Source organism: Thalassospira lucentensis (assembly GCF_032921865.1).
GTDB lineage: Bacteria > Pseudomonadota > Alphaproteobacteria > Rhodospirillales > Thalassospiraceae > Thalassospira > Thalassospira lucentensis_A.
Window position 1 is genome coordinate 1,387,386 of the sequence record NZ_CP136684.1, and the last position, 57,671, is coordinate 1,445,056.

Here is a 57,671-nt window from a genome sequence, read left to right on the forward strand (position 1 = left end):
GTGCATTCGGCGACGGGGCTACCGTCGGCTCGGTGCTTTCTACTACCGGGCTCTCGGCTACCGGACTGGTCGTCCCGGTCCCGGCCTGTGCCGGTACAGCAGGCTGCGTGCCTGACGACGTTTCGGTTGTGGTGCTGCTGTCCTGGGCGTGTACCAAGCCACTCGCCCCAAACGTTAAAAACCCTGCAAGCGCAACCGCAAGCAGAGCATGAACCGAGCTACTGGTGACACGCTTTTGAAATCTGTACATATTTCCCGTCTGAGTTTCCCGACTGATCAGCGAATTTCCCGCTAAAGATGTTTTTGCTTAAAGAACGGGGCAGCAATGTGACAGCATATTGATAAGAATCCGGTGCTGCCAGCATTTCAAATTCCGTATTCTGCGTCTTTACGCCTGTCCTGACCAGACTCAAAGCGGCATTTTTGCATGGGGTATCCCCCTGAAATGCGGTGATTTCCATCTTGACGAACCGAAAAATATTAGCGGTTCAAAATATCGGATTTCCATAAGAAAAGGCCGGTCAAATTAATGACCGGCCTTTCCGTCAGATGAATTAAGGGGAGCTCATCTGAATTGGCGATGCGCGGGATTAATACCCGACCGCACATCCATCCTTGCGCGGATCAGAACCCGCGACATAACCGGCATCGGTTTTCGCAATAAGCTGCGCACCACCAAAACCGAAATTGGTGCTGTCTGGTGCTTCAACCTTGATCGCATGCCCTTTGGCTTTCAGGGCATCAATCACATCCGCCCCGACCGAGGCCTCAACAGCAACCTCAAGCCCGGAAAGCGCCTGCCAGCGCGGCGCATCCACCGCCGTTTGCGGGTCCTGCCCCCAAAGCTGGGTCCGCAGTGTCATCTGCAAATGGCCCTGTGACTGCATGGGTCCGCCCATGACACCAAAGCTCATGACCGGATTGCCGTCGTCCCCCATCAGGAAGCCCGGAATGATTGTCTGGAACGGGCGTTTTCCGCCTGCCACCTGATTGGGATGACCGTCTTTCAGGGTGAAACCGAAACCACGGTTCTGCAGGCTGATCGATGTGCCCGGCACAACAACACCGGACCCGAACCCCATATAGTTCGACTGGATAAACGACACCATCATGCCGCTTTCATCCGCCGCCGTGACATAGACCGTGCCACCATGCTTTGGCGCACCCGCCTTGAAATCCTGCGCCTTGCTGGCATCAATCAGTGCCGCACGGGATTTCAGATAATCATCAGACAGCAGATGTTCGACCGTCACATCACGCATGTGATCCAGATCGGCGACATATTCATGCATATCCGCAAAGGCGAGCTTCATCGCCTCGATCTCAAGATGCAGGGCCTCGACCGAGTCCGGGGCATAATCGGCAATGTTGGTATGGCGCAAAATGCCCAGCGCAATCAGGGCTGAAATCCCCTGTCCGTTTGGCGGGATTTCATGCAGCTTGACCTTGCCAAAGCTTTGCGAAATCGTTCCGACCCAGTCGGTTTTATGATTGTCAAGGTCTTCCTCGGTAAGCACCGCACCGTTTTCCTTGGCAAAGGCCGCAATTTTGGCCGCCAGCCGACCGCGATAGAAACTCTCGCCACCGGTCTCGGCGATATCGGTCAGGCTTTCGGCAATCGCACGGTTGATGAACAATTCACCCGCCTTGGGTGCCTTGCCGCCGGGCAGGAATGCCTCGGCAAAGCCCGGCTGCTTGCCCAATACATTGCCACCCTTTTCCCAAAGGGTTGCGATGATCGGCGACACGGCAAAACCACGGCTGGCATATTCGATGGCCGGTTCAAACAGTTTTTCAAACGGCAGTTTGCCGAACTTGTCGGAAATCTCGCGCCAGGCCGAAACCGCCCCCGGCACGGTCACCGATTCCCAGCCGCGTTGCGGCATGGCATCCGCCCCGGCAAAACGTTCCGGCGACCATACCGCAGGCGCACGACCCGATGCATTAAGGCCATGCAGTTCCTTGCCATCCCAGATGATCGCATAGGCATCCGAACCAAGCCCGTTGCCCGTCGGCTCAACCACCGTCAAAGCAATGGCGGATGCCAGCGCGGCATCGGCCGCATTCCCGCCCGCCAGCAACATGCGCAAACCGGCCTGTGCGGCCAATGGCTGGGAAGTCGAGACAACATTGCGCGCAAGCACCGGTGACCGGCGTGAGGCATAAAGCGCGTCATGACGAAGTTTCATTGGAGTCTCCTAATCGGCTTAATCGCCGTCCTGTTCGTCGGTGGCGGGACGGTTCTTTTTACGCATTTTAAGGATGGACCGAACGCTGAAGATAACCGACAGCAACGCCGCCGCCAGAAGGATGGCTGAAATCGGACGGGTAAAGAAGGTCGTCCAGTCCGGATCGCTCATCAATGCGCGGCGCAAATTGGTTTCGGCAATCGGCCCGAGGATCACACCCAGCACCAGCGGTGCGAGCGGATAATCAAGGCTTTTCAGGCCATAACCAACCAGCCCGATAATCCCCAGAAGATACAGGTCCGTCACCCGGTTATTAAGCGCGAACGCGCCAATAACGCAGCAAATGATGACCGTCGGCACGATGAACTGTTTGGGGATGTCCGTCACCCGCAGGAACAGGCGCATGGATGCGACACACACCACCAGCATCATCAGGCTGGAAACGATCATGGCAATGAACATGCCATAGGCCAGATCCGCATGATCCATGATCAGGCGCGGTCCAACCGAAATCCCGTGCACCATAAGCGACGCCATCAGAATGGCATCCACAGCAGACCCCGGAATGCCCAATGCAATCATCGGGATCAGACCGCCACCTGCCGTGGCAGAGTTACCCGCCTCGGACGCAACCACACCATCGGCGCAGCCTTCACCGAATTTTTCCGGGTTTTTGGAACTGCGTTTGGCCTGATCATAAGCCAGCAGATTGGCGATGGATCCACCAGCACCCGGCAACGCCCCAATCAGAACCCCGATCATCGAAGACCGGAACAGATTGACCGGCGCCATCAGGACTTCGCGCATGACTTTCCATGTCTTGAAGTCGATCACATCGGGGATCAGCGCCTGATTGGTTTTCTTGCCATGAATTTCGACTTCGCTCAGAAGCTGGCTGATCGCGAAAATACCAATCAGCACCACAAGGAACGGCAAGCCCGGCATCAAAAGATCGGTGTCAAAGGTCAGGCGCGATTTGCCCATCATCGGGTCCGGGCCGATGGTCGCAATGCCAAGGCCAATGACGCCCGCGATCAAACCACGGATTAACGAATTCCCGACAAGGCTGGCAACAATCGTCAGTGCAAAGACGATCAGCGCGAAATATTCCCACGGGCCAAGCTTGACCGCAATCAGGGCCAGCGGCGGGGCGGCCACGATCAGAACGATGGTCGAAATCACGGTCCCGAAGAACGACGCCCATACACCCAGTGAAAGGGCCCGGCCCGGCTCCCCTTTGCGCGCCATCGGAAAGGCATCAAAGGTGGTCGCGACCGAGCTTGGCGTTCCGGGAATCCCCAGAAGGGCGGCACTGATCAGGCCACCGGTGTACCCCCCGACATAAACCGACAGCATCACCGAAACACCCTGCAACGGTTCCATCGCAAAGGTCAGCGGCAGCGTCAGAATGATTGCCATTGTTACGGTAAAACCGGGGATGGCCGCGGCAATAATCCCGGCAACCGACCCGATCAGCATGTATGTCAGGGTATCAAAGGCAAATACCTGATGGGCCCCGGCAAGAAACGCATCCAGCATAATTTAAACTTTCCCGCCTAACCCGCGAACAGAACGCCGCGCGGTAAGAACACATTGAAAACTTCTGCAAACAGCAGGTTCAACCCGACCGAAAAAATCAGGGCGGCGATGATGGACTGAATGACGGTTCGTCGCGAAACACCCGCAATCATCAACTGCGCAATCAGCAGAAAGACAAAACTTGCAAGCGAGAACCCGGTCCAGGGCATAACGCCAAGATAAACCGCGAACAGGACAAACAGACCAATGGCGACCCGACGCACATAAAGCCACTGGGTAAAGGCAGCCCCAACACCCGCAAGGCCCCCCGCCCGCACGATTTCAATGATCGAGCGAACAGCCGCAATCAGGCAAAGCACCGCCAGCAGGGCAAAAACAAGTTTCGGGAATGTGCCCGCCCCCAGCGGTTCCCAGCGGGACGTCGGCAAACCTGCCGCCATCGAGGACAGAACAACAGAAACGCCACCAAAAACGATATAGGAGATCAGCCGCGCCAATTCGGTGCGGGCGCGCGAAGCAGCGGATACACCTGTATCCGCTGCTGCTGCCTCCGTCACCTTGACGGTCATCCTTCGAGCTTGCCTACAAGCTTCGCGATGGTCGCGTTCAGCTTATCAAGATAGGCGCTGTATTTTTCCTGACCATAAAACACCGGATCGGCACCGGCATTTTTCATCAGCTTGATCACGTCTTCGCGCTGCATGACCTTTTCGATATGAGCTTCAAGCGCATCAACGGTTTCCTGCGGCGTACCTTTCGGCAGAACCACACCACGCGTGATCACCAGCTCGGCATCCATGCCAAGTTCCTTAAGCGTCGGGACATCCGGTGCATCATCGGTGCGTTCCTCGGTACCAACGGCTGCGTAAATCAGATCACCATTGTCGACGAACTGCTTGGCCGACGAAATATCGCCAATCGCGATATCGATGTTACCACCCATCAGGGCACGGATACGCTCACCCGTGTCGGTATACCCGACATAGGAAAACTGAAGGCCCATGGCTTCTTCGATCATCGCGATATGAACATGCGGGATCCCGCCCAGCGTCACACCGGCACGAACGGCACCCGGATGTGCCTTGGCATAGGCAACCAGTTCTTCAAAGTTCGAGAAATTGTCGTTCTTCGACAGCGTCAGATACTGCGGCGATGACGCCACCAGCGCGACCGGGATGAAGCTGTCCCAGTTAAGCTCGGTAATCCCGGTCTGGTTCGATACCAGAAGACCTTCGTGAATCTGCGAAATGGTATAACCATCTGCCGGGCGTTTGGCGAATTCGGCAAGGCCGACATTGCCACCCACGCCGGGCATGTTGATAACCGGTACGGCCTGACCGGTTTCTTCGGTAAGGCCCTGGGCAACGATACGCATCAGCGTGTCACTGCCACCACCCGGGCCCCACGGCACGATAAATTCAATCGGTTTTTCGGGATAGCTCTGCGCCTGCGCGGGTGCGGCAAAGGCAGCGGCCATCAAACCGGCTGCTACGGCAATCTTGCGGAACATATGTTCTGCCTCCTGATGAGATTTGATACCTGAGTCTGAACCAATTTATATTTGGTTTGTTCATTTTGTCGCCATATTGTTGGCATTCTTGCATTTGGTTCGCAACTATTAAATCTGGTTAATGCTGATTAATTGCCAGATTAAGCTGATTAACGGCGCAAAACATTTGCCAACTACGACCAATCAGAGTTAGTACCAATACACCTAGATAGTCATTATTGGTTTGGATTGGTTCATCATGATTGAAATCGAAGGCACCATGAGCCTGTACCTGCTGTGGGGTGCAGCAATGCTGTTTGCCGGCATCGTTGGCGGCATCATGGCCGGGCTTCTGGGCGTCGGCGGCGGCATCGTCATTGTGCCGGTGCTGTATCATTTCCTGACCACCATGGGCGTTGATGAAAGCCTGCGCATGCAGGTTGCCGTTGCCACCTCGTTAACGACGATTATCGCCACCGCGATTTCATCAACCCGAAGCCATTACAAAAAGGGTTCGGTCGATATCGCCCTGCTTAAACACTGGGGACCGGCAATTGTCGTTGGTGTCCTGATTGGCACCGCGATTGGCGGTTTTGCCGATGGCCGGGTTCTGACCATCGTGTTTGCCGTCGTCGCCCTGCTGGTTGCGGCCAATATGATTCTGGTCCGGGATCGCGAAACCGATACCCAGAAAAACCCGCCCAAATCCGTCTGGGCGATACTGGGTGTGATCGCGGGCAGCCTGTCGGCCATGATGGGCATCGGCGGCGGCACGATCTGCGTACCGGTATTAAGCTTCCTTGGATATGACATCCGCCGTGCAGTGGGCACCTCGGCCGCAATCGGCCTGATCATCGCCCTGCCCGGCACCATCGGTTATGCGATGTCCGGCATCGGTGTGGACGGGCGTCCGCCCTTCTCGCTGGGCTATGTGAACGTGCTTGCCGCGGCCCTGCTGATCCCGATGACGGTTCTTTTCGCACCGGTCGGCGCACGCATCGCACATTCCATCCCGAGACGGGCCCTTCGCATCTGTTTTGGCCTGTTTCTGGCCATCACATCATTGCGCATGTTCTATGATCTGATTTCCTGATATCTGATTGGGATTGATGCTGTTCCGGACCGATGAAACCGCAAGGGTGCAAAATGTGGGCAACGGCCCGGAACAGATAAGATTTAACAGATAAGATTTAAACGTCCAGATAACGATAAAAAAAGCCATGAATGACATAGCAACCCAGGGGTTGGCAGAAAAGCTGAGAACAAGCTTCGCCGCGGGAGAATTCGTCAAGAACGGGCGCGTCATCGCCGAACGCGAATTGGCCGAACAGCTTGATGTCGGGCGTCGCGCGCTCCGCAAGGCACTGGATCAGCTTGAATCTGACGGCCTGATCTGGCGCCGTCAGGGTCAGGGCACCTTTGTCGGCACCCCGCCCACACCACGCCTGCGCAAGCTCGAAGGACTGGCCACCCGAACAAGCCCCTTTGAAATCATGGAAGTAAGGCAGGAGATCGAGCCCTCGATGGCCCGGTTTGCCGCCCTGCGCGCCTCGCAGGCCGATATCGACACCATGCGCACCATGATCGAAAACGCCGCCAAGGCCCAAAATCAGGGCGAATATGAAAAATGGGATGCGGCCTTTCATCAGAAACTGGCCGAAAGTGTCCGCAACACGCTGTTTCTGGCGGTGTTCGAAGCCGTCAGTGCCGTCCGGCGCGAAGCCGCATGGGCGCGCATGCGTGAAAGCAGCCATTCCGACCGCCTGATCAATGACCTAAGCACCCAGCATCGCGAAATCGTCGATGCCATAGAACAGCGCGACCCCAAACGCGCAGAAGACGCCATGCGGCGTCATCTGGTTCAGGTCGAACAGGCGTTAAAGCAAATCTGACCGGAAATTTGATCCGTGATCATGCCACCGGCGCAAACTCGGCAAATATCCCGTCGTAAGTTTTGACCGGCGGGCTGGCATAGGCCCCCGCCTTGCTGGTCTGAAGCCCAAGCATCCCCATCGCCTCAATCAGCTTGACCGCCGCACTGACCCCGTCAATCACCGGCACGCCAAGCTCGGCCTGCAATCGGTCGGCAATATCGGTCATCCCGGCACAGCCCAGCACAATCGCCTCGGCACCATCTTCGGCAAGGCAGTTTTCCGCCGACGTTTTCAGCGCCAGATAGGCCATATCCGCATTTTCACCCTCGAAATCGAGTGTCCGGACACCCGCCGCCCGCACCACACATTGCGAAGACGCCCCATATTTCGACACCAGATGTTCAAGCGGCCGCACCGATACCGCCATCGGGGTGACGATGGCAAAGCGCGATGCAACGATGGCCGCAAACCGAAGGGCCGCCTCGCATAACCCCATCACCGGCGCCTTGGTCAGGCAGCGCGCGGCATCAACACCGGTATCATCAAAACACGCCACGACATATCCGCTGATCTTCCCGCCCGATGCCCCGTCTGCCTCAAGCCCGCGCATCGCGGCAAGCAACCCGACACTGGCGAATGCCTCGTCATAATAACCCTCGATACTGGCCGGGCCGAATTTGGGGTTCAGGGCCAAAACCTCGGTCCCCGGTGCGACAATACGACGCGCCTGCAAACCAACCTTTTCGGTAAACCCGACCGACATATTGGGATTGATAACCGCGATCCGGGTCATGCCTTTTGCCCCTTGCGATGCCGCAGGATCAGGACCGAACCAAGGGCGATGGCAATCACCACAAACGAAAAGCCCGTCGTCACCGTGCCCAGCGCATAAAGCACTGGCGTCGTCACGTTGGTTGTCATCCCGTAAATCTCAAGCGGCAGGGTATTAAGCGCCCCCGCCGTCATCAGCGTCCGGGCAAACTCGTCATAGGACAGGGTAAAGGAAAACATCGCGACCCCGATCAGGCTGGGGGCCACCATCGGCAGGACAATATGCCAGATGGTCTGCCAACTGCTCGCACCCAGATCGCGTGCCGCTTCCTCATAAGACGGATCAAACCGGTTAAACACCGCAAACATGATCAGAAGCCCGAACGGGAAGGTCCATGTCAGATGCGCGCCAAGGGCCGATGTAAACCATTGCGGCTGCCAGCTAACGATATTGAACAGCAATCCGATGCCAAGCGAAATCAGGATCGACGGCACGATCAGGCTGGCAATCGCCAGATAGAAAATCACGCTGTCCCCCTTGAACCGCTTGCGAAACGCAAGCCCGGCCATAAAGGACACCAGAACCGTCACCACCATGACAATCAGGCCAAGTTTGAGAGATCGCAGGAACGATCCGCCAAAATCCCCGACCGCCTGCTGTTCAAACAGATTGCCGAACCAATGGACTGAAAACCCATTCATCGGGAAGGTCAGACCGCCATTTTCACCCTGAAATGACAGGATAAAAATCGTCAGCATCGGCCCATACAGAAACAGCACAAACAGCGCAAAGAAGGCCGCCAGAAAATAGAAACTTGTCGGGCGCTTTTCACGGGTCTTCGCCATCTCAAAGCTCCTTCCTGATATCAACCATGCGCAGCAACGCCGTCACGATCAAAAGCACGGTCACCAGAAGCACCACCGCACTGGCCGCCGCCGCCGGATATTGCAGCAACCCGATCTCATTGGAAATCTGAAGCCCGACCGACGCACTCTGCCCGCCACTCATTAACCGCACCGTGATGAAATCGCCCATCACGACCGTGATGACAAAGATCGAACCGATTGCAATGCCGGGCTTCGATAGCGGCACAATCACATGCCGCAGGGTTTCAAACCCCGATGCCCCGGCATCACGCGCCGCCTCGATCAGGGAACGGTCAATGCGCATCATCGAATTGAAAATCGGCACCACCATAAACAGGGTGTAAAGATGCACATCCGCCAGAACGACCGCAAAATCCGAAAACAGCAGGAATTCAAGCGGCTCATCGACAATCCCCAGCCCCATCAGGGCCGAATTCAAAAGCCCGTTGCGCCCCAGAAACGGAATCCACGAAATCATGCGAATGATGTTCGACGTCCAGAACGGGATCGTGCACAACATGAACAGGACAATCTGCCATGTCAGGCTGCGCACATGGAACGCCAGGAAATAGGCAACCGTAAACCCGATCAGAAGGGTAAAGCCCCAGGTCAGGGCGGCATATTTGAACGTATTAAGGTAAATCTGCCAGGTTACTGAAGACCCCAGCAGGTATTTGTAATTTTCAAAAATGAAGTCGGGCAGAATGCGGTATTCGTCATAATCCCAGAAACTGACGACAATAATCGTCAGCAACGGCACGACCAGAAAGATCGCAAAGATCAGCGCCATCGGCGAGATCAGGAAATACGACGATCGTTTGGACATATCAAACGCCATTGTCTGCCCTTTGAACCGGAAAAATCATCAGGGAAATCAGGATATCGGGCGCAACCGAAGCTGCGCCCGACCGAATTGAAACGCCTTATGCGGCGATGAATTCGTTCCACTTGCGGACCATGTGCTTGTTCTCGTCCATGACAGAGTTCCAGCACGCAACCGATCCCATGCGTTCCTCGTACGAACCGCCATCGCGAACCGCACCGGCCTTTTCCATGACCTTGCCATCCGGGCTAAGGATATCGCCCTGGGCTTCCTTGCCTTCCATCCAGAAGCCCCATTCGTCTTCGGACATGAATTTCTGTGCGGTTGCCGGGGCTGCGCTGTAATAACCCTGACGGTTAAGATACGCCCCGACCCAGCCCGACAGGTACCAGTCGATATATTCATACGCCGCCTCAAGTTCGAGGCCGGTAAGATGCTTGGCAAGACCAATGCCGCCACCCCATGCACGATACCCTTCCTTAAGCGGCTGGTATTTGCACGCGATGCCCTTGGAACGAACCGCCGCAACCGCCGGTGACCACATCGACTGGATCACGACTTCGCCCGATGCCATCAGGTTGACCGACTCATCGAAGCTCTTCCAGAAGGCGCGGAACTGACCGGCTTTCTTGGCATCGATCATGATCGCAATCGTCTTGTCGATTTCTTCCTGGGTCATGTTGCCCTTGTCACCATAGGTAACCTCGCCCATGGCTTCGCAAACCATGGCCGCATCCATGATCCCGATGGACGGAATGTTCAGGATCGATGCCTTGCCCTTGAAGGCCGGATCAAGCAAATCGGCCCAGCTATTGATCGGGCGTTCGATCAGGTCCGGACGAATGCCCAGCGTATCGGCATTGTAAATCGTCGGGACAAGGGTCATCCACTGGGTCGGCGCAGATGCAAATTCGACACTGTCGGCACCTTCGACGAAGCCAACCGTGTGCGGGGCGGTGCCCTGTGCGATCTCGGAATCCGGGGTCAGTTTGCCGTCAATGAACAGCTTGGAGATATACTGATAGTTTTTAAGCTTGGTGGTATCCATCGGCTGCATGGTGCCCGCCGGGAAGACCTTCTTACAGATCCAGTATTCGATATCGGCAATATCAAACGATTTCGGCTGGGTGACCGCACGCTGCGCAACCGCATCGGAATCAAGGGCGGTCATCTGAAGCGTGAAACCAAGGTCTTCCTTAACCTTGTCGGCAACCGCATTGATGTTTGAAACACCCGTACCGAACTGGCGCAACGTCACATCCTTGATGTTCTGCGCCCAGATGGTCGGGAAACCGGTGATCGCACCTGAACCAATCGCGACACCGGCAGTCGCAGCCGCACCCTTAACAAAGCCGCGGCGGGTGACTTCCTTGGTCGAAAGCAGGTTTTTCGTCGTTTTGGAATTGTCGGTCGTCATGTGAAGCTCCTGATAAATGATGTTTTTTTAGGCCAGAACATGCGCGTGTTCGGGTTTCCAGTAGGCGATGAACTTTTCCTTCCGGCGCACGGGCGCCTGCCGAAATTCACTTTCGGTCTTCATCAGGGTGATTTCCTTGCCGTCATTGGTCGTCGCCACAATCCGCACCCAAAGGCCGAGATACTCGACCGTTGTGATTTCGACGGGAATCTGACCGTTTTCGGCATCACCGGGCGCTGTTTCACCCAGTCCGATCAGGTCGGTACGAATTGTGAATTCAAGATCCTCGCCCGTGGCACCATCGCCATATCCGGGCAGGAAGAAACTATCGGGACCACGGGTCAGAAGCGTGCCCGCCGGGCTGCTTTCCGAAACCGTTCCCTTGAAGATGTTCTGACCGCCCATGAAATTGGCGATGAAGCGCGAACGCGGCTTGTTGAATATTTCCTCGGGCGTGCCTTTCTGGCGAATGACACCGTCTTCCATCACAACCACCATGTCCGAAAGCGCAAGCGCCTCGTCCTGGGCGTGGGTGACATGGACAAACGTGATGCCAAGCTCCTGCTGAAGGCGACGCAATTCATCGCGCATCCGCGCCCGCAGGAACGGATCAAGGGCCGAAAGCGGCTCGTCCAGCAACAGGACGGAGGGCTGCGTGATTAGTGCGCGCGCAAGCGCGATGCGCTGCTGCTGCCCACCCGAAAGCTGATCGGGCTTGCGATCTGCAAACTTTTCCATATGGACACGCGCCAGCATTTCCTTGGCCCGTTCGTTGCGCTCAGCCGGGGAAATGCCCTGCATCCGCAGGCCGAACGCGACATTTTCCATGCAGGTCATATGCGGGAACAACGCATAATTCTGGAACATCATGGCCGTGCCGCGCTTGACCGGCGGAAGCTCGGTCACATTGCGATCCCCGATCAGAAGATCACCTTCGCTGATCACCTCATGCCCGGCGATCATGCGCAATGTCGTGGTTTTGCCGCAGCCGGATGGACCAATCAGGCAGCAATAGGCCCCTGCCGGTATCTTGAGGTCGATCGATTTGACTGCGATGGTACTGCCGTAATGCTTACTGACAGCGATCAACTCAATGGCCCCGTTACCCTTCATGCGCCCACCCGTTACTGCATGCAAAATTGTTAACAATCCATATTTTTGATTGTAGGCAAATTGCATGCCATTTTCAGGATCGGCAGTTTTGCGGGACGTTCACCCGAAACCATAGGGCGACGAAACCGGCCAATGCCCGATTCATACGCAACTTGTGCGCAATTTTTGCACAGCAGCATTCTTTTGATTAAACCGAAGGCAAAGCCGTTGCGACTCATCCAAAACGATTGCCGCATTTTTTTGTTTTGCAGATCGTCAACAATTTTGTAGAAAAGAATTGACCCCTCGAATGAACAACCGGAAAGATGCGCCGCGATGGCCAACCCCGCACAGCCCACACCCTATAAAGGCAGCGGTAAACTTCGCCCGGAAGAATTGATCTATCAGGAAATGCTGGGTGCCATTCTTGACCGGCGGCTGGAGCCGGGCATGAAACTGATCGAAGAAGATCTTGCCAAAACATTCTCGGTCAGCCGTGCCCGCATCCGCGCCACCTTCTTACAGCTCGCCCATGACAAGCTGATCAATCTGGTCCCCAATCGCGGGGCCTTCATCGCCGAACCCACCATAGACGAAGCCATCGAAGTCTTTTCCGCCCGCCGCATGATCGAAGACGGCGTGGTTCGCAAAATCGCCGCCAAGATGACGCCCGACCGCGCAAACCAGATCCGCGAACATCTGGAACGCGAACATCAGGCCCATCACGCAGGCGACCACCGTGCCGCCATCATTCTTTCGGGGGAATTCCACCTGTTGCTGGCCCGTCTTGCCGGCAACCTGGTGATCGAGGAATTTCTGGAACGCCTGATCCTGCGAAGCTCCCTGATCATTGCGATGTATGAAAGCCCGCAACCGGTAGATTGCTCCCACTCGGAACATGAAACGCTTTTAAACGCCCTTCTGGGCGGCGATCCGGACGCGGCAGCCGCCGAAATGGCCAAACATCTTGATGCCATTCGCGACCGGTTGCAGCTTCAACGCCCCAAACCGGCCAAAACCGATTTCGCCAGCATCTTTGGCCGAAATCCCAAATCGGTCGCCAGCTAATCCGGCGTCATCCGCCGGGATTTCCCAACGTCGGCTAATCGTCATCGGTCGTTATGACGCCGCACATCATGCAATTCCCTTTTTGGCAGACCGGTAATCTTTCGCTGCCATGCGCGACACGGGCATACACGCCCGCAGGCTACTGACACAGCATTCCCAACCAGATCGTCATTCCCGCGACGGCGGGAATCCAGTCTCTTTCAATCGAGTATGAATTCCGGGTCTGCGCGCCGCTGCGCCCGAAATGACGATTTTGATCCATTCCAGGCTTTGTCAATAATCTGAATTCTGGCGGGCATCCACGCCCGAGGCTTTCTCTGACCAATTACAATTGTATAAATTATCCAATAATGCTTAACTGTTTGAATCTCTGCTGGCAGCTGCTGACGGCATTTTTGTCATATAATATGATATTTACATCCCATCCCCGATTTCTTAAGCTGCCGCCGAATAAAACCGCGTAAATCGGGCGTTGCAGGATTACCGAAATCCACCGCCCAACCCTTTGCACGGTATCATCATACAAACACGCCAACCCCACAGGAGGCTCCATGCTGAATGGACAGCACTATATTGCAGGCGAATGGCTGAACGGTCCGGATGTGTTTCAGGCCGATAACCCGTCGACCGGCGAAAAACTGCCAACAAAGTTCCAGCACGGCACCGAGGAACTGGTGGATCAGGCGGTTCAGGCGGCAAATGCCTGTGCCGAAGAATTTGCGGCGATGCTGCCGGCCAAACGCGCGGCCTTCCTGCGCGCGATTGCCGATGAAATCGATGCACGCGGCGATGAAATCACCGAAATCGGCAATCTCGAATCTGCCCTGCCCGCTGCACGCCTGACTGGCGAGCGCGGCCGCACCGTCGGTCAGTTGCGCTTCTTTGCCGACTGGATCGAAGAAGGATCATGGTTCGAAGCCCGCATTGAAACCGCCCAGCCTGATCGTCAGCCCCTGCCAAAGCCCGACATCCGCGTCATGCACAAGGCCCTTGGCCCGGTGGGTGTGTTCGGCGCGTCAAACTTCCCGCTGGCATTTTCGACTGCGGGCGGTGACACCGCATCGGCACTGGCCGCCGGTTGCCCGGTCGTGTTCAAGGGCCACGCTGCCCACCCCGGCACGTCCGAAGTCGTTGCCAAGGCCATCGAAGCCGCGGTTAAAAAAACCGGCATGCCCAAAGGCGTGTTCAGCCTGATCCATGGCGGCACCCGCAAGGTCGGTCAGGCGCTGGTCGCCCATCCGCTGATCAAGGCGGTTGGCTTCACCGGTTCGACCGGTGGCGGTCGTGCGCTGTTTGATATTGCCGTTTCCCGCCCGGAACCGATCCCGTTCTACGGCGAACTCGGCAGCAACAACCCGGTCTTCCTGATGCCCAAAGCAATGGGTGCCAAGGCCGTTGAAATCGCCAAGGGCTGGGTCGGATCGCTCACCATGGGTGTTGGCCAGTTCTGCACCAATCCGGGTCTTTTGATCGCCCTGAAGGGTGCCGACCTTGACGCCTTTGTTGAAACTGCTGCCGCCGAACTGGGTCAGGTTGGCGGTGCCGCCATGCTGACCGACCGCGTTTCAAGCGCCTATCATCATGTCACCGATGCGATGGCCGGTCACGCCAAGGTAACCTGCGCGCTTAAACGCCGCGACAGCGACGGCCCGTTCGAAGGCAGCCCGGCAATCTTCCGCACCACCGCTGCCGACTGGCAGGCCAACCCGGAACTGGCCGAGGAAATGTTCGGCCCGGCCGGCATCATTGTCGAATGTGACACGCCCGAGGAAATGGTTGCCCTGTCGGCAACCCTGATCGGGCAGTTGACCGCAACCATCCACATGATTGACGCCGATGCCGAACTGGCCGGGAAACTGCGCCCCGCCCTTGAAAAATGTGCCGGCCGCATCCTGATCAATGGCTGGCCGACCGGGGTCGAGGTCTGCCATTCCATGGTTCATGGCGGCCCCTATCCGGCAAGCACGGATTCCCGTGCAACATCCGTTGGGTCGCTCGCGATCAAACGCTTCATCCGCCCGGTCTCCTATCAGGCCTTCCCGGATGCATTGCTGCCCGAAGCCCTCAAGGACGCAAACCCGCTCAACATCCCGCGCCTTGTAAACGGCAAATGGCAGATGCCGAAATAAAGATCGCACTTACGGAAGAATAAAAGGGCGCGACCATGTACTGGTCGCACCCTTATCTGTTTCTGGACCGGATTTGAAAATACGATCCTGTTCCACCGCGATCAGGCGATACCCGTCAATCTGGCCGCAACACCCAGTCCGGCACATAGCAGCAGCACCTGAATAGTGCCCATTCCCCGCCAGAGAACCGCCAGAAGTGCGGTCACGGTCAGTGCTGCCGCTGCCAGGTTTACCGACGAAAGAACCGGGATCAGCAGATCCAGTCCAGGTGCATCAAGCGGTTTGACTTCGGCAAACACCACATGAAGCCCGAACCATACCGCAAGGTTAAGGATGACCCCGACCACCGCGGCAGTAATTGCACTAAGTGCAGCTGTCAGGTTCTGGTTATTGCGCAGCCTTTCAATGAAAGGTGCACCAAGGAATATCCACAGGAAACAGGGCGTGAAAGTGACCCAGGTTGTCAGCAAACCGCCAAGAGTCGCTGCCATCAGCGGCGGCAGGGTGCCCGCATCGCGCAACGCCCCCATGAAACCGACAAACTGTGTCACCATGATCAGCGGCCCCGGTGTGGTTTCAGCCATGCTTAAGCCATCAAGCATTTCACCTGCCGCCAGCCAACCGAAATTCTGCACCGCTTCCTGTGCGACATAGGCCAGAACCGCATAGGCCCCGCCAAAGGTCACCACTGCCATCACACTGAAGAACCCGGCGATCTGGCTAAAGACATGGGCCGGGCCAAGCGCAAGAAACAGCGCCCCAACCGGCACCAGCCAAAGGCCAAGCAGGATCGCTGAAACGCGAAAGGCCCAGGCCCGATTGACCTGTGTATGGTCCGGGGATTCTTCACCCAGCAGGGTGTCGGCATCGGCAACCTGAACTGCACCGATTTTCCCATGTCCACCGCCACTGCGAAATGCCGCAATATTCCGGCGTGCCGCAACATAACCTATCATTCCGGCGACAAGAATGATCACGGGAAAAGGAACCCCGAAGGCAAAGATCGCAACAAAGGCCGCAACCGCAATCGAGATCATCGCACTGTTTTTAAGCGCCCGCTTGCCGATCCGGTAAACGGCCTGGGCGACAATTGCCAGAACCGCTGCTTTAAGACCAAAGAAAAATGCCTCGACAATCCCCACATTGCCCCAGATCGCATAGACCCAGCTAAGCGCCATGATCGCGACCACACCGGGCAGCACGAACAAGACACCGGCAATCACACCGCCAAGGGTCCGATGCATTAGCCAGCCGATATAAACGGCCAGCTGCTGTGCCTCGGGACCGGGTAACAGCATGCAATAGTTAAGGGCATGGAGAAACCGCTTCTCGCCAAGCCATTTGCGCTCTTCGACCAGAATTTGATGCATCAGGGCAATCTGGCCCGCAGGCCCCCCGAAACTCAAAAGACCGATCCGCGCCCAGACCTTGAAGGCTTCGCTCAGGGTCGGATAATCAGATGATCGCATGTCATACCTGTGGCTTGTTGGTTGGCCAGTTGTGGTTTTCATGCGTGGCGTCACGCGCCCAGCGATAGAACGAATCATATAGCAGCATACCGGCGTCAAGTTGCTCAAGATCGTCGGAATACATGCGAGATAATCCAAGTGACGCTGCCAGAAGCCCGGCCGATTCCGGGGCGAGATCAAGGCGGGCGGTATCCGCCCCGCGCACAATCAGGGCAAGCCGGTCAAGGGCCGGTATAGACAAACCAAATTCCGCCAGCATCACATCGAAACTGCACAATTCGTCACGATGGCTCCAGAACACGCCTTCGATGTCAAACGGTACCGCCTGATAACGCTCTGCCACACCCAGAACTTCTGCCGGGGCGACAAACAGAATAACGGCACGCGAATCAAGAAACCGCCGGATCAACCAAGGACAAGCAATGCGGTCAATTTTCGGACGTGATCGTGTTACCCAGACTGTCCGTCCCTGAGAATCGCGCGCGGGCAGCTTCTCCGGGCGAATTACCGGATGTCCGTTTGATACCCAGTCTTCAAAGCCGCCTTCCAGGTATTCCGATGGACAACCTTCCGCACGCAGCCATGCCGCGGTTCCCTGACTGCGTTTATGTCCGGCCTGACAGATCACAATGGAACTTGTCCCGGCGATGCGTGATGCCAGTTCAGACAAGGCAGTATCGTCCACCCGGATCGCACCGGGTATCAGACGCGGATCGGCATTGAAGTCTTCGTCGGATCGAACATCAAGAAGCAGTGACACGCGGGGCGTACCGATGATTTTGGAAAGTTTGTCGCTGGAAATCGCGTTGGGCGCAGGCATATGCGTTCCTCCTTTGCAGGCTTGAATTGGAACGCGATCTTTAGCTGGCGCCTCGTGGGGAGTTCGCGTTTCCCCATAGACCTAGAAAACGCGAAGCCATGGAAATAGTCAAGACCAAAGCAAAATCGATCAGATCGCCGGTTTGCCCGGCGGCGGGACAAAACTCGGGCCTCCAGCAACCGTCGCCAACGGACCATCATCGGGCTCTCTGCCGCCTCGGCGTCCAGACAAACCTCGGGCGTTCGCCATCTTCACCAGCAGACGGACTTCGGGCATACTGACCCCAACCTGTCCACCACCGACGGGCCGCAATCCGATGCCGCCACTACTGCCATTGCTGCCTCTTTCGGCAAATCCGGGGTCCATTCCCCGACAAGACGCACCTCTCCTGTCATGACAAACAAGCGTGTTAAAAGCGTGCTAGAACCGGCGCGGAACACCGCCGTAATGGCTCCGCCATCCGCCGACCCGTGTCCTGCGGATTGCCCCGCTGCCCTGCCTCAATCCTTGCCGCTGCATCCTAACCCCCTCTTTGATCCGGCCCCAAACGCAAAAACCCGCGAGGCTCAGGGCCTTGCGGGTTTCGGTCCGGGTGCATTTCTCCCGTTGACTTTATCTTTATGCCACAAACAAAAGAACAAATCAAGAACTTTTTTGGAAAGCTTTACATAGCGTCAAAGGCCGCCCCCCAGGGGCCGTCCTGTATTTTCATAGACCCTATGCGTCGCGGGGCACCCCGTTCGGGTCCTCGCTACCGCGATGGTATTTGAAGGTGCCGGTCGCGGTTGCGATCACCTCGCCCGCCGCGTTATAGGCGGTGGCTTCGGTAAAGACGATCTTGCGCCCGCCGCCCTGTTTGCGCCCCTCAACCCGCACCGTGCCGCCGGTTGCCATCCCGATGAAATTGGTCGTCAGTGACAGGGTCAGCGATTTGCGGACATTCCCCGGAACGGCACAGTAACAGACGGCACAGCCCGATGCCGTATCCATCAGGGTCGCAATCACGCCCCCATGCAGGATGCCCGCACGATTGCGGTGATGATCCCTGATTTCAAGCTCGACCACCGCACGGTCTTCTTCCCATTCAACAATCCGATAGCCCAGATAAGCCTGAAGCCCGCTACCATGCGCCTGTTCCCAGGCAAGATTGTCATCCACATCACTCATGTCGCCGACCTTTGCGTAAATCCTGTTTGCCAAGCTATAGCAGATAAATCCAACATTTTGGACCATGCGAGTTTGGCAATGTATTGTGCATTGCGATATAAATTAATCAATTAATATCAATTACTTATATCTATCGTTCTCCAAACAAGAACGGGATAGCGGTGAAACGAGAATAGTGGGTTCAAACGGCGTCTGGTACATCTGAAATCACCCCAGACGCAAAGGAACCTACCCATGGCAACGCTTGCACTTAAAGACACCACCACCATCGAACGCGAAGTTCGCGTCAACTGGTTCACCAACCTTGTTCATGCTCTTCAGGTCGCCGTGATCATGAAAGCGTCGAAAGCACGCACCCATGATGAACTGATGACCGAATGGAACAATGCATGGCGTCAGGTCGAGGGCTAATTCGCCCTCTCTGACCCTGCGGGTTTGAGGATTGGCATCCAAAAGATGCTGACAATTCATCGCCCTTGACGGTTTCAACCAAACAACCGAAAACGGTTGAATGCAAAAGTTTGATATCGTCACGATCCGGTTGTTTGTCGCCATTGTGCGCGCCGGAAGCATCAATGAAGCCGCCCGGCGCGAACATATCGCGACATCGGCTGTAAGTCGCCGCATCGGTGAACTTGAAGCCATGCTTGGCGTCAAGCTGCTGCGCCGTCTGCCCCGCGGTGTCGAACCGACGGAAGAAGGTGCGATTTTCGCGCGCTACGGCGAAAAGCTTCTGGGTGATCTTAATCACCTGTCAAACGAGCTGCGCGATTTCAATAGTGGTGAAAAGGGCAAGATCTATCTTGCTGCCGTAACTTCGGCGATCCTCACCGGACTGCCTGCTTTTCTGGCCGATTTTCAACGTGATTTTCCCGATGTAACCGTCGATGTCCGTGAACTGACATCGCGCGAGTCCTCTGATGCGGTGCGCGAAGGCCGTGCCGATCTGGCGATCATGGCCGATAACGGCCCCTGTCAGGGTTTGTCGAACCACGTCTTTTGCGACGATCCGATCTGGGTCGTTACCCCCAAGGGCCATCCGCTGATCCCCGACCAATCCAACCCGGCCCCGGTTACCTTTGCCGAAGCCGCAAAATACGACATCATTTCCCTGCATGAAGGCGGCGTTATCGATGACCTGATCAGCGAGGCCGCCGGAAAACTGCATCACGACATGCACCCGCATATCAAGGTCATGCGTTTTGGATCCTTGCGCCAGATGATCGCAGCCGGACTTGGTATTGGCTTCCTGCGGCAAAGCTCGGTTGCCGGTTACATTGATCACATGAATATTTCCGGCGCACCGATTGCCGATAGCTGGGCCAAACGCCAGTTGCTGATCGTGCATGACGGTGAGGATACCCTCACCAGTTCCGCCAAAATCTTCCGCGATTATCTGCTTAAAAAGGCATCCGAAACCAAGGTCAAACCCGGTCTTGGCTGAACGGGTCGCATGGCGTTAAATCAATCCTGCACCACTTTCGACCCGGCTTTTGGCTATCGGGCGATGCAGCCCCTTTGATCGATCAGGCCTATGACGCACAAACCTTGCTGCCTCTGCCAAAATCAGATCAGGCAATTCCGCCCATTCGCCAATCGGAGCGAGTATTTCAATCGTCTCGCCCGGTTGTGCCGCAATCATTTCCGGTAAATCCGTACAGGCATGCATGCCACCGCCTGCGAGCATCGGCACAATCAGCGCATGCTTGCGTGACCCGACTGTTCGCCAGTCCCGCAGTGACGGATCACCTTCGATATTGCCGATGCAAATCTCGCTTCCGGCGCAGGCGCTGCCAAGTTCTTTGGCAAATCTGACGGTTTCCGGCAGTGGCTCGGTCAGGGTTTTCAGACCATGCGGCACCAGAAATACCGATGTTTCCGAACCATCCCAGCCGCGCCGCAACAGGGCGGCCTGAACATGGCGGGCAACCATGGCCGTAAAACCCGGCAGGTTGATTGCAGGCGGCAGGATAACCGCACGATCAAGTCCGGCATCGCGCAAATTGCGCGGCAGTTCCTCGAAAACCAGATATCCTTCACTGAAAAACAACGGAAAGACGATCAGATCGTCTGCCTCGTGATCGCGCTTCAGCTTTGCCAGTTGATCGGGAACCGACGGTGTACTGCGCATATAGCCATGGCGTACCGGCCCTGCCCAATGATCACGCACGGCATCCGCCAGCGCCGCCGCAGGATCGCCGCCATTGCCGCTGTTACCATGTGACACCATCATCAGGGTCGGCATGCCAAAACTCGTCATATCCATGTACCACCAGGGCCTGATCAAAACCTAATAACTGGTACGTGGACTGCAAGGGTTCGGATTTCCCGCCCCCTCTTTATTGCACCAGATCCCAGTGGGGCTGACCGCCAAAACGGTCATAAATAAAATCGACCAAAAGCCGGATACGTGCCGATAATTGTCGGCTGGGCGGATAAAGCAGATACAGAAACAGTTCCGGCGGGCTGTAATCACACAAAACACTGACCAGATTGCCACTTTGCAAATCCGGCCCGGCAATGAAGGTTGGCAATAATGCCAGACCCAGGTCGGCAAGTGCCGCATCGCGCAGAACTTCGGCATTGTTGCAGCAGAAAACGCCATTCACCTGCACGGAAACCGGCCCCTCTGGGCCGTTCATCTTCCAGCTCGAACCGGCTGGCAGGCTGCCATAGTGCAAACATGGCAAAGTCGCAAGATCACGCGGAGATTCCGGTTCGCCATGCTTTCGGATGAAGTCCGGTGAAGCACACAAAACCCGGTTCATCGGAATGATTTCATGATCAATCAGTGCCAGTGTTTCACTGGGCTGACTGATCCGCACAGTCATGTCATACCCGTCCGCGACCGGGTCGATAAAACGGTCAGATAGAGCAAGTTCAACCCGGATATCGGGGTATTGGCGGGCAAAATCAACCAGTGCAGGCCCCAGATGCAGCGTGCCAAATGACATCGGCGCATTGATGCGCATATCGCCCGATGGCGTTTCGCGGTTTTCGCGAATGGCTTCTTCTGCTTCATGCAGATCGGCAAGCACGGCTTTGGCCCGGTCATAAAAAGCCCGGCCGCTTGGCGTGACGGCGACCTGGCGCGTCGTGCGGTTCAGAAGCTGCACCCCCAAATCTTCCTCAAGCGCAATGACCGCCCGGTTAACCTGGGATCGTGATTGACCAATCGCACGCGCCGCCGCAGCAAAACTGCCTTCATCGACAACTTTTACAAAGGTTTGCAAGCTTCCAAGCTTGTCCATCCAAGGGCTCCGCCATGCCTAGATCTGTTTTATTGTCGCTAATTATGCGACAGTATGCACATTATTACGATAATTGTCACTTTTTGCGAAAAGCGTATTCTGGCTCCAACAAACGACACCCCAGCGATGGAGACCAACATGATTACCAAGATCGAATCCGCAGACCGTGGCCGCGCCCAGTTTGGCTGGCTTGACTCCCATCACACTTTTTCCTTCGGTCACTATTACGATCCGAAACGGATGGGTTGGGGTCCGCTGCGCGTGATTAACGAAGACCGGGTTATCCCCGGTGCCGGTTTTGACACTCACGGCCACAAGGATATGGAAATCATTTCCTATGTGCTTGATGGCGCGCTTGAACACAAAGACAGCCTTGGCACCGGTTCCGTTATCCGCCCGGGCCGCCTGCAGCGCATGACGGCCGGAACCGGCATCCGTCATTCGGAATACAACCATTCGAAAGAAAACCCGGTGCACTTCCTGCAGATTTGGGTCATTCCAGAAGCAGCGAACCTCGAACCGGGTTACGAGGAAAAGGAAATCGCACGTTCCGATACGGGTTCGGGCCTGTCACTGATCGGCAGCCGCACCGGCCGGGATGGATCGATCACCATTCATCAGGATGTTGATCTTTACGTTGCCCATCTGGGTGAAGGTGAAACAGCATCCCATAAAATCGAACCGGGCCGAATTGCTTGGGTTCAGGTAGCGCGCGGCATGCTGAGCGTGAATGGCGAAACCCTGAAGGCCGGCGATGGTGCCGCCATCCGGGACGAAGACGAACTGATTTTCAGCGACGCAACCGAAGCTGAAGCCCTTGTTTTTGACATGGTCGCCTGAACCGGTCTTCTGGTCCGACTTTTCGATGGAGAATGAATATGTCATCTCTTGCAAACACCAAACCGCGTACGGTCATCCCGGCCCTTGGCAATCTCTGGGCGGCACTTGAACCCCTGTCACCCGTGATCGTTCGCGTCACCACCGGCCTTCTTCTGATGCCGCACGGTGCCCAGAAACTGTTTGGTGCCTTTGGCGGCTATGGCCTTGAAGGCACCGCTGGCTGGCTTGAAAGCATCGGCTTTGCACCGGGTCTGCTTTTTGCACTGCTGATCGGGCTTCTGGAATTCGTCGGTGGTCTGATGCTGACCATCGGTCTGCTGACCCGCCCGGTGGCTGCTGCTGTAATTGCCTTCATGGCGGTTGCCATTACCATTCACCTGCCAAACGGTTATGCGTGGAACAATGCCGGGTTTGAAATGCCACTTTTCTGGGGCCTGATGGCGCTTTCGATCTTGATCCGTGGCGGCGGCAAATACTCGGTAGATCGCAAGATCGGTGTCGAATTCTGATCCTGCTCGCCCTAACGCAATGATCTTCCCCTCTTCGCTTTCAACGACTCTGGGCTGCCTTCATCGGCAGCCAATTTTTGTTTATCTCCCCGCGGATGAATCTCTGGCACGCTACACCTGCATGATCATATTGACCTGCTTTGTGATCCAGAATCCGTCTTCGCGGGTAAGGCATTTGTATTGTCAAAATCCTGCAACGCTGTCAGCCTGAAGGCAGCCATCAGCCGACCTTTCCCGAAAAGGATGCCGGGATGCCAGAAAACGTTTCAGTCCTCTTCGTTGATGACGATCCCAATGTGCTTAGCGGATTGCGTCGCCGCATCATGTCAAAACGGCCCGATTGGAAACTGCGTTTTTGCACCAGTGGCGCCGAAGCCCTCAAGAATCTTGACCTGCAAGGGGCTGATGTCATTGTTTCGGACATGCGGATGCCCGAAATGGACGGGGCTGAATTGCTGCGCACCGTAGCACGAAAATATCCTGATACGGCCCGCATCCTGCTTTCGGGTTATTCCGATGAAAAGACCATCCAGTCCGGCAGTGCGGCAACCCATCATTTTCTGATGAAACCGTGCAGCGATCAGGATGTCATCCACGCCATTGAACGCGGTCTGATCCTGCGCAACTATCTGCGTGATCCTCTGCTGATCGATATCCTGTATCGCATGTCGGCCACACTTCTCTGGCCGCCGGTTTTTCAAAGGCTGCATACGATCCTGCAACACAAGGGACAAAGCAGCGAGAAAGAGTTGCGGGAATTCAGCCGCGACAAACCCGGTTTTATCGACCTTGCCCATGAACTTGCACGCCGTGAAAAACTTATCCTGCCAACAGATACGCCCGATTTGGTTACCCTGATCGACCTGTTCGGACCGGAAAGCATCAAGGCATTATGTGTCATATGGGCCGTACATGGCCAGCAGACCGGATTCACCTTGGACAATATAGAACAGGCCATTCATCGCAGCCTCGTTCTTGGCCAGATGTCTGCCGAGATCGCCCGTCTCGACGGCTTGTCTCACGAGACTATCGATATTGTCCGCGCCGCAGCAATCCTGTGCCATATCGGATTAAACATCATGGAACAGGTGATCCCGGAAAAGGTTGCCGCAAGCCGTGATCATGCAGATCGGGATCACTGCGACATCATCTCAGCAGAAGTCGGTTCAATCGGTGTTTCTCATCCCGGTGTTTCGGCCTGCCTCGCAGCCCTTTGGGGCTTCAAGCATGAGGTTATCGAAGACATTGCTTTTCATCATCGCCCGGAAGCTGCACCAACACAGAATTCCAGATCTTTGCTGATTGTCTATGCCGCACAGCATTTTGCCCGAAAGTTTGGTCGGGACAGCGATGATCGCACATCCAAATATGACCGCGCCGCGAGTTTCATTGCCCGTTGCAATGCCCAACAGAAATGGGCCTCGTGGGAACAACATTGTGCGTCACTTCGCGACAGCCTCCCCGTGGCAATATGATCCTCATATCGCAGTGCGACAGCGATCCGGCAGGAACAGGAGATGATTTAATAGTGCTTGGATCCCATCAGGACCGAATGTCATAGATTTCATCGATTGTGCTACGATCCCGACGTTGATCATCGTCCGCCTGTCGGCTGCCCGGTTTCGGAATACGGATAATAAACTCGGCCCCTTCGCCACTTGCTTCGGACAGGGTCAGATCGCCATTGAAATCATCCTGGATCAGCTTGCGACAAATCGGCAGGCCTTGACCCGTGCCAACCCCGCGTTCCTTGGTGGTAAAGAAATAATCGAAAATACGGTCACGCAGTTCTTCGGGCACGCCACCGCCATTGTCACGTAAACGAATCAAGACATCCGTGGTATCCGAGGTAACATCCAGCCATATTTTGCCGGGCCGTTTTCCTGATTCCCGGATTGCCTGCGATGCATTGACGATCAGGTTGATCAACGCCTGCGACAGATGGTTCCGCCGACCTTCGACTTCCCTGACATCTGTCACATAACTTTGTTCAAGTTCAGCGACGTGTTTGACCTGGTTGCGCGTCAGGGTTATCGCCGTTTCGATTTCCTCGGCAATGGAAATCCGTTCGACAGAATCCGTCGTCGGATGGGCAAACTTCCGTATACCCCGAACAATCTCCGCAATCCGGTCAAGGCCCTGAATACTTTCCCTGATTGCCAGCGGGATTTCTTCAATCATGAAGTCGATGCGGTTCCGATCAAGTTCAAGACGGGCGGTTCCATCTGCATCAACGGTCCGGATTGCCTTAACCACCTCGTCAAAACTGTCAGACAGGAATTCAAGATTGTTCTGAATGTATTGGGCCGGTGTATTGATTTCATGGGCAACGCCGCCTGCCAATGTACCCAATGCATGCATTTTGGCATAATCGGCAGCCTCTTCGATGACTTCCTGTTCCTGACGGGCACGTCGCGCATCGACATCTGCGGCAAAGGCACGCTGACGGTGACGAATGACAAAGACCGCAAGACCAATCATCACGATCATGCCGGAAAAGAACAGATAGGACAGGATTTGTATGTCGGTCTTCACGCTGGCAATGTTGCTGGCATTATAGACTGACACAAAGTTGGTCGTGCGAACCACTGCCTGCTGTAAAGGATCGTCGATAGTTTCAAGTTCGTCGTGAATGAAATTCAATACAACAGATGGGTTCGATGTCTTTGCGATCATCGCATCAATGCGAGCGATCTTTTCATCAAGTATCGCCAGCAAACTTGTCACTTCAGGAATTTGTAGAAGAATCTGAAAACCCTCACCCTGTTTGACAAGCAAAGTGCGGCTTACAAGGATTTCATATTCCAGAAGAACCTGTTCGAAATCCTCTTTGGCGATTTCATTCTGTACCCGGGCGTATTCGATATATCGCTCGATTTCCAGAAACTGGCGCTGAATCTGAAAAACCGCCCACGCAAAATTTTCACGATACGCAAATTTTTCGTCGTCGAGCTGCCGCACAATCGCAGTCGAAAAGACACCGTAAAGGATAATGAACAGGACCAGTATCGAGAAAATGACCCCACCCGAAATTTTTGACAGAAAATGTCTAGTTTTGCCCATCAATCGACTTCACTTGCCAGACGGAATAAGACCAGTAGGTGTCAGTCTGGAAACGAACATCACTGTCATAAGGGAAAACAACCCAGAACGGGCCTTTGTCGCGCACCGACATTTCTGCATCATTCTGCAGATAAACCAGAATGGCGTTGTCATCCCGAAGCACACTGGCCGGAATCATCACGCTGTAATCATTCAATGCGGACACACGTACTGTATCGGGCGTGATGCCATAGGTATCGAGCAGAACATCGAAATCAACACCCCGGAATTTCTGAACACCGTCAGTCCACGGGGTCGAAGTATAAAACTCGGTGTCGGGCAGTTTGGTCAGTTCTTCAAATGACACCGTCGTGGTTTCACCGCCGGTAGTTGAAAGCCTCAATTCACTTGCTGCATGAGCATTTCCAACCGTAAAGACAATGATCGTGCCTATGGTCATGGCGAATTTAGTGATCGTTTTCATCATCGTAATTGTACTCCGAGACTGGTTTAAACATTGGTCACGGCGTGGTAGCAAAACAATGATCGAGCTTGAAAAAACTGGTCAACCATTTGTATTGCCACACTTGTTCATATCGCAATCTTGCCTGGCACAAGTTCTTCAAGCGGTTGTGGCATACCAAAAAGATATCCCTGCAATTCTTCTACCCCATATTCGCGCAGGCAAAGGGCTGTGGCCTCGTTTTCAACACCGACAGCAATGACCGAGTAGCCGATCTGCCGACATATCTGAACAATCCATGAAACAAACGCGTCGTCACTCCGGTTACCCATCATTCGGCCAATCAGACCCCGATCAAGTTTAACACCGGCAAAATATTCGTTCCGCAACAACTCGAATGCCCCTTTATCTGCACCAAAGCCGTCAATGAATAACCGCGTCCCGCGCCGGGCCAGAAACTTTGCATTTTTCGCAAAGTTTTCGTCCATCACGTTCAACTGCTTTTCATTAATTTCAAGCTCGATCTCGAGACCAGATTCCTGCATTTCATCGATGAAATCCGACACCGAGCAAACAAATCGGTTGTTGCTGACCAAACAGGGATCGACGTTCATTGATATTCTGGCACTTGGTCCCAGCGCTTCGCGATAAAGCGGTGCCAGATCAATCATCGTCTCCATAATATGCATCGTCAGACGGTTCATCACCGGCCGGTTTCGGCAACCTTCGAATATCTGTCCAATATCAAACCGTTTTTGCAAATCAGGCATTCGGCAAAGAACTTCGCCACCTGTTCTCATAAAATCGCTGGTGCGGACGCGGGGCTGAATCACAGTGGTAAAATCATACCTATCAATCGCTGCATTCACGATATCGGGCATCACATTTTCAACATGGCCTTCTTTACACCGGTCTCCGATCGTACGGGCCAGGACTTCTTTGAGGGCCATGGACGAAATGGGCTTTGTCAGAATCTGACTGATTTTTGCATGCTCTTTTGCTTCGCGCAGTGGTACCGCCGAAACATTTCCCGTCAGTAAAATCCGCGGCACATCCGGAGCACAATGACAGGCACGTTTCAGGAAATTAATGCCATCGATGGTCGGCATTACCAGATCGGCAACAATGACCTGCACCCCGGAACGGTTTTTTGACAACCATTCAAGAGCAGCCTCGCCATTGATATATTTGACTAAATTAAAACTCCCCGACAGGGAACGACATACCGAAGCCAAAAGGTTTTCGTCATCATCCACCATCATAACGGTAGGCAGGTCGATTGTCGCAACACGCATCAGGGACAACTCCGGTAAAAACCAACCTGCATCACCCGAAAGCTGATTTTACAGCCACCAATTCATACAGGATTTGATATACCGAAGAATAATGTCAGGATAGACGAACCAACATCCCCATATGTGGAGTGTGAATGACAATGGCGTCAGACCGTCCTGTCTGCATTGCGTTTGTAGATGACGATGAAAACCTGCTGTCATCGCATCGGCGAAATTTCGCAAACCTCGCGCCGCATTGGCAGGGGCTGTATTTCGGTGATCCACGAACCGCACTGACCGAGATTTCCAGTACCCCGGATGTAACAGCCGCCATTCTGGACATCCACATGCCAGTCATGACCGGTCTTGAACTGGCAGAAAAGCTCCGAAATCTGCGGGACGACCTGATCATTGTGATGCTGACGGGTTATGCCGACCTTCAATCAGCCCTTACAGCCGTCAACGAGTTCGGAGTCTTTCGTTTCTATCCAAAACCCACCGCCTTAAAAACAATTCTTGATGGTATCGAAACCGAGATCGCGCGCAGGCACGGTGAAAGCCGCGATACAATTCCCGCAGCGTTTCTCGATCTTTTCCATCTGGGGCTTATTGCAACCGATGACCGGCTTACGGTTTCACACATGAATGCGCAAGCCGCCGAAATTTTGCGCCGATCAGCGTCATTACAGGTCAGTCCTGATAACCGGCTACTGATCGACAAGGTGCCTGATGATCTCGAACGTTTTTTGCATCCCCCTGCGGGTCGTGTTCCGCCGATGCAGCGCGGATTTTCGATTGATCACGAACAGGGGGCATTGTCGGTTTTCCTGCGCCGGGTCCGCAATGGTGGCACCCTTCCGGACAGCTTCGTCTTCATACTGGTCGAACCCGAAAGAATGGGGCCGCCAACGATTGATGACCTGATTGATATTTTTGGTCTGACCCGGTCCGAGGCCAAGCTGACACAAAAGCTTGCCGAGGGCATGTCTCTTGAACAGGCAGCAGAACTGGTTGGAATTTCACTAAGCTCGGCACGAACGTATCTGAAAACCGTATTTTCAAAGACCGGCGTGAACCGGCAACCACAATTGATGAAAACCGTGCTGTCGACAATTCCCGCCCTTCGCCGTTAACGCAATTACGCTTGATTTGGTGCCAATCGGAAACGCACCGAGAAAATCGCACCACTGTGATCTTCCGGTTCATCAAGCCGGATGCGTGTATCGTGGCGCAATGCGATTTCGCGCACGATCGAGAGGCCAAGGCCGCATCCGTCTTCCCCACCATCCGACACACGATAAAAGCGTTCGAACACATGTTTGCGATGTTCAAGCGCAATACCCGGCCCGTCATCTTCGACCACCAGTTTGACGAATGATGTATTGTCCGCCTCGGGTGTTAATCGCACGGTAACGGAACTGCCTTCGGGGCAATAGGTCAGCGCATTGTGGATCAGGTTCTTCAGCAATTCCTCGATCAGAGTCGCATCCCCCATGATCAAAGCCTCTCCGTCCAGCCCCTCATAGCCAAGATCAATACCGCGCTCTATCGCAGCGGGGACCTTGCTGCCCGTAACCGTCCGGGTGATCTCGCCCAGGTCAATACGGGCAAAGGGACGTCCGGCCAAACCTTCGGGTGCGGACCGCGCGGATGTCAGCAACTGGTTGGCAAGATGAGAAGTCTGACGCGTCGATGCTGCAAGCTTTTCCATGACATCATGCAGCTTTTCCGGATCCTTTTCACGTAGTCCCAACTCTGCCTGGGTACGCAACGCCGCCAACGGAGTGCGCAGCTGATGTGCGGCATCTGCGGTAAACCGCTGCATGGTCGAAAGCGTATTTTCCAAGCGTTTCAGCAAATGGTTGATCGCGCCGACAAGATGGCGCACTTCGGTTGGGACATCATGCAGAATGGGTCTCAGGTCCGAGGGTGACCTACGGTTAAGGGCTTCTTCCAGCCGCGCCAACGGTTTAAGCCCCTGCCCGATCCCGAACCAGACAATAAGGGCGGCAATCAGGATAAGACCGAATTGCCGGACTGCCGCACGGGCCAGAATATCTTCGCTCAGGCTTTCGCGTGTTCCCGTGGTTTCGGCGACCAAAACGTGAAAACGTGTCGCCATTCTTGCGCTGGCCACATAACGCGACAACGCGCCAATCCGCACCCGTTCGCCGTTATATTCCGCATCATAAAACACCGGCTCTTCCAGAAGCGGCATCAGTTCTTCGGGAACCGGTGGCAGTTCTTCGTAACCGGTAATGAATTCGCCCTGTGCTGTACTGACCTGATAGAAGACCCGATCCTGCGCAGAACTGGTCAGCATCTCGAGGGCGACATAAGGTACGTCGACCTCAATCTGCCCACCTATCAGGACCACACGATCCGCAATCGCAAGCGCGGAACTCAGAAGCGCACGGTCAAAGGCCTGATTGGCAGAATGCACCGCGTTGCTGCGGACCTCGAACAGCATCAGTGAACTGATCAAAAGTAGCGGGATCAAAAGCCAGATCAGCAAGCGCCGGCGAAGGGATGCGTTGCGCCATTTCATGTTTTTTTCAACAGGTAACCAAGACCGCGGACAGTCTGGATTTTGATATCTGCCGTTTCGACACGTTTACGCAATCGACTGATGTAAAGTTCTACCGCATTTGCACTGATGTCGTCCTCGAACCCGGCAAGCTGGTCGGTGATCTGTTCCTTGGACAATACATGCCCAAGCCGCAAAAGCAGAATTTCAAGGATATTCAGTTCACGGCGCGGAATTTCGATATCCTCGCCATCAATCATCGCGCGGCGGGCAACAGTATCATATGTCAGGCGTCCACAGGTGATCCGGGTATTATGCGTCCCCGAATGACGGCGCATCAGGGCACGCACGCGTGCCTCAAGCTCGACCAGTTCAAACGGCTTTGCCAGATAATCGTCTGCACCAAGGTCAAGTCCTCGAACACGGTCATCAATATCGTTGCGTGCCGTCAGGATAAGAACAGCACTTTCCGATCCGCGATGGCGCAATCGACGCAGGATTTCGAGACCATCCATCCGAGGGAGATTAAGGTCCAGCACGACAAGGCCGTATTCCTGGGTACGCAGAATTTCATCGGCCTCTTCGCCATCAGAAATCACATCAACCGCATAGCCCGCCTGCTGCAAAGAGCGGGCGATGCCATCAGCAAGTGCTGCGTGATCTTCTACGACAAGGACTCTCATTGTGTCGGGTCAGGTCCCCTGTTAAACCAGAATGGTCTGGTGCATATTGCCCCAAGAACATGAATTTTCCAGATTTTGCCGGATCGGGAAAGCCTCGATATCACTATCCGGCGACACGCCTGCGAGTAATTCAATAAGTGAGGGTCTGTAAGCGATGAACCTGCGCAGTACTATCATTATTGCAGTTTTCTGCGCAGCAATTTTCCGCGTTTTGCCGGCATCTGCCGAGCTTTTCATCTTTCCCGCGCTGCAAAACACCACCCCGGGCGACCCCGAACAGCTTCTGTTGTCGGAAAGTCGAACCGTCGTCATTTACGGATCGGCCGATATCGAAGCATTTCGCCCCGCCATTGACGGATTTCAGCAAAGCAACCCGGAAATCCGCGTCGAATATCATCAGCTGCAAACACTGGAGATGTATCACCAGACTCTTGCCGAACGCGAAGCAGGAGAACCAAACGCCGATCTGGTGATCAGTTCGTCAATGGATTTGCAGATGAAGCTCGCGAATGACGGTTATGCCTTTTCGCATCAAAGCGATCAGACACGCGCATTGCCAAACTGGGCCCGCTGGCGCAACGAAGCATTTGCGGTAACACAAGAACCGGCCGTAATGGCGTATAACCGCAAATACTTTCGCGAAAACAATCTTGAACCGCCGCGCACACGTAACGATTTCATTAGGCTTCTGAACGATCACGATGATCTGCTCAGCGAGAAGGTCACAACCTATGACATTGAACGCAGCGGTGTTGGCTTCCTGTTTCTGGCACGCGATGAACGGTTCTTTTCCGGGATATGGGACTTTGTCCGCACGTTGGGTCAGGCGAAGGTAAAGCTCTATTCCAATACGTCGCCAATGCTTGAGAAAATAGCCGATGGCCAATTGGTACTGGGATACAATTTGCTGGGATCGTACGCGGAAACATTCAGTCACCGGAACCCCAATCTCGGCGTAATCCTGCCCGATGATTTCATCGTTGTTTATTCCCGGATTGCCATCATTCCACGCGGGGCGCGCAATCCGGAACTGGGTGGCAGGTTCCTTGATTATATCCTGTCGATTGAAGGCCAGAGCATCCTGCAGGACGAAGGCAATTTCAACCCCGTCCGTCCCGATGTCCCGCCCAGCCCGTTCTCGTCGCTAATTTTTGATCGTTACGGCGAACGGGTCCGGTCATTCCCCGTGGGACCCGGGCTTCTGGTTTATCTGGATCAGGCAAAACGCCAGCGGTTTTTAAGCCGCTGGCAGGATGCGCTACTTAATCGCCGTTAAGGTCTGATGGCACCGGGCGGCGTTCCGGCCCGTCATAATTCCAGATCAGACGTCGCGGAATTGGTCCCTTGTTGCGGCCCCCCTGATTGGTTTGCTCCCACGCATGGGCAAGTATCCCAACCGACCGTGACAGGCAGAACAAACCACGCGCCAGCGGTGCGGCAAATCCTAGTTCGGCATATATCACTGCCGTCGCACCATCGATATTCATCGGGATACGTTTACCTTTGCGGGTCAGAAGGGTTTCTTCTATCTGGCTGGCAATCTGTCCAAAACGCCCGGAAACAATCCCATCGGCAGCCGCCTTTTCAACAAGCGACAATAAACGCGGTGCACGCGGGTCAAGCGGATGGAAACGATGACCAAATCCCGGAATATGTTTGCCATGTTCGGCAATCTGATGGTCCAGCCCTGCTGCTGTCGCATCGACAAGGTTTTGGCCCCCATCCATGCGCGCCACAATATCATGATAAAGCGCAACAGCCTGTTCACCCGCCCCACCATGGACATCGCCCAATACGTTGACCGCACTGGCCATGGCATTATTCAAACCAACCCCGCAGGTCGCAGCCATCCGCGCGATTGCAATGCTTGGTGCCTGCGGACCGTGATCGACTGCCGCAACAAGGGCCGCCTCAAGCAAGGCTGCCTGCCCCTTTGATGGCAACTCACCGCGCGTCATAAGCCAGATCATCCCAGGAAAACTGATATTGCCAATCAGGTCCTGAATGGCGTAGCCGCCATAATGTATTTTGCCCGGTTCCATATCGATGATGGATGTTTTCCACCAGTCGCTGACTTCGTTTTCAATGTCTTTTGCAGTTTTGTCGCTCATAGCACGCCCTCGGCTTTCAAGGTGGCGACCTCCTCGGCAGACATGCCAAGGGCGGCCAGAATAGTTTCGTTATCCTGTCCCAGAACCGGTGGCGGCGCATCAACCGACGGCGCATCACCATTCATCTTGATGCCTGTACGAAGAATACGGATATCGCGCTCCGCACCCGGCACGTCCGTAAAGTCGGCCAACATGCCGCGATCGGCAATCTGCGGCAGCGAAAGAACCTGTGGCACGGTCAAGACCGCCCCGGCGGGTACGCCGACAGCGTTGAATTCGGATACCCAGTGATCTGTCGTCTGGGTGACGAGCGCATCTTCAAGCAGATCGCTCAATTCCCGGCGATGCGACAGGCGTTCTGTCCGGGTTACAAAACGCGGGTCAACTTTCAGGTCTGGCAAATCCAGAACATCGCAAACCGCTTCAAACTGTTCCTGTTTGTTGGCCGCAATATTGATCTTGCCATCCTGTGTGCGGAACGTACCCGATGGCGAGGATGTGAAATTGTCGTTGCCGTTTGCAGTCGGCTGCTTCCCGGCAATGAGGAAGTTCGATACCACCCAGCCCATGGTCGCAATCACGGATTCCAGCATCGAAATATCGATGAAACTGCCTTTACCTTCGTTGCTCCCCATTGCACGTCCGGCAATTGCTGCGGTGATTGCGTATGCAGCCGTCAAACCGCCAATGGTATCCGCGACCGGGTATCCAACACGGTAGGTTTCCCGGTCTTCCTCGCCAGTGATCGTCATAATGCCCGAAAGCCCCTGCACAATCTGGTCATAGGCAGGCAGTTTTTTCATCGGGCCGGTCTGCCCGAAGCCTGAAATCGCACAATAGATCAGCGCAGGGTTAACTTTTGACAGGATATCATAGCCAAGCTCAAGCCGGTCCATCACGCCGGGTCGGAAATTTTCGACAACCACATCGGCATTCCTGACCATCTTTTTGAGGATTTCCTTCCCGCGCGGGTCCTTAAGGTTCAGCGTCACAGACCGCTTTCCGGCATTCTGTGCCATGAACGAAACACCCATCAGCTTTTCGTTCAGCCCCTGATCCGCCCCAAGTTGACGCGCCAGATCGCCGCGCCCCGGTGCTTCGACCTTGATAACATCCGCCCCCAGATGGGCCAGTTGATGGCAGCAAAACGGACCAGCCAAAACGTTGGTCAGGTCCAAAACGGTAATACCGGCAAGTGGTTTGGTCGTATCCATGACATTTCCTTAAATTCTGTCTGGTAGAATTTTGTTCTATTATATAGAATTTTGACCAATCCCAAAATGCCCAATAACGACATCCCGGGCGGAACAGTCACACGGGAATTCAATTTATTATGTCAGAACAAAATGTTAGCGCAGTTGAACGCGCCCTGATCATCCTTGATGCCTTTACCGATCGTGATGCCGATCTGTCGCTTAAGGATCTTTCGGAACGCACGGGCATGTATAAAAGCACCATCACCCGACTGGCCGGAACATTAGAGTCGCGGGGGTTTCTGGCAATATCAGGACGCGGGCGCTATCGGCTGGGGCCCGCATTGTGGCGTCTGGGGTCGATTTATCGTCGATCATTTCGCATGGATGATGTCGTGCGCCCGCATCTGACAGCCCTTGTCTTAGCCAGCGGCGAAACCGCATCTTTTTATGTGCCCGAAGGCGAAAACCGTTTGTGCCTGTTTCGCGAAAATTCCCCTAGCAGTCTGCGCCATCATCTGGAAGAAGGCGCGATACTTCCTTGTGACCGTGGTGCGGCCGGGCACGTGATCCGCGCATGGGGGGACGGCGTTGATGATCGTGCGATTGATGTTCTTGATGCCGGATTTGCCCAAAGTGAAGGCGAACGTGACCCGGACATATCGGCAATCGCCGTTCCCGTACTGGACCGGCAAAACCGGCTTCTTGGTGTATTGACCCTGTCAGGACCGCTTAGCCGGTTCAATCAATTGAAACGTGACGAAGCCCTGTTTTTCCTTAAGAAACATGCACTTGATTGCGGGCGGACATTATCGGCGTAAATGATTTTCACCAGCGGTCTTTGCCTCACCATCATAAATGCTGTGAACTTTTTTCACTCTGTTTGGTGCAATGACAGGTTGGTGACAGGTTTGCCTGTTACCGTCTCGCGGCTGCCGATCCGTCAGATCGTTTGGTCTGGCTTAAGGATAATCAAAAAGGATCATCGGCAAGGGAGGCCTTCAGCTGTTTGTTGTCATGGGGTACCGGCATGTCGCCGGAATGCAAGCGCAGCCAGACCTTCATTGCAGATGCCTTGTCCTGAATTGATCGGCCTGCCGCCGTTCGGCGGCTCAGGAAGGTTTTTGTGTCTGGAGGAGACAACACAATGAAGAAGCTGACGATGTTTTCGCGTCGCGGATTCCTGGCAGCGGCCACCGCTGTTGCCGTTTCAACTGCTGCTTTTGGTGCCTTTGATGCCAAAGCACAGGAATTTAACGATATTCACTTCATCGTTCCGGGTGGTGCCGGCGGTGGCTGGGACAGCACCGCACGCGGTACTGGTGAAGCCCTGACCAAAGCTGGTCTGGTTGGCACCGCGTCCTACGAAAACCTTTCGGGCGGCGGCGGCGGTAAAGCCATTGCATACATGATCGAAGCAGCTGATCGCCTCGACAACACCCTGATGGTCAACTCGACCCCGATTATCGTCCGTTCACTGACCGGCGTATTCCCGCAGTCTTTCCGTGACCTGACCCCGATTGCCGGTGTTGTCGCGGAATACGCTGCTTTCGGCGTTCCAGCCGACAGCCCCTACAAATCCTTCACCGATGTTGTCGAAGCGATCAAAGCTGATCCGAACTCAGTGAAATTCGGTGGCGGCTCGGTTCGTGGTGGTATGGACCATATCGTTGCTGCATATGCTGTCCAGAAAGGCGGCGGCGATGCCAAACAGGTAAAATACATTCCCTACGATGCGGGCGGGAAAGCGATTGCCGGTCTTCTGTCGGGTGAAACCGAAGTCATTTCAACCGGCCTTGGCGAACTGCTTGAACTGCACAAAGCGGGTCAGATTCGTATCCTCGCCGTGACCTCGACCGACCGTATCGAAGCTGCTCCGGACGTCCCGTCACTGGGTGAGCTCGGCATTGACGCAGAATTCGTCAACTGGCGCGGCTATTTCGGTTCCCCGGCTCTTTCGGCTGAAAAGGCAGATGCCTATGCCAAACTGCTGAAGGACCTGCAGGCGACCGAAGAATGGGAAACCGTTCGTAAACGTAACGGCTGGGAAAAGTTCTACAAGCCGCGCGCTGAATTCTCCTCCTTCATGGAAAATCAGGAGAAAATGGTCGGCGACCTGATGCGTGAACTTGGCTTCCTGAAATAAGCCTTTCCGAACAGCAATAAAAAGATCTCTAAAGGAAACCACGCCATGTCCATCAATCGTGACAAATTCGGCGCAATGCTCTTTCTGTGTCTCGCGCTGATCTATGGCTATTATGTCGGCGATATCCCGCTTTTGTTCGGTGACGAAGATGCCCCGTTCAATGCCCGGACCCTCCCAAATGCCATAGCATGGGTGATGGGCGTGGTTTCCTTCGCACAACTGGTACTGCCGGCCAATCGAGAGGCCGGCAGCCTCCTTGCCGCGTTCCGTGGCATGAAATGGAAACCGGTCATCACGCTTGCAGCACTGATGATCTTCTATGGCCTGACCATTCGCTATCTCGGCTTCCTGATCTCGACCACCATCTTCCTGATGGGCGGGTTTGCCGTTCTTGGCGAACGCCGCATCAAGGTTCTGATCGGTGCAGCCGTACCTGTCGTCTTCGTATTCTGGTTCCTGCTGTCCCAGTTGATGGGGATTTATCTGGCGCCGGGCGACATCTTCGAAATGCTGGGCTAGGGCGAAAAAAATGCTTGAAGGAATTTTCTCCGGTCTGACGACCGCTATTATGCCGATCAACCTTCTGATGGTTGTTGTCGGCTGCTTTGCCGGCACGTTTATCGGTATGTTGCCCGGCCTCGGTCCGATCACGGCCATTGCGCTGATGATCCCGATCACCTACGGATTTGATCCGTCGACCGGCCTGATTCTGATGGCCGGTGTGTATTACGGTGCAATCTTTGGTGGCTCGACCTCATCGATCCTGATTAACGCACCGGGTGTTGCCGGAACAGTCGCCACAGCTTTTGACGGCTATCCGATGGCACAGCAAGGAAAGGCTGGTAAAGCACTTGCCATTGCCGCTTATTCCTCTTTTTCGGGCGGGACGATCGCTGCCATCTTCCTTCTGGTTGCCGCACCGGCACTGGCTTCGGTTTCGCTGTCCTTCCAGTCGGCTGATTACTTTGCGCTGATGGTTCTGGGCTTGACTGCCGTCTCGGCCTTTGCCGGAAAGGGCCAGGTTCTTAAGGCGATCACCATGACGCTGTTTGGCATCATGCTGTCGACAATCGGGACCGACCCGGCTGCCGGCGTTGCGCGCTTTACCTTTGGCAGCATGGATCTTGTTGACGGTATCAGCTTCCTGTTACTCGCCATGTCGACATTTGCCCTGTCCGAAGCCCTTTTGCAGATTCTGCGCCCTACCAAAGACACACGCAGTGACGAACAGAAAGCACTGAAGAATCTTGGATCGATGAAGCTCTCGAAAGACGAGGTCAAAACAATGACCCCTGTCATCGCGCGTTCCTCGGTACTTGGATTCTTTACGGGCGTTCTGCCGGGTGCAGGCGCAACGATTGCATCGTTCCTCGCCTATGGTCTTGAACGGAACCTTGCAAGTGCCAAGGAAAAACTTCAGTTCGGCAAGGGTTCGATCCGTGGCCTGACGGCACCCGAAACCGCAAACAACGCAGCTTGCTCGGGCTCGTTCGTGCCGCTTCTGACGCTTGGCATCCCGGGTTCGGGTACCACTGCTGTCATGATGGGTGCTTTGATTTCCTATGGTGTCCAGCCGGGCCCCCGTCTGTTTGTCGAACAGCCTGACGTGTTCTGGTCGGTCATCATTTCGATGTATATCGGCAACATTGTCCTTCTGGTCCTGAACCTGCCGCTGATCCCTTACATCTCGCGTTTGCTGGCACTGCCCCAGCAGTTGCTGGTTCCGTTCGTCCTGTTCTTCTCGCTGATCGGTGTTTATCTGGTGACGTTTAACACCATGGATATTCACCTGATGGTTCTGGCCGCGGCAATCGCAATTGGTCTGCGTCTTTTGAACTATCCGATGGCACCAATGCTGCTGGGCTTCATCCTTGGCGAGATGATGGAAGAAAACCTGCGTCGTGCATTGATGATCAGTGATGGTTCGATTTCCTTCCTTTGGGAACGTCCGATCACACTGGTTATCCTGCTGATCAGCATTGCCTTCCTGCTTGCTCCGCTTGTCGGAAACACACGTCAATGGCTGCGCAAACGCAAAGCCGTTCCGAATGACGGCGAAATGTAAGACCAAGAAAATCTTCGACGCGAAGGATCCAGAAGCGATGCGTTTTCTTGATAATCTGGCAATCGGTCCCAAAACACTTTTGGTTCCTGTTTTTCTTATGGTCGTGATCATTGCGATGGGTATCGCAACGGTTCTAACCTTGGAAAGCGAAAAGGAAACGCTGAACAACCTTCGCGTCGAAGCTTATGAACGTCGTTCCGATGCGCTGACACTCAGTGATGCATTAAATGAGGCACACGGGACGCTGTTTCGAATTCTAACCTGGGACTCAAACGGCATTAACGCCGCAGCCGTTCCCGAACTTCGCGAAAAGGCCGGTAATCTGTCTACTGAACTGGCCCCGCTTGCCGAACGTCTGGCAGAAGTAGGCGGTGATGAATTCACCACCGCCTATGACACCTATATGGCCGAAGTCGATCAGTTCCTGATCGAAAGCGAGATGAATGTCTATGGCGCGCTTGAGGTTATTGCGCGTGCCGATGAATCATTCCGTGCTTTGCAAGTACCGTTGCAAAAAATTCTCGTGCAGTCTCAGGAAGTTGCCACGACCTCATTTGGCAACGCCCAGGTACAGGCCGAGACACTTCAGAAGGTTTTCGTGATTGTCGCAATTGTCGTGATCCTTATCGCAGCAATCGTATCGGTATTTGTTTCGCGACGTATTTCGCGCCCGATGACGGATCTTGCGCAATTGATCGAACAGATTTCCAAGGGCGATCTTGATATCGAAATCCGCGGTGTTCAGCGCCGCGATGAAATTGGTGTCGTGGCACGGTCGGTAACAGTGCTGCGCGACCAGTCAAAAGAAGCCGAAACCCTGCGCCACGAACGCGAACGGGTCCGTAAGATCGAACGCGAACGCCAGCTTGAACTGGTTACGGCAACCGATAATTTCCAGCGCGCCGTGCAGGAGGCCCTTGGCGGCTTTGACCGTGAATTCGGTTCGCTTAACGGTTCCGCAAACGACATGGAGCAAATCGCGACATCAGCAACCGCACGTGCCGCCGATGCCAACCACCATTCCGAAACTGTGCTCCACCATATCGAAGCCGTTTCACAAACCACCGCCAGCCTGTCAGAAGCCATCGGTGAAATTGGCCAACAGGCCCAGCGATCAGCCGAGGTTGCCGGACGCGCCCGCAATGAAAGCGAACATTCCCGCGCCCTTTTCGAGCAACTGACCGAAGCCACACAGCGAATTGGCGACATCGTTACCCTGATCGAAGACATTGCCAACCAGACCAACCTTCTGGCACTTAATGCCACGATCGAGGCGGCACGTGCCGGTGACGCAGGCAAAGGCTTTGCCGTTGTCGCAGGCGAGGTTAAAAATCTTGCTTCGCAGACAGCCCGGGCGACCGAAGATATTTCAGCACAGGTCGAAGAAATCCGCGGTCTGACGGACAATGTGGTCAGCGCCCTTGAATCGGTTGCCAACGTTATCGGCGAGGTTGACCAGTCGGCCGCGGCCATTGCGGCGGCGGTAGAAGAACAGCAGGCATCAACCAACGGCATTTCAGCCAGCATTCATGATGCCAATGGTGGCATGCGAACCGTCGCCGATGCCGTTGGCGCACTGGATACGGAAACCGCCCGCGTTCACAGTGGATCGGAAAATGTGTCACGGGCAACAAACACCCTGAACACGGAAGCCGCCCGGCTGCGTGACGCGATTGACGGCTTCCTTGATCAGATTAACAAGAACAAGGCCGACGCATAATGAGCATCCCGCCGGAAAGGCCCGCAAACGACAGTTGGATCAATCGCCTCTCCGGCAGCCTCACCCCGAAATTTTTCAAAAACCTGTTCGTTGCACTTGGTATCGGGCTTGTTGGCGGGTTGATCGCACATAGCATCAATATGCCGCTTGCCTGGATGATGGGGCCAATGCTGGCGACATTTGTCGCCAGCCTGCTGCGTGTCCGGATGGGCATCCCGATGCGATTCCGGTCGGTCATTCTGGGTGTGATCGGTATATTTCTGGGCGCATCCTTTACCCCAGATACCCTTGATCAGGCCGCACGATGGCCAATCAGTATGATCGCCGTTCTGCTTTATGTTCCCATCATCACCCTTGTTGTCACATGGTTTTACAGCAAAGTCGCAAAACTTGATCCCGCAACGGCCCTGTTTTCGGCAACCCCGGGCGGTTTGACGCCGATGGTGGTTCTGGGCGCTGCAGCAGGCGGCAATGAACAGGAAATTGCCCTGACGCAGGGTTTACGTGTTTTGCTTCTGGTGATGTCTGCCCCTGCAATCGTGCTTCTGATCACGGGTGTCGTCGCCAACGGACATGGCGACAGCAATGCCATCCAGATGACATTGTCCGAAGGATTGATCACTGCGTTTTGCGCAATCACAACAGTGCTGATCTTCCGAAAAATTGGCGTTCCTGCAGCCGAAATGACCGGAGCCATGCTGGCAAGTATGGCTTTGCATGTTACCGGTGTCGTCGAAGGCAATCTGCCGGCTTGGCTTCTGGCCGGAAGCCTTCTGATCCTTGGTTCCGCCATCGGCAGCCGCTTTGCCGGTGTCAAACTTTCCTTCCTCGCGCGCCTTGCCGGTTATTCCATTTTTGCCACGGTACTGATTCTTGCCTTTACCGGCGGTGTGGCGTGGTTTGTTTCAGACTGGCTGGATCTGGATTATATCGCAGTCCTGCTTGCCTTTGCACCGGGCGGCGTCGCAGAGATGTCACTGATTGCACTGGCACTCAATGTCGAGCCAAGCTTTGTTGCTTTCCACCATATCGTTCGTATCTTCAAGATCGTTCTTCTGGCACCGATGATGGCCAAGTGGTTTGAACGCTACCGTCGGAAAAATTAGCAGCCAACGGAAAAAAGGCCACGTTGCGTTGGCAACGCCAAGTTTCATCTTTTTGATCTGTGCCTGAAATCTGAAACTCAGATCGGTCAATTTCATATGATGAATCTGTTATTCCCTGACTTTACTGGCTTACATGGTCACGAAAGAACTGAAATCCTGAAAATTCATATTATGTTATTTACATCGTGACTTCTATTTTCTAGAGTTCAGTCGTCTGAAATTACGTCATATTGTTATAACACCAGCCTGACAGCTCGCTTTGGGCGCTGGCAAACATGATACCGCAAAGCGCCTCACTATAGTTGTCAGACAACCACATATATGATGACTATTTCGAAAATAAGAATAAATATGACGAATTAAAAATCACAACCCCATCGGCAAAAGAAGCGAAAAGCCGCCGTCCGACACAAATCTGTTGCCCAACATGTCAGGCAACAAACGATCAAGGAGGAAACAAATGAAATCATTTCTTAAAGTCGCCGGTGCGACTCTTGCTCTGTCCATCGGCTTTGCAAGCCAGTCATTCGCCGCTGATTACCCCACCAAGGATATCCGGATGATCATCCCATGGGGTGCCGGCGGAGGAACGGACGGCATTGTCCGCAAACTTGGCACGATTGCCGAGAAGGATATCGGTCAATCAATCTATGCCGAAAATATAGAAGGCGGCATCAGTGCAACCGGCATCATGCAGGTCATGAAAGCGCGCCCGGACGGCTACACCCTTGGTGCACTGACCTATGACAGCGTCGTCACCGTTCCCTGGCAGGGGCTTCTGCCGACCTACAAACTTGATAAGCTGAAGCTGATTGCACGCGTCACCAGCGAACCTGATGCGATCATCGTCGATGCGGACTCGCCCTATAAATCCGTTGATGATCTTGTTGCCGCGGCAAAGGAAAATCCGGGACAGATCAAAATCGGCATCCAGAATACGGGATCGCGACTGCATCTGGCGATGCTGCAATTCCAGCAGCTGACCGGTACGGAATTCAAACTGATCGCCTATCCGGGTGGTGCCGCCCCCCAGAAAGAAGCCATTCTATCTGATGAAGTCGACGTTGTCGCGACCAGCATGGGTGATTTTTCGGCCTTGATCGAAGGTGGCGATGTTCGCGGGCTTGTTGAATTCTCGGACAACCGCAACCCGACCTTCCCGGATGTGCCGACTGCCAAGGAAGAGGGTGTCGATCTTCAGATCGGCAGCTTCATCGTTCTGGCAGCACCGGCCGATACGCCGGATGACGTCATTGCAAAGGTCGAAGCGAACTACAAGGCCGCCCTTGAAAGTGACGAATTCCAGGAATGGGTTTCAAAAGTCGGCGTTTCACCGAACTGGTTGGGTACAGACGAAGTAACCGCATGGGCCGAGGAAACCCAGAAAACCCTGTTTGATCAGATGCAGGCACTGGTCGACCAAGGCGTCATCAAGAAGTAACTCCCAAAACCGGCCGAGTGGCATCCAATAACCGGTGCCACCCGGTCATTTTTGGTCGCCCACCGCCGGAACGGAGATCACCTAAATGTCATCTTCCAGTTTTGCTGTGAAAAAAGGCAACCTTATTCTGCCTATTTTCCTTCTGATCATCACGACCGTCTATCTTGCAACAGCACTACAAATCACCCCGCAATTTGATGAGGGGCTTGTCGGTCCGTCGTTCGTTCCGGTTCTTGCATCGATCCTGATGTATGTTGCACTTGGTTTTGTTTTTCGCGACATCCTGCGCGCACCAGCCCCAACCGAAGACGCAGCAGGCGATGAAGTTAAAGAAGAAGACAAACCATCCCTTGCGGCCGCCATCAAAATCGTCCTTGCCACCGCGATCTATATCACGGTTTTCAAAACGCTGGGCTACCCGCTTTCGACCTTTCTTTACGTCTATGCATTGCTGTTTTTCTTCAGGCTTGAAAACACCGGCCAAATCCGCCGTATCGCATATTCGGCAATCATCACTGCCGTGTTCTATGTTCTGTTTGCCGTGATTTTCCAGGTACGATTGCCCATGCTGGAGGGCCTGTTGCCATGAATTTCATTCTTGAAATTCTGGGCGGATTTAGCGCCCTCGCCTCGCCCGAAGTATTGGCCTATATGGTCATCGGCTTTTTGATCGGGACGTTCTTTGGCGCTGTACCCGGTCTGACATCGGTTCTTGCCATCGCCCTGCTATTACCGATCACCTACAGCCTTGATGTTGTTCCCGCACTTGTCATGTGCGCGTCGATCTTCATGTCGGGCATGTATGCAGGCTCGATCACGGCAACGACGATCAACATCCCTGGCGCACCATCATCCATGATGACCTCGATCGAGGGGTATGCCTTGATGAAAAAGGGCCAAGGTGCAAATGCACTTGGTCATGCCGCCCTTGGATCAATGATCGGCGGTGTTGTCGGTGCATTGCTTTTGATTGCGCTGACACCGGTTGCCGCCAAGGTTTCGCTTCTGATCCAAACCCCGGGCAAGTTTTCTCTTATTCTGTTTGCCTTGGTTGTGATCGTGATTTCCCAGCGCGATGCAATTGCCAAAGGCACGATTGCCACCCTGCTGGGCATTATGATCGCTACGATCGGCATTGATGTCATGCAGCCGATTGCACGATTTAACTTTGGCACGGAAACGCTGGTCGAGGGCATCGACATGATGCCTCTGATCATCGGCACCTTTGCCATAAGCGAGATCCTGTATCAGGCGCAGCAAAGCCGCGATCCACTGACAATTGACGCCAACACCCGAAATCTGGCACCAATCCGCCGCAAAGATTTCCTGCCAAGCTGGCACGAAATCCGCGAAATCGGGTTTTTCACATATCTGAAAAGCGCATTGATCGGATATTTTATCGGCGTCCTTCCGGGTGCCGGCGGATCAATGTCAGCCTTTGTCTCCTATGCCGAAGCCATGCGCAAATCCAAAAAGCCCGGGGAATATGGCAAGGGTTCGCGCGAAGGCATTGCCGCGGCTGAAACCGCGAACAATTCCATGTGCGGCGGGGCATTTGTGCCGATGTTGATGTTCGGTATTCCAGGTGACCCGACAACGGCAATCGTACTGGGGGTTTTGATCATCAACGGTCTTCAGCCGGGACCACGGCTTCTGGATACGCAGCTTGATCTCATTGCGCCGATGTTTGCGTCGCTTCTGATCAGTGCATTGATCCTTATCCCGCTGACACTGTATTTGCTGGGTCCGTACTTCGTTAAAATCGTCTCGATCCGCAAAGCACTGCTTTATTCGTGCATCGCAGTTGTTGCATTGGTCGGAAGCTACGTTGCGACCTACTCCCCATTCCAGATGATGCTGGCACTTGTTTTCGGGATTCTGGCATTTTTCCTCCGCAAACAGAATTACCCCACCGTCACCTTGCTGCTGGGCTTTATTCTTGGGCCGGATCTTGAACAGTATCTGAGACGGGCGCTGTCCTTAAACGACGGAAATCCCTTAACATTCCTGACCAGTCCGGACAGTCTTTTCTTCCTCGTTCTGACGGTTATCTTTTTCTACTTCATGGTCATCCGCGTACCAAAGACACCAAAAATCTGATCTATTGATTGCCGAACTTGCCACCTTCCTCATACCCCTCCCGGGGCGGGTGGCATTTTTTCATCCCGGATTTCAAAAGAACGTGGATCAGGAAATACAATGCTGCTGAACCTTATTGATCAGCTCGGACCGATTTTTCTGCTGGTTGCAGCAGGCTTTGCCCTCGCCAAAATCGGCTTGATCAGGGCAACCGCGATTGATGGGCTGACCAAGATGACGTTCTGGACGCTCATCCCCGCAACATTGTTCCTGACAATCTCAGCAAACCGGGTCTCCCAACTGTTCAATTTATCAATCTGGATTGCCTATTACGGTGCGGTAAGCCTCACCGCTATTTCCGTTTTCATTTTGTTGCGAGCAGACAAGAAGAACAGCACACCCGAAGCCATTGTTCTGGCCTTTGGTGCAATATTTTCCAATATCGGCATGCTCGGCATTCCGGTTGTCGATATACTGTTCGGGCATGAGGGGTTGCTCGTACTGGCAACCATATTATGCATTCACGCCATCAGCCTTTTGACACCAACGATCCTGCTTCTGGAATGGAGCCGCAACAGAACAGGAAACCCGGCAGCCATTCTTGGCAAAACCCTGCGTGCGCAAATATGCAATCCAATCATTATTGCCATTATCTGCGGCATCGTGGTTGCGGCTTCGGGCATTACCCTGCCGCCAGTTGCGACGACATTTTTCGGGATGCTCAAAGCTGCGATGCCGCCAATTGCGCTGATGCTGATCGGGGCAGGAATTTATGGGCAAAAGCTGCGCGGCAATCTGGGGGCCAGCATTACGGGTGCTGTTGCCAAGGTATGCATCATGCCCGGTCTGGTTTTCATCATAGGCAGCCTGCTGCATTTACCCCTGCGGATCATGGCACCCGCAATAATGATCGCGGCCCTCCCCCCCGGGGTAAATTCGGTCCTGATGGCGACCACCTATGGTACCGCCCGGGAACGCACGGCAACGACCATGCTGGTTGCGACATTACTGTCCGTCGTGGTCCTGCCGGTACTGGCAATCATACTTGCCTTTGACTAGGCAATGGAGGACCACGACGACAATCTGATGATCAGCGGGCAGGCGGCGTCCAAAACGGTGCAGGCACCATCAGTTTGTTTTCCTGACTGACAAGATGCCCGGCATCCGCACTTTTCTTAAGATAGCTCTGCCATTCCGGATCCGCCTGCAGCGCCTGGCGTTTGGCTTCCCGATCCGCGGCATCCTGATAGGCCCAGATATGGACATAGGAATTCACAGGCCCGGTTTCCGTTACAATATAGGCATGTGGCTCGCCCAAATGACGGCTTTGCACCGGGAAACCGAACTCCCCATAAAGAGCCAGTTGTTTTTTGAGTGTGCCGGGGTAACAGCAATAGGTTCGGACGTCATAAAGCATGCTGGAAAGATCCTCCTTGTCGCAGGCAAAATGGTTTGTACCCTTTTGCCTCACAATATGTCATGTTGTCAGACAACATTACTTAATGATGACAGGCTGGCTCGCTTATGCCAAGACTTGAGTTACCTGAAATCGATCCTTTCGAACCGCTGATGGAAAACGCTTGTGGAAACCCGTTACGAAAAGCTTGAACGCCCACGTCGGCTCCCCGATGAAATCGCGGCGCGACTGACCCGGCAAATCGACGATGGCGCCCTCAAACCCGGCGACAAACTCCCAACGGAACAGGCACTGGCAAACGATTTTGGCGTTGCACGCACCGTCGTCCGCGAAGCAATCTCGCAGCTTAAAAGCGATGGGATCATCAATTCCCGTCAGGGTGTTGGTGCCTTTGTCTCCGATTCCGGCACACGTACTGTTTTCCGTATCGGCGAAGCCTGCTTCGCAAAGCGCAAGGAGCTTGCCCAGATCCTGCAATTGCGCACAAGCAACGAGGCCGAAGCCGCCTTTCTTGCCGCCGCACATCGCAACGAAGCCGACCTTGACGCGATGAACGATCAGATCACCATCATGCGGGAATCTCTTGAAAAATCCGGTGAGGCAAATGGCGAACGCCGGTACGAAGCCGAAAGACAGCTTTACCGCCATATCGCCCGTGCCAGCGGCAATGGATTCTTCGTCGATTTCCTTGGCATGCTGGATGGCAGAATTGATCAGAGCCTGCGTTCCGTTGCAATCAAGAACATGATCGCCGTTGAATCCCGCAAGGAGGTTCTGGCCGAACACGAAGCGGTTTTTGAAGCAATCGTTGAGCAGGATGCCGAAGCCGCACGTATCGCTGCACGCACCCATTTTGCAAATGCAGCAACCCGGCTTATCAGCCGTGCGAACCTTGCGGACGTCTGAACAGTCTGGAACGATTGCAATAATTGACGAAAAAACCGTGTTTAGGCATGCCGCCCATCTTTACGGGCAGGTTTAACCATGCTGAAATCCGGCCACGCGCAAAAGCGCCTCACCATGACAATGCGCCATCTTCAGGGAGCCCCGAATGTCTAATACTGCGGAAATGCGTCACGGCGGACGCATACTGGTCGATCAACTTGCCCTTCACGGCTGCGAACGGGTTTATCTTGTTCCCGGTGAAAGCTATCTGGCCGTTCTGGACGGTCTGGTCGACCATCCAGATATCGAACCAATCATCTGCCGTCAGGAAGGCGGTGCCGCCATCATGGCCGAGGCACACGGAAAACTGACCGGAAAGCCCGGCATCTGCATGGTCACGCGCGGACCAGGTGCCACCAATGCATCAGCAGGTGTGCATGTCGCCCATCAGGACAGCACCCCGATGATCCTTCTGGTCGGGCAGATCGGACGGGACATGGTCGACCGTGAAGCATTCCAGGAAGTCGACTATCGCAAGATGTTCGAACCGCTTTGCAAGTGGGTCGCCCAGATCGATGACATCAACCGCATCCCTGAATATATCAGCCACGCCTATCATATCGCGACCTCCGGCCGCCCCGGACCGGTGGTACTTGCGCTTCCGGAAGACATGCTGTCCTCGGCAGCCGAGGTTGCCGATGCCAAACCCTATTTCCTGATCGAAGCCAAAACCGCCCCCGAAGACGTCGCCCGTTTCCGTGGCGCACTGGCAGATGCAAAGCGGCCGATCATGATCGTTGGTGGTGGTGGTTGGACCGCAGAAACCACTGAAAACCTTAAATCGTTTGCAAAACGAAACAATGTTGCGATCGCCACCAGTTTCCGCTGTCAGGACTATATCCCAAACACGCACAGCCATTTCATTGGCGATGTCGGCATCGGGATTAATCCAGAACTGGCAAAATTCATTCGCGAAAGCGACCTTGTGATCCTTGTCGGGTCGCGCATGGGGGAAATGACCAGCAGCGGTTACAGCCTGCTTGAAATCCCCTGCCCGAAACAGAAACTGATCCATGTTTACGCAGGCCCCGATGAACTGGGTCGTGTTTATCGTCCTGATATCGCAATCAATGCATCCCAACGATCATTCATCCGTGCGATTGCCATGATGGAACCGGTGGATGGAAGTGAACGTGAAGAACAGATTGAAACGGCCCACGCTTCATATCTGAAATTCTCGACCCCGCTTGATACGCCAGGCGATGTAAAGATGGCGCATGTTGTCGCAAAGCTTCGCGAAATCCTGCCCGAAGACGCCATTGTGACCAACGGGGCCGGCAACTATGCCGCCTTCCTGCATCGATTCTTCCGGTATGGCAAATATCGTACCGAACTTGCACCGACTTCGGGCTCGATGGGCTATGGCCTTCCGGCATCTGTGGCCGCCAAGCTGACCCATCCGGACCGGCCGTCGATCTGCCTTGCCGGCGACGGATGTTTTCTGATGCACGGCCAGGAATTCGCAACAGCAGTTCAGTATGGTGCGAACATCATCGTAATCGTGGTCAATAACGGTATGTTCGGCACCATCCGCATGCATCAGGAACGCAATTATCCCGGTCGCGTTTCCGGTACCCAATTGCACAACCCGGATTTTGCGGCCTACGCTGTTGCCTTTGGCGGGCATGGCGAAACCGTCACCAAGACCGAAGATTTCGGCCCGGCTTTTGAGCGTGCCATGAATTCGGGAAAACCGGCGATTATCGAGGTACAGGTTGATCCGCAGGCATTAACCCCGATCAAGACACTGAATCAGATTCGCGCGGGCAGTTGATCTGCCAGACTGTGAAATACGGCGGGATCACTTACCGTTCAGGCAAAATGATCTCGCCATTTTCAAGAGCCCTGAGCAACTTGCCAACCGCGTCTGCTAGCTTCTCGTCAATGACATGCAAATAAGCTGTCCAATCCGAAAGCTTTTTAAGCTCTTCCTTGCCATCAGAAATTCCGCGCAGACCGATTAATGGCACGTCAAACTTCTGACAGACCCGCAAGATGGCATAGGTTTCCATATCCACCATATCGGCATCAATCGCGTCATAAGCGACACCCGATACAACATTTGCCCCCGTCGACAAACGGGCTTCCGGTACGCCGGGAATACGATGGAGCATCTCCAGAACCGCCGGAAGGTTCAGATAGGGTGTAATCCCCTTCTCGAAACCAAGCGCCGAGCAATCCATGTCACGGTAAGAAACGGTCGAGGCCTGATAGACCTCCGCTTGCTCAAGCGTACGCGAACCTGCCGATCCAAGAGTAATCACCAGATCAGGCAAATCACCCGACAATCTTAGTTCCGTCAAGACAGAGCTCAGATTAATTGCAGCTTCGACCGGACCAATGCCGATCATCAGCGGCGTGAACAATTTTTCAAGATGGGGACCATATTCCTGATTTGCCGCCATGGCGAACAGCACATTTGTTCCGGCAAAATCATGAAGATATCCGCGCATATCCCACCTATCTCGTCTGCGATTGATCCGGATGCAGATTAATGATCAGGACATGCTTTGCCAGCCCTTATTTAGGCCAGTTTGAAAATATTCCGGAGAAAATGGCGCACCCGACAGGATTCGAACCTGTGGCCTTTGCCTTCGGAGGGCAACGCTCTATCCAGCTGAGCTACGGGTGCGCAATGGGCATCGGGCAGCACGGCCCGAGCGGTTGGGTGATACAGGTTTTGTCCGTCGCGGGCAAGGATTTTTGACGGCCCCTGCCAATCAGCACCTTGCCACCCGTTCGGTTAAATTCTGGTTGCGACATATCACTGCGATCAGCTTTCGACGTCGCGTCGCTCATAGGGATCCCGAACGATCCACGTCCCGTTCCATTCCCGGTCCTGTTCGCGGCGCTGCAGACGTTCCATACGATTGAGCATAAGCTGAGCGGCGAAATCGCTGCCGATGCCTTCCTGAACTTCCTCGAAGAGAGGTTGGGCCTTGTCAAAATCGCCCTCGCGATAAAACGCAATCGCGGTTTCATAGGTTTTGCGCCAGTCGCGACGTTCGTCGCTTAGCTGTCCGGACTGTGCCAGCACTTCATAAAGATAAACTACATGCTCGGTCCCGAGCAGTACAACATGGTCCAGATCGCGCATCTCAATCTCGCCGGCTGCCATGCTGGCCGTTTCATGTGAAGCCAGAATCTGGGTACCGTAAATACGGTTGGCCTTTTCAAGGCGGTTGGCATAGTTCACGCAATCGCCAACCACCGTATAGGCGCGTGATTTATCCGTCCCGATTGAGCCGACGACAACCTCGCCGGTCGCGATACCAATACGAATATCAAGCCCGTGATCGCCGATCAGGTCGGCATATTTGGTCTTCAGCGCATTAAAGCGTGCCACCTGCTCCAACGCTGCCAGACAGGCATGCCCGGCGTGGCTTTTTTCCCCGCAGAAGGGCGGGCCCCAGAAACCGATCACCCTATCCCCGACAAAATTGTCGATAATGCCGCTATGGTTTGCAATCGGTTCGGTCATGGCGGTCAGATAATCATTGAGAAAATCGACGAGTTTCTCGGGCGGTATATGTTCGGCCATCCAGTCAAAATTGGTCAGGTTCACAACACTGACCGTCATCACCCGCTTTTGCGAGGTTTCAAGCGCGGTTTCCTGCGACAGCAGGTTATTGATGATCTTTGGATCAATATATTTGCCAAACCGTTCACGCATACGGAACCGTACGCGCAATTCGCGCGTCATGCGGTTAAAGGCATCCGCCAGCCGGGCAAAATCGCCCTTGCCCTTGAAATCAAGGCTTGTATCGAGCTTGCCTGACTGCACGCTGTTCAACGCATTGGTCGTATCGCGAACAGCTTTGACCACCGCCTGCGCCAGATAGTAGGCAAAGGAAATGCCGATCACCACCGCAGCCAGCATCATGATAAATTCGGCCTGGATCAGAAAATCTTCGCGCTCCGAGACATTTTCGACTGTTTCGCTGGAATATTTTTCCAGCAGCAAAATCTCGCTGCGCAGATCAAGCACAATGTTGCGATGAATACCGCGGACAAGATTTTCCTGACGCTGCGCGTCATCAAGGTCGCCTTCACGCACCCGGCTCAGTAACCTTTCAACGCCCAGATTGAACTGGGCGGCAATATCGGCGAATTCGCGCATACGAACATCAAGATCAAGCAATACACCTTGTTCGAAATGGCCCGATGCCTGTGCCCGGCCAAGTGCTGCCGAGGTAAAGGCCTTGCGAAAGGCCTGCTCGATCTGGGTTTGCTTGGCATCAATCTCGATTTCGATACCACTTAACAGGGGAGCATCCGGGCCTTCATTTTCGACAACACGCATGTAACGGTCGATCAGCGAAATCTGTTCAAGCTGACGGGAACGAACATCGGAAAGCGCATCCTTGACCGGCGTCACATAGCGCGACACTGCTTCAAGATCGCCATTAATTCCAAGTGACTGGATAACGGAGAACCCGGTAGCCACAACAAGCCACACGACAAAAAAGGCCGCGACACCCAGGAACTTCGCCCGAACGGTCCTTAGCATGCCGGTCCTGATCCTCCGAAAAACGTAGCTGAAAATGCCACCGAATACACAACGGCAATAGGTGCCATATCGTGACGGTCGCCCCGGGTAACAACCTTGGCAATCATATGCAACTGATTAAAAATGCTACCTGATCAGGGATCAGCGGTCAAAACGCAATCAATTGAGCGTACACGAAAAATCCCGGGCAGCCGCACCGCCCTTGATCCAGCGCCTGATATCGCCGATCACCGTTGGTCCGTTCAGGTCACGCAGCAACATGTGGTAGCCATCAGGAAACAGGCAAACCACACTCCGGTCCGGGTTTGATGCCCTGATGTCCTTCGCAATTGCACCAGTCGCCTCTGGTGGAATCACCTGATCCTGTTCGCCGGACAATAAAAGCGTTGGAATATCAATTTCTCCTGCCCGCTGATGAGCCAAATCCATCAAATCAGCCAAACCGGCAACCATATCAACCCGTGCCGATTTCATCATATGCGGATCACGTGACAGACGACGGAGCATTTCAATATTGTCCGAGGGCCAGATATCAAGTCCCTGCCCAGACAGGGGCAACCAAGGCAAACTGTGTGAGATGACAGAAAGCGGTGCGGTCTGATACCACGGCATCATGTCGCGGTTCCATACTGCCGGAGCCACCAGAATAACCCCGTCCATCCACCAGGGCCGCGATGCCGCCGTCACAATTGCAACCGCACCGCCCATTGAGTCCCCCATCAGATAGACCGGTCGACCCGGATATTGCGTACGCAGTGTGACCAGCATGTCAGCCGCATCATTGACGAGGCTTTGTATTCCCGACCAGAAAGGTCGCGTCGCAGTGCGCCCAAAGCCGCGCTGGTCATAAGCAAAAAGCGCAATATTATCAGACGCCAGCGTCGTTCCGGCTTCGTCAAATGCATTGGCGTAATCGCCAAATCCGTGCAGGCCAAGGATCACCGCATCCGGATCGCCAACCGGGCCCCAATGCTGCAAGGGTAACGATTCCCCGTCAGATGCAATGAACGCATTTTGGGTAATTTTAACGCTGCCAACCGGATCACCGGCAGGAATGACAGTCGGAGCGCAAGCCACCAGAAAAAACGAGAACCCGAGCCCGACAAACCGCAACAATGTTTTTGACATGTGGTTAATTGCTGCTCCCGAAGTCATTCTGGTTTGCGTTTGAAAGCCAAGTTAAGGGGAAAAAACAAAACCCTGCAAGAAACTTGCAGGGTTTTGAATGGTCTGGCAACTGCCTGAAAAATCAGGCAGCCTTACCCGCACGGGCCTTGTCATTATCGCGTGTCAGCATCAGGAAGATATCTTCAAGATCGCCTTCCTCGGTCGACAGGTCGGTAATTGCGAGACCGCAACCCTGAATGGCGTTAAGGATTTCAGCCATCTGGGTATTGCTGGGCCGGTAATTCAGCGCGATCTGGTTTGCGGCCTTAAGCTCCGCCCCCCAAGGGGTGAGTTCCTCGGGCACGGCATTGAGTTCGTTTTTAACTGTGAGAACCAGCGTTTTGTGGTCGATCCGGCGCAGAAGACTGCGTTTGTCTTCATGGGCAATCACATTGCCCTTATTGATGATCGCAATCTCGTCACACAGCTCTTCGGCTTCTTCAAGATAATGCGTGGTCAGAACAATCGTAACACCTGCCTTGTTCAGTTCCTTCACATAAGCCCAAAGCTGTTGACGCAGTTCGATATCGACCCCGGCAGTTGGTTCATCTAGCACCAGAACCGGCGGCATATGGACCATCGCCTTGCCGACCAGAAGACGCCGACGCATCCCACCCGAAAGCGAGCGGGAATAGGAATCGGCCTTATCTGACAGGCCAAGAGCGGCAAGAATCTCGTCCGTACGCCGCTCCGGTTTGGGGACACCATACAGGCCGGCCTGCAATTCCATCGCCTGACGCGGCGTGAAAAATGCGTCCAGATTAAGTTCCTGTGGCACGATCCCGATAGAACACCGCGCAGCGCGCATTTCGGTTTCGATATCATGGCCCCAGATTTTTGCCGTACCGCTTGTCTTGGTGACAAGACCGGCCAGAATATTGATAAATGTGGACTTTCCGGCGCCATTCGGACCAAGAAGGGCGAAAAATGAACCGCGTGGAATTTTCAACGACACGTTATCCAGTGCCAGTTTTTCGCCGTTCGCACCCTTGTAGAGCTTGGTCAGCCCTTCGACTTCGATGGCGTAGTCGGGCATTGCAGTCATGAATGCGTGATCTCCGCTCTTTTCCGCGTGGCTTGTTTGCGCTAAGACCATGCGGAAGTGTTGATTGAATATGCGCAATCGGTATCATCCCCATCAAAGCGGGGTCAATGGCTCTTGGCCCTGCTTCAGGTCGATGATCAACCGATGGTAACACCTATGCCTGTGCTAACTGGGAAGCTGGATATATGAAGATCACCGAAGAAATCAAAGTCGGCAGCCTCAATGTTGCCTGTGACGGCGGCAAAGGCCACCTTGGCCATCCCACCGTTTACCTCAATCTTGAGGAAAAGGGCGAGGTGGTCTGCCCTTATTGCTCGAAGAAATATATTTTCGACAAATCCCAGGCCGAGCACGCAGCCCATTAATCCGTTTTGCCCGGCCACGGGTAGAAGGAACCAGCGTTAAGGCTGCCAATCCCGTTAACACCGGCGGCTTCTCGCTGATCAAATGACTGTCGCATGTCTTTGCCGTCGCGGCACCGTTCGCGGCCCATCCACGGGGAAATCCTATGACGTCTGCACCAACCGCGCTTAACAGCTATCGTGCCCTTCCGGATCCGGATGGACATTTCGGCAATTTCGGGGGCCGCTTTGTCGCCGAAACCCTGATGCCGCTGATTCTCGAGCTGGAGCAGGCCTACAAGGATGCCAAGAAAGACCCGGCGTTTCAGAAAGAACTCGATTATTACCTGAAACACTATGTCGGTCGCGCAAACCCGCTTTATTACGCCGAACGCCTGACCGAACATCTGGGCGGTGCCAAGATTTATTTCAAGCGCGAGGACCTGAACCATACCGGCGCGCACAAGATCAACAACTGTATTGGCCAAATCCTTCTGGCCAAGCGCATGGGCAAAACCCGTATCATTGCCGAAACCGGTGCCGGCCAGCACGGTGTGGCAACGGCCACAGTTTGCGCGCGCTTTGGCCTGCCCTGCACGGTTTACATGGGCTCGAAGGATATCGAGCGCCAGTCGCCAAATGTCTTCCGCATGCGGCTTCTGGGGGCCGAGGTCAAACCGGTCAAATCCGGTTCCTGCTCGCTTAAAGATGCGATGAACGAAGCCCTTCGGGACTGGGTCACCAATGTCGAAGATACTTTCTACATCATTGGTACCGCTGCGGGTCCACACCCCTATCCGGAACTGGTCCGCGATTTCCAGTGCGTGATCGGCAACGAAGCCAAAGAACAGATCCTTGAACAGGAAGGCAGACTTCCCGATCAGGTAATTGCGGCCGTCGGTGGCGGCTCAAACGCGATCGGCCTGTTCCACCCGTTCCTGGATGACAAGGATATCGAAGTTGTCGGTGTCGAGGCAGCAGGTCACGGCATTCATACCGGAAAGCATGCCGCCAGCCTGAGTGCAGGCAAGCCGGGCGTTTTGCACGGAAACCGCACCTATCTGTTGATGGATGACGATGGCCAGATCAAGGAAGCCGATTCGATTTCTGCCGGTCTGGATTATCCGGGTATCGGCCCCGAACATAGCTGGCTCAAGGATATCGGGCGCGCCCGGTACGAGCCGATTGGAGACAAAGAGGCGCTTGAGGCCTTTAAGCTCTGTTCCGAACTCGAAGGCATCATTCCGGCGCTGGAATGCAGCCATGCCATCGCTCAGGTGATGAAAGAAGCACCGAAAATGGGCAAGGACAAGATCATCCTCATGTGTCTGAGCGGCCGGGGTGACAAGGACATCTTTACCGTGGCCGAAGCACTGGGAGTAGAACTGTGAGCGACGCAATCATCGGCGGCCAGGACCGCATTGCCAAACGTTTCGCCAAGCTCAGGGAAGAAGGTCGTGCCGGTCTGGTGACCTTTATCACCGCAGGTGACCCGGACCCTGAAGCCTCGTTTGAAATCCTCAAAGCCCTGCCCGAAGCCGGTGCGGATGTGATCGAACTTGGTATGCCATTTACCGATCCGATGGCCGATGGCCCGGCCATTCAGGAAGCATCAATCCGTGCATTGGCAGCCGGCATGCATATGCGCAAGACCCTGTCGCTGGTTCGCGGTTTCCGCGACCAGGATCACGAAACGCCGATCATTCTGATGGGTTATTACAACCCGATCTATATCTATGGCGTTGCCGAATTCCTTGAAGATGCACGCAATGCAGGGGTTGATGGCCTGATTGTCGTCGATCTGCCGCCCGAAGAAGATGCCGAACTTTGCGTCCCGACCGTGGAAAAAGGTTTGTCCTTCATTCGACTGACAACCCCGACATCCGATGACAAACGCCTGCCGAAACTCGTTCAGAATACATCAGGCTTTGTTTATTATGTCTCGGTTGCTGGTGTTACAGGTGCCGGTTCGGCAACCAATGACCAGATTGTCGAAGCCATGGCACGCCTCCGTCGCCATACGGATTTGCCGATTGCCGTTGGTTTCGGTATCAAGAACGCGACCCAGGCCGCAGAAGTTGCCCGGCAGGCTGATGCTGCTGTGGTCGGGTCGGCAATCGTATCAAAAATTGCCGAAAGTCTTGACGAAAACGGCAAGGCCACCGATAAGACCGCCTCTATGGTCACAGGCCTTGTTCGCGAACTTGCAGACGGGGTACGCAACGCGCGCAACTAATGCTGTGCGTTGCTGTGAAATGACCGATATAGGCAAAACCAAGGATCAGTATCCGATATGTCGTGGCTGACAGAATTCGTCCGTCCCAAGATTCAGAAACTTGTTCGCCGCACCGATGTGCCCGAAAATCTCTGGCATAAGTGCCCGTCGTGCGAACAGATGATCTTCCACCGTGACCTGGCAAAGAACAAACATGTTTGCCAGCATTGCGGCCATCATATGCGCATTTCAGCCAAGGACCGTCTTGAACTCCTGTTCGATGAGGGCAAATATCAGCTCATAGAACTGCCGAGCGTTCCGGTCGATCCGCTGAAATTCCGCGACCAGAAAAAATACACCGACCGCCTGAAAGCAGCACAGGCCAAGGCAACCTACAAAGATGCCCTGGCTGTTGCGCATGGCGATGTCGGCGGTCATGCAACCGTCGTTGCGGTCTTCGATTTTTCCTTCATGGGCGGATCGATGGGCACCGCCGTTGGCGAAGGCATCGTTGCCGCGGCCGAGCTCGCAACGGTTCAGGATGCGGCCCTTATCATCGTTCCGGCGTCGGGCGGTGCACGTATGCAGGAAGGCATTCTAAGCCTGATGCAAATGGCGCGCACCACGGCCGCGATCGAGAAGGTCAAGGAAAAGGGTCTGCCCTATTTCGTCCTTCTAACCGATCCGACCACCGGTGGTGTTTCGGCATCCTTCGCCATGCTGGGTGATATCCAGATTGCCGAGCCGGGTGCACAGATCGGTTTTGCCGGTCGTCGCGTGATTGAAAATACCATTCGTGAAAAACTTCCCGATGATTTCCAGACAGCCGAATATCTTCTGGAACACGGGATGGTCGATATGGTCGTA

Annotated in this window: 56 protein-coding genes and 1 tRNA gene (2 of these 57 cut by a window edge); 27 read left to right on the top strand and 30 right to left on the bottom strand. The window is 54.5% G+C overall.

Going from position 1 to position 57,671, the window contains the following annotated elements; all coding sequences use genetic code 11:
- The 6 genes from R1T41_RS06905 to R1T41_RS06930 all read right to left on the bottom strand — a co-directional run.
- Positions 1-157, bottom strand: the start of a protein-coding gene (locus R1T41_RS06905; protein WP_317340833.1) for a glucan biosynthesis protein. The gene continues 1,586 nt to the left of window position 1, outside the view; 157 of the gene's 1,743 nt are visible here — the first part of the coding sequence; its start codon is at positions 155-157; its stop codon lies beyond the left edge, outside the window.
- 61 nt (positions 158-218) lie between these two features.
- Complete coding sequence (locus R1T41_RS06910) at positions 219-461, bottom strand: hypothetical protein (RefSeq protein WP_170954114.1); 243 nt, start codon at positions 459-461, stop codon at positions 219-221.
- Between the two features lie 129 nt (positions 462-590).
- Complete coding sequence (locus R1T41_RS06915) at positions 591-2,189, bottom strand: gamma-glutamyltransferase family protein (protein ID WP_317340836.1); 1,599 nt, start codon at positions 2,187-2,189, stop codon at positions 591-593.
- Positions 2,190-2,207: 18 nt separating this feature from the next.
- Positions 2,208-3,728 (bottom strand): tripartite tricarboxylate transporter permease, encoded by a 1,521-nt coding sequence (locus R1T41_RS06920; protein WP_062950340.1) that lies wholly within the window; start codon positions 3,726-3,728, stop codon positions 2,208-2,210.
- A 17-nt stretch (positions 3,729-3,745) separates the two neighbouring features.
- Positions 3,746-4,297, bottom strand: coding sequence for a tripartite tricarboxylate transporter TctB family protein (locus R1T41_RS06925; RefSeq protein WP_114109329.1), 552 nt, complete (start codon positions 4,295-4,297; stop codon positions 3,746-3,748).
- Positions 4,294-5,238, bottom strand: a complete 945-nt coding sequence (locus R1T41_RS06930) for a tripartite tricarboxylate transporter substrate binding protein (RefSeq protein ID WP_062950336.1) — start codon at positions 5,236-5,238, stop codon at positions 4,294-4,296. Before R1T41_RS06930 ends, R1T41_RS06925 begins: the two co-directional genes overlap by 4 nt.
- A gap of 238 nt (positions 5,239-5,476) precedes the next feature.
- On the opposite strand from R1T41_RS06930, the gene R1T41_RS06935 reads away from it, so the two are divergent.
- Complete coding sequence (locus R1T41_RS06935; RefSeq protein ID WP_037988410.1) at positions 5,477-6,310, top strand: sulfite exporter TauE/SafE family protein; 834 nt, start codon at positions 5,477-5,479, stop codon at positions 6,308-6,310.
- 127 nt (positions 6,311-6,437) lie between these two features.
- Entirely contained in the window at positions 6,438-7,109 is a 672-nt protein-coding gene (locus R1T41_RS06940) for a FadR/GntR family transcriptional regulator (RefSeq protein WP_209220669.1), read from the top strand.
- 19 nt (positions 7,110-7,128) lie between these two features.
- Here R1T41_RS06940 and R1T41_RS06945 read toward each other — a convergent pair whose 3' ends face one another.
- From R1T41_RS06945 to R1T41_RS06970, 6 genes are all read right to left on the bottom strand, one after another.
- Entirely contained in the window at positions 7,129-7,884 is a 756-nt protein-coding gene (locus R1T41_RS06945; protein WP_317340842.1) for an aspartate/glutamate racemase family protein, read from the bottom strand.
- Positions 7,881-8,708, bottom strand: a complete 828-nt coding sequence (locus tag R1T41_RS06950) for an ABC transporter permease (RefSeq protein ID WP_062950324.1) — start codon at positions 8,706-8,708, stop codon at positions 7,881-7,883. Before R1T41_RS06950 ends, R1T41_RS06945 begins: the two co-directional genes overlap by 4 nt.
- Position 8,709: 1 nt before the next feature.
- Entirely contained in the window at positions 8,710-9,555 is an 846-nt protein-coding gene (locus R1T41_RS06955) for an ABC transporter permease (protein ID WP_223304904.1), read from the bottom strand.
- A 97-nt stretch (positions 9,556-9,652) separates the two neighbouring features.
- Positions 9,653-10,969: a PotD/PotF family extracellular solute-binding protein gene (locus R1T41_RS06960; protein ID WP_062950322.1), complete on the bottom strand. Its 1,317-nt coding sequence runs from the start codon at positions 10,967-10,969 to the stop codon at positions 9,653-9,655.
- A 27-nt stretch (positions 10,970-10,996) separates the two neighbouring features.
- Positions 10,997-12,082, bottom strand: a complete 1,086-nt coding sequence (locus R1T41_RS06965) for an ABC transporter ATP-binding protein (protein WP_037988293.1) — start codon at positions 12,080-12,082, stop codon at positions 10,997-10,999.
- 29 nt (positions 12,083-12,111) lie between these two features.
- Complete coding sequence (locus R1T41_RS06970) at positions 12,112-12,405, bottom strand: hypothetical protein (RefSeq protein ID WP_317340846.1); 294 nt, start codon at positions 12,403-12,405, stop codon at positions 12,112-12,114.
- Here R1T41_RS06970 and R1T41_RS06975 point away from each other — a divergent pair.
- Positions 12,398-13,129, top strand: coding sequence for a GntR family transcriptional regulator (locus R1T41_RS06975; protein ID WP_062950318.1), 732 nt, complete (start codon positions 12,398-12,400; stop codon positions 13,127-13,129). The genes R1T41_RS06970 and R1T41_RS06975 overlap by 8 nt on opposite strands.
- Positions 13,130-13,680: 551 nt before the next feature.
- Complete coding sequence (locus R1T41_RS06980; RefSeq protein WP_062960476.1) at positions 13,681-15,258, top strand: aldehyde dehydrogenase (NADP(+)); 1,578 nt, start codon at positions 13,681-13,683, stop codon at positions 15,256-15,258.
- A 101-nt stretch (positions 15,259-15,359) separates the two neighbouring features.
- Here the strand turns inward: R1T41_RS06980 and chrA are convergent, their stop codons facing one another.
- From chrA to R1T41_RS06995, 3 genes are all read right to left on the bottom strand, one after another.
- Positions 15,360-16,727, bottom strand: a complete 1,368-nt coding sequence (chrA, locus tag R1T41_RS06985; RefSeq protein WP_317340850.1) for a chromate efflux transporter — start codon at positions 16,725-16,727, stop codon at positions 15,360-15,362.
- A 1-nt stretch (position 16,728) separates the two neighbouring features.
- Positions 16,729-17,547 carry a sulfurtransferase/chromate resistance protein gene (locus R1T41_RS06990; RefSeq protein ID WP_317340852.1) on the bottom strand — a complete coding sequence of 273 codons (819 nt, stop codon included), beginning with the start codon at positions 17,545-17,547 and terminating at the stop codon, positions 16,729-16,731.
- Between the two features lie 717 nt (positions 17,548-18,264).
- Entirely contained in the window at positions 18,265-18,714 is a 450-nt protein-coding gene (locus R1T41_RS06995) for a PaaI family thioesterase (RefSeq protein ID WP_317340854.1), read from the bottom strand.
- Between the two features lie 234 nt (positions 18,715-18,948).
- Here R1T41_RS06995 and R1T41_RS07000 point away from each other — a divergent pair, with 234 nt between their 5' ends.
- Together R1T41_RS07000 and R1T41_RS07005 are read left to right on the top strand one after the other, a co-directional pair.
- Positions 18,949-19,125 carry a hypothetical protein gene (locus R1T41_RS07000; protein WP_156484574.1) on the top strand — a complete coding sequence of 59 codons (177 nt, stop codon included), beginning with the start codon at positions 18,949-18,951 and terminating at the stop codon, positions 19,123-19,125.
- Positions 19,126-19,225: 100 nt separating this feature from the next.
- A complete protein-coding gene (locus R1T41_RS07005) occupies positions 19,226-20,158 on the top strand; it encodes a LysR family transcriptional regulator (protein WP_062950306.1) in 933 nt (310 codons plus the stop codon).
- A gap of 15 nt (positions 20,159-20,173) precedes the next feature.
- Here R1T41_RS07005 and R1T41_RS07010 read toward each other — a convergent pair whose 3' ends face one another.
- On the bottom strand, positions 20,174-20,974 hold the full coding sequence (locus tag R1T41_RS07010; protein WP_317340856.1) for a CbiX/SirB N-terminal domain-containing protein: 801 nt from the start codon (positions 20,972-20,974) through the stop codon (positions 20,174-20,176).
- Positions 20,975-21,053: 79 nt separating this feature from the next.
- Positions 21,054-21,965 (bottom strand): LysR family transcriptional regulator, encoded by a 912-nt coding sequence (locus R1T41_RS07015; RefSeq protein ID WP_317340858.1) that lies wholly within the window; start codon positions 21,963-21,965, stop codon positions 21,054-21,056.
- A gap of 138 nt (positions 21,966-22,103) precedes the next feature.
- On the opposite strand from R1T41_RS07015, the gene R1T41_RS07020 reads away from it, so the two are divergent.
- The 3 genes from R1T41_RS07020 (at position 22,104) to R1T41_RS07030 (ending at position 24,789) form a co-directional block, all read left to right on the top strand.
- Positions 22,104-22,805, top strand: a complete 702-nt coding sequence (locus tag R1T41_RS07020) for a pirin family protein (RefSeq protein WP_062960472.1) — start codon at positions 22,104-22,106, stop codon at positions 22,803-22,805.
- Between the two features lie 38 nt (positions 22,806-22,843).
- Positions 22,844-23,314, top strand: a complete 471-nt coding sequence (locus R1T41_RS07025) for a DoxX family protein (protein ID WP_097051765.1) — start codon at positions 22,844-22,846, stop codon at positions 23,312-23,314.
- A 251-nt stretch (positions 23,315-23,565) separates the two neighbouring features.
- Positions 23,566-24,789, top strand: coding sequence for a response regulator (locus R1T41_RS07030; RefSeq protein WP_317340860.1), 1,224 nt, complete (start codon positions 23,566-23,568; stop codon positions 24,787-24,789).
- A gap of 67 nt (positions 24,790-24,856) precedes the next feature.
- Here R1T41_RS07030 and R1T41_RS07035 read toward each other — a convergent pair whose 3' ends face one another.
- The 3 genes from R1T41_RS07035 to R1T41_RS07045 all read right to left on the bottom strand — a co-directional run bounded on the left by R1T41_RS07035 (position 24,857) and on the right by R1T41_RS07045 (position 28,075).
- On the bottom strand, positions 24,857-26,377 hold the full coding sequence (locus R1T41_RS07035; protein WP_317340862.1) for a sensor histidine kinase: 1,521 nt from the start codon (positions 26,375-26,377) through the stop codon (positions 24,857-24,859).
- Complete coding sequence (locus R1T41_RS07040) at positions 26,364-26,843, bottom strand: hypothetical protein (protein WP_317340863.1); 480 nt, start codon at positions 26,841-26,843, stop codon at positions 26,364-26,366. The genes R1T41_RS07035 and R1T41_RS07040 overlap by 14 nt, the downstream gene beginning before the upstream one ends.
- A 104-nt stretch (positions 26,844-26,947) precedes the next feature.
- Positions 26,948-28,075, bottom strand: a complete 1,128-nt coding sequence (locus R1T41_RS07045) for an EAL domain-containing response regulator (protein WP_317340864.1) — start codon at positions 28,073-28,075, stop codon at positions 26,948-26,950.
- 173 nt (positions 28,076-28,248) lie between these two features.
- Between R1T41_RS07045 and R1T41_RS07050 the strand changes: the two genes are divergently transcribed.
- Positions 28,249-29,226 carry a DNA-binding response regulator gene (locus R1T41_RS07050; RefSeq protein ID WP_317340866.1) on the top strand — a complete coding sequence of 326 codons (978 nt, stop codon included), beginning with the start codon at positions 28,249-28,251 and terminating at the stop codon, positions 29,224-29,226.
- A gap of 5 nt (positions 29,227-29,231) precedes the next feature.
- Here the strand turns inward: R1T41_RS07050 and R1T41_RS07055 are convergent, their stop codons facing one another.
- Positions 29,232-30,641 carry a sensor histidine kinase gene (locus R1T41_RS07055; RefSeq protein ID WP_317340868.1) on the bottom strand — a complete coding sequence of 470 codons (1,410 nt, stop codon included), beginning with the start codon at positions 30,639-30,641 and terminating at the stop codon, positions 29,232-29,234.
- Positions 30,638-31,303 (bottom strand): response regulator transcription factor, encoded by a 666-nt coding sequence (locus R1T41_RS07060; RefSeq protein ID WP_062950293.1) that lies wholly within the window; start codon positions 31,301-31,303, stop codon positions 30,638-30,640. Before R1T41_RS07060 ends, R1T41_RS07055 begins: the two co-directional genes overlap by 4 nt.
- A gap of 154 nt (positions 31,304-31,457) precedes the next feature.
- On the opposite strand from R1T41_RS07060, the gene R1T41_RS07065 reads away from it, so the two are divergent.
- Positions 31,458-32,579 (top strand): ABC transporter substrate-binding protein, encoded by a 1,122-nt coding sequence (locus R1T41_RS07065; RefSeq protein WP_062950291.1) that lies wholly within the window; start codon positions 31,458-31,460, stop codon positions 32,577-32,579.
- Here the strand turns inward: R1T41_RS07065 and R1T41_RS07070 are convergent.
- Entirely contained in the window at positions 32,566-33,414 is an 849-nt protein-coding gene (locus R1T41_RS07070) for a citryl-CoA lyase (protein WP_317340872.1), read from the bottom strand. The two genes, R1T41_RS07065 and R1T41_RS07070, sit on opposite strands and share 14 nt — an antisense overlap.
- Complete coding sequence (locus R1T41_RS07075) at positions 33,411-34,628, bottom strand: CaiB/BaiF CoA-transferase family protein (protein WP_317340874.1); 1,218 nt, start codon at positions 34,626-34,628, stop codon at positions 33,411-33,413. The genes R1T41_RS07070 and R1T41_RS07075 overlap by 4 nt, the downstream gene beginning before the upstream one ends.
- Before the next feature lie 119 nt (positions 34,629-34,747).
- Between R1T41_RS07075 and R1T41_RS07080 the strand changes: the two genes are divergently transcribed.
- The 10 genes from R1T41_RS07080 to R1T41_RS07125 all read left to right on the top strand — a co-directional run bounded on the left by R1T41_RS07080 (position 34,748) and on the right by R1T41_RS07125 (position 46,223).
- A complete protein-coding gene (locus R1T41_RS07080; RefSeq protein WP_317340875.1) occupies positions 34,748-35,428 on the top strand; it encodes an IclR family transcriptional regulator in 681 nt (226 codons plus the stop codon).
- A gap of 326 nt (positions 35,429-35,754) precedes the next feature.
- Complete coding sequence (locus R1T41_RS07085) at positions 35,755-36,753, top strand: tripartite tricarboxylate transporter substrate binding protein (protein WP_062950283.1); 999 nt, start codon at positions 35,755-35,757, stop codon at positions 36,751-36,753.
- 45 nt (positions 36,754-36,798) lie between these two features.
- Positions 36,799-37,272, top strand: a complete 474-nt coding sequence (locus R1T41_RS07090) for a tripartite tricarboxylate transporter TctB family protein (protein ID WP_317340878.1) — start codon at positions 36,799-36,801, stop codon at positions 37,270-37,272.
- A gap of 10 nt (positions 37,273-37,282) precedes the next feature.
- Positions 37,283-38,818 (top strand): tripartite tricarboxylate transporter permease, encoded by a 1,536-nt coding sequence (locus tag R1T41_RS07095; protein WP_062950279.1) that lies wholly within the window; start codon positions 37,283-37,285, stop codon positions 38,816-38,818.
- 37 nt (positions 38,819-38,855) lie between these two features.
- On the top strand, positions 38,856-40,538 hold the full coding sequence (locus tag R1T41_RS07100) for a methyl-accepting chemotaxis protein (RefSeq protein ID WP_317340880.1): 1,683 nt from the start codon (positions 38,856-38,858) through the stop codon (positions 40,536-40,538).
- A complete protein-coding gene (locus R1T41_RS07105; protein WP_317340882.1) occupies positions 40,538-41,644 on the top strand; it encodes an AbrB family transcriptional regulator in 1,107 nt (368 codons plus the stop codon). The genes R1T41_RS07100 and R1T41_RS07105 overlap by 1 nt, the downstream gene beginning before the upstream one ends.
- A gap of 460 nt (positions 41,645-42,104) precedes the next feature.
- Entirely contained in the window at positions 42,105-43,085 is a 981-nt protein-coding gene (locus R1T41_RS07110; RefSeq protein ID WP_062950266.1) for a Bug family tripartite tricarboxylate transporter substrate binding protein, read from the top strand.
- An 85-nt stretch (positions 43,086-43,170) separates the two neighbouring features.
- Positions 43,171-43,674, top strand: a complete 504-nt coding sequence (locus tag R1T41_RS07115; protein WP_317340884.1) for a tripartite tricarboxylate transporter TctB family protein — start codon at positions 43,171-43,173, stop codon at positions 43,672-43,674.
- Positions 43,671-45,185, top strand: coding sequence for a tripartite tricarboxylate transporter permease (locus R1T41_RS07120; RefSeq protein WP_317340886.1), 1,515 nt, complete (start codon positions 43,671-43,673; stop codon positions 45,183-45,185). Before R1T41_RS07115 ends, R1T41_RS07120 begins: the two co-directional genes overlap by 4 nt.
- Positions 45,186-45,284: 99 nt before the next feature.
- On the top strand, positions 45,285-46,223 hold the full coding sequence (locus R1T41_RS07125; protein WP_317340888.1) for an AEC family transporter: 939 nt from the start codon (positions 45,285-45,287) through the stop codon (positions 46,221-46,223).
- Positions 46,224-46,254: 31 nt separating this feature from the next.
- On the opposite strand, the gene R1T41_RS07130 is transcribed toward R1T41_RS07125, so the two are convergent.
- Positions 46,255-46,581 (bottom strand): NIPSNAP family protein, encoded by a 327-nt coding sequence (locus R1T41_RS07130; RefSeq protein WP_247794830.1) that lies wholly within the window; start codon positions 46,579-46,581, stop codon positions 46,255-46,257.
- 165 nt (positions 46,582-46,746) lie between these two features.
- On the opposite strand from R1T41_RS07130, the gene R1T41_RS07135 reads away from it, so the two are divergent.
- Positions 46,747-47,487: a FadR/GntR family transcriptional regulator gene (locus R1T41_RS07135; RefSeq protein WP_247794831.1), complete on the top strand. Its 741-nt coding sequence runs from the start codon at positions 46,747-46,749 to the stop codon at positions 47,485-47,487.
- 145 nt (positions 47,488-47,632) lie between these two features.
- A complete protein-coding gene (locus R1T41_RS07140) occupies positions 47,633-49,300 on the top strand; it encodes a thiamine pyrophosphate-binding protein (protein ID WP_317340891.1) in 1,668 nt (555 codons plus the stop codon).
- Positions 49,301-49,331: 31 nt separating this feature from the next.
- Here R1T41_RS07140 and R1T41_RS07145 read toward each other — a convergent pair whose 3' ends face one another.
- The 5 genes from R1T41_RS07145 to R1T41_RS07165 form a co-directional block, all read right to left on the bottom strand.
- Complete coding sequence (locus tag R1T41_RS07145; RefSeq protein WP_317340893.1) at positions 49,332-49,979, bottom strand: 5'-methylthioadenosine/S-adenosylhomocysteine nucleosidase; 648 nt, start codon at positions 49,977-49,979, stop codon at positions 49,332-49,334.
- A gap of 102 nt (positions 49,980-50,081) precedes the next feature.
- Positions 50,082-50,158: transfer RNA gene (locus R1T41_RS07150), tRNA-Arg, on the bottom strand.
- A 141-nt stretch (positions 50,159-50,299) separates the two neighbouring features.
- On the bottom strand, positions 50,300-52,036 hold the full coding sequence (locus R1T41_RS07155; RefSeq protein ID WP_209220693.1) for an adenylate/guanylate cyclase domain-containing protein: 1,737 nt from the start codon (positions 52,034-52,036) through the stop codon (positions 50,300-50,302).
- Positions 52,037-52,195: 159 nt separating this feature from the next.
- Complete coding sequence (locus tag R1T41_RS07160) at positions 52,196-53,164, bottom strand: alpha/beta hydrolase (protein WP_317340895.1); 969 nt, start codon at positions 53,162-53,164, stop codon at positions 52,196-52,198.
- A gap of 121 nt (positions 53,165-53,285) precedes the next feature.
- A complete protein-coding gene (locus tag R1T41_RS07165) occupies positions 53,286-54,248 on the bottom strand; it encodes an ABC transporter ATP-binding protein (RefSeq protein WP_097051809.1) in 963 nt (320 codons plus the stop codon).
- Positions 54,249-54,433: 185 nt separating this feature from the next.
- Between R1T41_RS07165 and R1T41_RS07170 the strand changes: the two genes are divergently transcribed.
- The 4 genes from R1T41_RS07170 to accD all read left to right on the top strand — a co-directional run.
- Entirely contained in the window at positions 54,434-54,613 is a 180-nt protein-coding gene (locus tag R1T41_RS07170; protein ID WP_007088596.1) for a zinc-finger domain-containing protein, read from the top strand.
- A gap of 143 nt (positions 54,614-54,756) precedes the next feature.
- Entirely contained in the window at positions 54,757-55,980 is a 1,224-nt protein-coding gene (gene trpB, locus R1T41_RS07175) for a tryptophan synthase subunit beta (RefSeq protein WP_062950188.1), read from the top strand.
- Entirely contained in the window at positions 55,977-56,825 is an 849-nt protein-coding gene (gene trpA / locus R1T41_RS07180) for a tryptophan synthase subunit alpha (RefSeq protein ID WP_097051810.1), read from the top strand. Before trpB ends, trpA begins: the two co-directional genes overlap by 4 nt.
- Before the next feature lie 57 nt (positions 56,826-56,882).
- Positions 56,883-57,671, top strand: partial view of an acetyl-CoA carboxylase, carboxyltransferase subunit beta gene (accD, locus tag R1T41_RS07185; protein WP_062950184.1) — the 5' portion only. Its footprint extends 147 nt past the window's final position; 789 of the gene's 936 nt are visible here — the first part of the coding sequence; the start codon lies at positions 56,883-56,885; its stop codon lies off the right edge, out of view.

Excerpts from the sequence above, each read along its gene's own strand:
- R1T41_RS06910 (WP_170954114.1), bottom strand. The coding sequence starts at position 461 with ATGGAAATCACCGCATTTCAGGGGGATACCCCATGCAAAAATGCCGCT.
- R1T41_RS06915 (WP_317340836.1), bottom strand. The coding sequence starts at position 2,189 with ATGAAACTTCGTCATGACGCGCTTTATGCCTCACGCCGGTCACCGGTG.
- R1T41_RS06920 (WP_062950340.1), bottom strand. The coding sequence starts at position 3,728 with ATGCTGGATGCGTTTCTTGCCGGGGCCCATCAGGTATTTGCCTTTGAT.
- R1T41_RS06925 (WP_114109329.1), bottom strand. The coding sequence starts at position 4,297 with ATGACCGTCAAGGTGACGGAGGCAGCAGCAGCGGATACAGGTGTATCC.
- R1T41_RS06930 (WP_062950336.1), bottom strand. The coding sequence starts at position 5,238 with ATGTTCCGCAAGATTGCCGTAGCAGCCGGTTTGATGGCCGCTGCCTTT.
- R1T41_RS06935 (WP_037988410.1), top strand. The coding sequence starts at position 5,477 with ATGATTGAAATCGAAGGCACCATGAGCCTGTACCTGCTGTGGGGTGCA.
- R1T41_RS06940 (WP_209220669.1), top strand. The coding sequence starts at position 6,438 with ATGAATGACATAGCAACCCAGGGGTTGGCAGAAAAGCTGAGAACAAGC.
- R1T41_RS06945 (WP_317340842.1), bottom strand. The coding sequence starts at position 7,884 with ATGACCCGGATCGCGGTTATCAATCCCAATATGTCGGTCGGGTTTACC.
- R1T41_RS06950 (WP_062950324.1), bottom strand. The coding sequence starts at position 8,708 with ATGGCGAAGACCCGTGAAAAGCGCCCGACAAGTTTCTATTTTCTGGCG.
- R1T41_RS06955 (WP_223304904.1), bottom strand. The coding sequence starts at position 9,555 with ATGTCCAAACGATCGTCGTATTTCCTGATCTCGCCGATGGCGCTGATC.
- R1T41_RS06960 (WP_062950322.1), bottom strand. The coding sequence starts at position 10,969 with ATGACGACCGACAATTCCAAAACGACGAAAAACCTGCTTTCGACCAAG.
- R1T41_RS06965 (WP_037988293.1), bottom strand. The coding sequence starts at position 12,082 with ATGAAGGGTAACGGGGCCATTGAGTTGATCGCTGTCAGTAAGCATTAC.
- R1T41_RS06975 (WP_062950318.1), top strand. The coding sequence starts at position 12,398 with ATGGCCAACCCCGCACAGCCCACACCCTATAAAGGCAGCGGTAAACTT.
- R1T41_RS06980 (WP_062960476.1), top strand. The coding sequence starts at position 13,681 with ATGCTGAATGGACAGCACTATATTGCAGGCGAATGGCTGAACGGTCCG.
- chrA (WP_317340850.1), bottom strand. The coding sequence starts at position 16,727 with ATGCGATCATCTGATTATCCGACCCTGAGCGAAGCCTTCAAGGTCTGG.
- R1T41_RS06990 (WP_317340852.1), bottom strand. The coding sequence starts at position 17,547 with ATGCCTGCGCCCAACGCGATTTCCAGCGACAAACTTTCCAAAATCATC.
- R1T41_RS06995 (WP_317340854.1), bottom strand. The coding sequence starts at position 18,714 with ATGAGTGATGTGGATGACAATCTTGCCTGGGAACAGGCGCATGGTAGC.
- R1T41_RS07000 (WP_156484574.1), top strand. The coding sequence starts at position 18,949 with ATGGCAACGCTTGCACTTAAAGACACCACCACCATCGAACGCGAAGTT.
- R1T41_RS07005 (WP_062950306.1), top strand. The coding sequence starts at position 19,226 with ATGCAAAAGTTTGATATCGTCACGATCCGGTTGTTTGTCGCCATTGTG.
- R1T41_RS07010 (WP_317340856.1), bottom strand. The coding sequence starts at position 20,974 with ATGACGAGTTTTGGCATGCCGACCCTGATGATGGTGTCACATGGTAAC.
- R1T41_RS07015 (WP_317340858.1), bottom strand. The coding sequence starts at position 21,965 with ATGGACAAGCTTGGAAGCTTGCAAACCTTTGTAAAAGTTGTCGATGAA.
- R1T41_RS07020 (WP_062960472.1), top strand. The coding sequence starts at position 22,104 with ATGATTACCAAGATCGAATCCGCAGACCGTGGCCGCGCCCAGTTTGGC.
- R1T41_RS07025 (WP_097051765.1), top strand. The coding sequence starts at position 22,844 with ATGTCATCTCTTGCAAACACCAAACCGCGTACGGTCATCCCGGCCCTT.
- R1T41_RS07030 (WP_317340860.1), top strand. The coding sequence starts at position 23,566 with ATGCCAGAAAACGTTTCAGTCCTCTTCGTTGATGACGATCCCAATGTG.
- R1T41_RS07035 (WP_317340862.1), bottom strand. The coding sequence starts at position 26,377 with ATGGGCAAAACTAGACATTTTCTGTCAAAAATTTCGGGTGGGGTCATT.
- R1T41_RS07040 (WP_317340863.1), bottom strand. The coding sequence starts at position 26,843 with ATGATGAAAACGATCACTAAATTCGCCATGACCATAGGCACGATCATT.
- R1T41_RS07050 (WP_317340866.1), top strand. The coding sequence starts at position 28,249 with ATGACAATGGCGTCAGACCGTCCTGTCTGCATTGCGTTTGTAGATGAC.
- R1T41_RS07055 (WP_317340868.1), bottom strand. The coding sequence starts at position 30,641 with ATGAAATGGCGCAACGCATCCCTTCGCCGGCGCTTGCTGATCTGGCTT.
- R1T41_RS07060 (WP_062950293.1), bottom strand. The coding sequence starts at position 31,303 with ATGAGAGTCCTTGTCGTAGAAGATCACGCAGCACTTGCTGATGGCATC.
- R1T41_RS07065 (WP_062950291.1), top strand. The coding sequence starts at position 31,458 with ATGAACCTGCGCAGTACTATCATTATTGCAGTTTTCTGCGCAGCAATT.
- R1T41_RS07070 (WP_317340872.1), bottom strand. The coding sequence starts at position 33,414 with ATGAGCGACAAAACTGCAAAAGACATTGAAAACGAAGTCAGCGACTGG.
- R1T41_RS07075 (WP_317340874.1), bottom strand. The coding sequence starts at position 34,628 with ATGGATACGACCAAACCACTTGCCGGTATTACCGTTTTGGACCTGACC.
- R1T41_RS07080 (WP_317340875.1), top strand. The coding sequence starts at position 34,748 with ATGTCAGAACAAAATGTTAGCGCAGTTGAACGCGCCCTGATCATCCTT.
- R1T41_RS07085 (WP_062950283.1), top strand. The coding sequence starts at position 35,755 with ATGAAGAAGCTGACGATGTTTTCGCGTCGCGGATTCCTGGCAGCGGCC.
- R1T41_RS07090 (WP_317340878.1), top strand. The coding sequence starts at position 36,799 with ATGTCCATCAATCGTGACAAATTCGGCGCAATGCTCTTTCTGTGTCTC.
- R1T41_RS07095 (WP_062950279.1), top strand. The coding sequence starts at position 37,283 with ATGCTTGAAGGAATTTTCTCCGGTCTGACGACCGCTATTATGCCGATC.
- R1T41_RS07100 (WP_317340880.1), top strand. The coding sequence starts at position 38,856 with ATGCGTTTTCTTGATAATCTGGCAATCGGTCCCAAAACACTTTTGGTT.
- R1T41_RS07105 (WP_317340882.1), top strand. The coding sequence starts at position 40,538 with ATGAGCATCCCGCCGGAAAGGCCCGCAAACGACAGTTGGATCAATCGC.
- R1T41_RS07110 (WP_062950266.1), top strand. The coding sequence starts at position 42,105 with ATGAAATCATTTCTTAAAGTCGCCGGTGCGACTCTTGCTCTGTCCATC.
- R1T41_RS07115 (WP_317340884.1), top strand. The coding sequence starts at position 43,171 with ATGTCATCTTCCAGTTTTGCTGTGAAAAAAGGCAACCTTATTCTGCCT.
- R1T41_RS07120 (WP_317340886.1), top strand. The coding sequence starts at position 43,671 with ATGAATTTCATTCTTGAAATTCTGGGCGGATTTAGCGCCCTCGCCTCG.
- R1T41_RS07125 (WP_317340888.1), top strand. The coding sequence starts at position 45,285 with ATGCTGCTGAACCTTATTGATCAGCTCGGACCGATTTTTCTGCTGGTT.
- R1T41_RS07130 (WP_247794830.1), bottom strand. The coding sequence starts at position 46,581 with ATGCTTTATGACGTCCGAACCTATTGCTGTTACCCCGGCACACTCAAA.
- R1T41_RS07140 (WP_317340891.1), top strand. The coding sequence starts at position 47,633 with ATGTCTAATACTGCGGAAATGCGTCACGGCGGACGCATACTGGTCGAT.
- R1T41_RS07145 (WP_317340893.1), bottom strand. The coding sequence starts at position 49,979 with ATGCGCGGATATCTTCATGATTTTGCCGGAACAAATGTGCTGTTCGCC.
- R1T41_RS07155 (WP_209220693.1), bottom strand. The coding sequence starts at position 52,036 with ATGCTAAGGACCGTTCGGGCGAAGTTCCTGGGTGTCGCGGCCTTTTTT.
- R1T41_RS07160 (WP_317340895.1), bottom strand. The coding sequence starts at position 53,164 with ATGTCAAAAACATTGTTGCGGTTTGTCGGGCTCGGGTTCTCGTTTTTT.
- R1T41_RS07165 (WP_097051809.1), bottom strand. The coding sequence starts at position 54,248 with ATGACTGCAATGCCCGACTACGCCATCGAAGTCGAAGGGCTGACCAAG.
- R1T41_RS07170 (WP_007088596.1), top strand. The coding sequence starts at position 54,434 with ATGAAGATCACCGAAGAAATCAAAGTCGGCAGCCTCAATGTTGCCTGT.
- trpB (WP_062950188.1), top strand. The coding sequence starts at position 54,757 with ATGACGTCTGCACCAACCGCGCTTAACAGCTATCGTGCCCTTCCGGAT.